This is a genomic window from Oceanidesulfovibrio marinus, from assembly GCF_013085545.1.
Classification (GTDB): Bacteria; Desulfobacterota; Desulfovibrionia; order Desulfovibrionales; family Desulfovibrionaceae; genus Oceanidesulfovibrio; species Oceanidesulfovibrio marinus.
Genome location: NZ_CP039543.1, coordinates 230,686 through 288,356, shown reverse-complemented (window position 1 = coordinate 288,356; position 57,671 = coordinate 230,686). Strand labels below are relative to the sequence as shown.

At 60.6% G+C, this 57,671-nt stretch carries 49 protein-coding genes (2 of these 49 only partly in view); 34 read left to right on the top strand and 15 right to left on the bottom strand.

Annotation, left to right across the window (positions count from 1 at the left end; all coding sequences use genetic code 11):
- From E8L03_RS21075 to E8L03_RS01225, 5 genes are all read left to right on the top strand, one after another.
- Nucleotides 1-846 carry the 3' portion of a methyltransferase domain-containing protein gene (locus tag E8L03_RS21075; protein WP_171266343.1) on the top strand. The gene continues 330 nt to the left of window position 1, outside the view, so only the last 846 of its 1,176 coding nucleotides appear in the window; its start codon lies off the left edge, out of view; its stop codon occupies nucleotides 844-846.
- Nucleotides 847-974: 128 nt separating this feature from the next.
- Nucleotides 975-1,931 carry an FkbM family methyltransferase gene (locus E8L03_RS01240; RefSeq protein ID WP_171266342.1) on the top strand — a complete coding sequence of 319 codons (957 nt, stop codon included), beginning with the start codon at nucleotides 975-977 and terminating at the stop codon, nucleotides 1,929-1,931.
- A gap of 73 nt (nucleotides 1,932-2,004) precedes the next feature.
- Entirely contained in the window at nucleotides 2,005-3,582 is a 1,578-nt protein-coding gene (locus E8L03_RS01235) for a B12-binding domain-containing radical SAM protein (RefSeq protein ID WP_171266341.1), read from the top strand.
- Between the two features lie 57 nt (nucleotides 3,583-3,639).
- Nucleotides 3,640-4,770: a zinc-binding dehydrogenase gene (locus E8L03_RS01230; protein ID WP_244963619.1), complete on the top strand. Its 1,131-nt coding sequence runs from the start codon at nucleotides 3,640-3,642 to the stop codon at nucleotides 4,768-4,770.
- Between the two features lie 10 nt (nucleotides 4,771-4,780).
- Nucleotides 4,781-6,271 (top strand): PfkB family carbohydrate kinase, encoded by a 1,491-nt coding sequence (locus E8L03_RS01225; RefSeq protein ID WP_171266340.1) that lies wholly within the window; start codon nucleotides 4,781-4,783, stop codon nucleotides 6,269-6,271.
- 91 nt (nucleotides 6,272-6,362) lie between these two features.
- On the opposite strand, the gene E8L03_RS01220 is transcribed toward E8L03_RS01225, so the two are convergent.
- From E8L03_RS01220 to E8L03_RS01195, 6 genes are all read right to left on the bottom strand, one after another.
- On the bottom strand, nucleotides 6,363-7,115 hold the full coding sequence (locus tag E8L03_RS01220; protein WP_216367927.1) for a nucleotidyltransferase family protein: 753 nt from the start codon (nucleotides 7,113-7,115) through the stop codon (nucleotides 6,363-6,365).
- A 21-nt stretch (nucleotides 7,116-7,136) separates the two neighbouring features.
- Nucleotides 7,137-7,949, bottom strand: a complete 813-nt coding sequence (locus E8L03_RS01215) for a glycosyltransferase family 2 protein (RefSeq protein ID WP_167512393.1) — start codon at nucleotides 7,947-7,949, stop codon at nucleotides 7,137-7,139.
- A 100-nt stretch (nucleotides 7,950-8,049) separates the two neighbouring features.
- A complete protein-coding gene (locus E8L03_RS01210) occupies nucleotides 8,050-9,273 on the bottom strand; it encodes a glycosyltransferase family 4 protein (RefSeq protein WP_171266339.1) in 1,224 nt (407 codons plus the stop codon).
- Entirely contained in the window at nucleotides 9,260-10,093 is an 834-nt protein-coding gene (locus E8L03_RS01205) for a glycosyltransferase (RefSeq protein WP_171266338.1), read from the bottom strand. Before E8L03_RS01205 ends, E8L03_RS01210 begins: the two co-directional genes overlap by 14 nt.
- Nucleotides 10,094-10,097: 4 nt before the next feature.
- Entirely contained in the window at nucleotides 10,098-11,759 is a 1,662-nt protein-coding gene (locus tag E8L03_RS01200) for a glycosyltransferase (RefSeq protein ID WP_171266337.1), read from the bottom strand.
- A 120-nt stretch (nucleotides 11,760-11,879) separates the two neighbouring features.
- A complete protein-coding gene (locus E8L03_RS01195) occupies nucleotides 11,880-14,717 on the bottom strand; it encodes a glycosyltransferase (RefSeq protein WP_171266336.1) in 2,838 nt (945 codons plus the stop codon).
- A gap of 358 nt (nucleotides 14,718-15,075) precedes the next feature.
- Between E8L03_RS01195 and gmd the strand changes: the two genes are divergently transcribed.
- The 3 genes from gmd to E8L03_RS01180 all read left to right on the top strand — a co-directional run bounded on the left by gmd (nucleotide 15,076) and on the right by E8L03_RS01180 (nucleotide 18,219).
- Entirely contained in the window at nucleotides 15,076-16,221 is a 1,146-nt protein-coding gene (gmd, locus tag E8L03_RS01190; RefSeq protein ID WP_171266335.1) for a GDP-mannose 4,6-dehydratase, read from the top strand.
- Between the two features lie 73 nt (nucleotides 16,222-16,294).
- Nucleotides 16,295-17,731, top strand: coding sequence for a mannose-1-phosphate guanylyltransferase/mannose-6-phosphate isomerase (locus E8L03_RS01185; RefSeq protein WP_171266334.1), 1,437 nt, complete (start codon nucleotides 16,295-16,297; stop codon nucleotides 17,729-17,731).
- A gap of 155 nt (nucleotides 17,732-17,886) precedes the next feature.
- Entirely contained in the window at nucleotides 17,887-18,219 is a 333-nt protein-coding gene (locus E8L03_RS01180; RefSeq protein WP_171266333.1) for a DUF2250 domain-containing protein, read from the top strand.
- A gap of 213 nt (nucleotides 18,220-18,432) precedes the next feature.
- Here the strand turns inward: E8L03_RS01180 and E8L03_RS01175 are convergent, their stop codons facing one another.
- On the bottom strand, nucleotides 18,433-20,124 hold the full coding sequence (locus E8L03_RS01175) for a glycosyltransferase (RefSeq protein ID WP_171266332.1): 1,692 nt from the start codon (nucleotides 20,122-20,124) through the stop codon (nucleotides 18,433-18,435).
- Nucleotides 20,125-20,290: 166 nt separating this feature from the next.
- On the opposite strand from E8L03_RS01175, the gene E8L03_RS01170 reads away from it, so the two are divergent.
- A complete protein-coding gene (locus tag E8L03_RS01170; protein ID WP_171266331.1) occupies nucleotides 20,291-21,958 on the top strand; it encodes a glycosyltransferase family 2 protein in 1,668 nt (555 codons plus the stop codon).
- Between the two features lie 80 nt (nucleotides 21,959-22,038).
- On the opposite strand, the gene E8L03_RS01165 is transcribed toward E8L03_RS01170, so the two are convergent.
- Both E8L03_RS01165 and E8L03_RS01160 read right to left on the bottom strand, forming a co-directional pair.
- On the bottom strand, nucleotides 22,039-22,692 hold the full coding sequence (locus E8L03_RS01165) for a glycosyltransferase family protein (protein ID WP_171266330.1): 654 nt from the start codon (nucleotides 22,690-22,692) through the stop codon (nucleotides 22,039-22,041).
- A 31-nt stretch (nucleotides 22,693-22,723) separates the two neighbouring features.
- Nucleotides 22,724-23,326, bottom strand: a complete 603-nt coding sequence (locus E8L03_RS01160; RefSeq protein ID WP_144234867.1) for a TrmH family RNA methyltransferase — start codon at nucleotides 23,324-23,326, stop codon at nucleotides 22,724-22,726.
- A 275-nt stretch (nucleotides 23,327-23,601) separates the two neighbouring features.
- Between E8L03_RS01160 and E8L03_RS01155 the strand changes: the two genes are divergently transcribed.
- The 18 genes from E8L03_RS01155 (at nucleotide 23,602) to E8L03_RS01070 (ending at nucleotide 39,098) form a co-directional block, all read left to right on the top strand.
- Nucleotides 23,602-24,477, top strand: a complete 876-nt coding sequence (locus tag E8L03_RS01155; protein ID WP_171266329.1) for a universal stress protein — start codon at nucleotides 23,602-23,604, stop codon at nucleotides 24,475-24,477.
- A 393-nt stretch (nucleotides 24,478-24,870) separates the two neighbouring features.
- Complete coding sequence (locus E8L03_RS01150; protein ID WP_171266328.1) at nucleotides 24,871-25,344, top strand: Na+/H+ antiporter subunit E; 474 nt, start codon at nucleotides 24,871-24,873, stop codon at nucleotides 25,342-25,344.
- A gap of 1 nt (nucleotide 25,345) precedes the next feature.
- Nucleotides 25,346-25,672, top strand: a complete 327-nt coding sequence (locus E8L03_RS01145; RefSeq protein ID WP_144234870.1) for an MrpF/PhaF family protein — start codon at nucleotides 25,346-25,348, stop codon at nucleotides 25,670-25,672.
- Entirely contained in the window at nucleotides 25,669-26,046 is a 378-nt protein-coding gene (mnhG, locus tag E8L03_RS01140) for a monovalent cation/H(+) antiporter subunit G (protein ID WP_144234871.1), read from the top strand. Before E8L03_RS01145 ends, mnhG begins: the two co-directional genes overlap by 4 nt.
- A gap of 1 nt (nucleotide 26,047) precedes the next feature.
- The gene (locus tag E8L03_RS01135) at nucleotides 26,048-26,293 is read left to right on the top strand and encodes a Na(+)/H(+) antiporter subunit B (RefSeq protein ID WP_144234872.1); all 246 of its coding nucleotides are present in this window, start codon (nucleotides 26,048-26,050) and stop codon (nucleotides 26,291-26,293) included.
- Complete coding sequence (gene mbhE, locus E8L03_RS01130; RefSeq protein WP_144234873.1) at nucleotides 26,290-27,120, top strand: hydrogen gas-evolving membrane-bound hydrogenase subunit E; 831 nt, start codon at nucleotides 26,290-26,292, stop codon at nucleotides 27,118-27,120. Before E8L03_RS01135 ends, mbhE begins: the two co-directional genes overlap by 4 nt.
- Before the next feature lies 1 nt (nucleotide 27,121).
- Nucleotides 27,122-27,664 (top strand): cation:proton antiporter subunit C, encoded by a 543-nt coding sequence (locus E8L03_RS01125; RefSeq protein ID WP_144234874.1) that lies wholly within the window; start codon nucleotides 27,122-27,124, stop codon nucleotides 27,662-27,664.
- Nucleotides 27,661-29,169, top strand: a complete 1,509-nt coding sequence (locus E8L03_RS01120; RefSeq protein WP_171266327.1) for a proton-conducting transporter transmembrane domain-containing protein — start codon at nucleotides 27,661-27,663, stop codon at nucleotides 29,167-29,169. Before E8L03_RS01125 ends, E8L03_RS01120 begins: the two co-directional genes overlap by 4 nt.
- A 13-nt stretch (nucleotides 29,170-29,182) precedes the next feature.
- On the top strand, nucleotides 29,183-30,673 hold the full coding sequence (locus E8L03_RS01115; RefSeq protein WP_144234876.1) for a monovalent cation/H+ antiporter subunit D family protein: 1,491 nt from the start codon (nucleotides 29,183-29,185) through the stop codon (nucleotides 30,671-30,673).
- Between the two features lie 43 nt (nucleotides 30,674-30,716).
- Complete coding sequence (locus E8L03_RS01110) at nucleotides 30,717-30,875, top strand: hypothetical protein (protein WP_153307164.1); 159 nt, start codon at nucleotides 30,717-30,719, stop codon at nucleotides 30,873-30,875.
- Between the two features lie 9 nt (nucleotides 30,876-30,884).
- Nucleotides 30,885-31,127 carry a hypothetical protein gene (locus tag E8L03_RS01105; RefSeq protein WP_144234877.1) on the top strand — a complete coding sequence of 81 codons (243 nt, stop codon included), beginning with the start codon at nucleotides 30,885-30,887 and terminating at the stop codon, nucleotides 31,125-31,127.
- A complete protein-coding gene (locus tag E8L03_RS01100) occupies nucleotides 31,120-32,895 on the top strand; it encodes a Na(+)/H(+) antiporter subunit D (RefSeq protein ID WP_171266326.1) in 1,776 nt (591 codons plus the stop codon). The genes E8L03_RS01105 and E8L03_RS01100 overlap by 8 nt, the downstream gene beginning before the upstream one ends.
- Nucleotides 32,896-32,907: 12 nt before the next feature.
- Entirely contained in the window at nucleotides 32,908-33,381 is a 474-nt protein-coding gene (locus E8L03_RS01095) for a Crp/Fnr family transcriptional regulator (RefSeq protein WP_171266325.1), read from the top strand.
- Between the two features lie 294 nt (nucleotides 33,382-33,675).
- On the top strand, nucleotides 33,676-34,197 hold the full coding sequence (locus E8L03_RS01090) for a hypothetical protein (RefSeq protein ID WP_171266324.1): 522 nt from the start codon (nucleotides 33,676-33,678) through the stop codon (nucleotides 34,195-34,197).
- 135 nt (nucleotides 34,198-34,332) lie between these two features.
- Nucleotides 34,333-34,842 (top strand): hypothetical protein, encoded by a 510-nt coding sequence (locus E8L03_RS01085; RefSeq protein ID WP_171266323.1) that lies wholly within the window; start codon nucleotides 34,333-34,335, stop codon nucleotides 34,840-34,842.
- A 109-nt stretch (nucleotides 34,843-34,951) separates the two neighbouring features.
- The gene (locus tag E8L03_RS01080) at nucleotides 34,952-35,755 is read left to right on the top strand and encodes a LytR/AlgR family response regulator transcription factor (RefSeq protein WP_171266322.1); all 804 of its coding nucleotides are present in this window, start codon (nucleotides 34,952-34,954) and stop codon (nucleotides 35,753-35,755) included.
- A 13-nt stretch (nucleotides 35,756-35,768) separates the two neighbouring features.
- Nucleotides 35,769-37,535 (top strand): LytS/YhcK type 5TM receptor domain-containing protein, encoded by a 1,767-nt coding sequence (locus E8L03_RS01075; RefSeq protein ID WP_171266321.1) that lies wholly within the window; start codon nucleotides 35,769-35,771, stop codon nucleotides 37,533-37,535.
- 138 nt (nucleotides 37,536-37,673) lie between these two features.
- On the top strand, nucleotides 37,674-39,098 hold the full coding sequence (locus E8L03_RS01070) for a carbon starvation CstA family protein (protein WP_144234885.1): 1,425 nt from the start codon (nucleotides 37,674-37,676) through the stop codon (nucleotides 39,096-39,098).
- Between the two features lie 96 nt (nucleotides 39,099-39,194).
- On the opposite strand, the gene E8L03_RS01065 is transcribed toward E8L03_RS01070, so the two are convergent.
- Nucleotides 39,195-39,785 (bottom strand): TetR/AcrR family transcriptional regulator, encoded by a 591-nt coding sequence (locus E8L03_RS01065; protein ID WP_171266320.1) that lies wholly within the window; start codon nucleotides 39,783-39,785, stop codon nucleotides 39,195-39,197.
- 157 nt (nucleotides 39,786-39,942) lie between these two features.
- Here E8L03_RS01065 and E8L03_RS01060 point away from each other — a divergent pair, with 157 nt between their 5' ends.
- The 3 genes from E8L03_RS01060 (at nucleotide 39,943) to E8L03_RS01050 (ending at nucleotide 44,009) form a co-directional block, all read left to right on the top strand.
- A complete protein-coding gene (locus E8L03_RS01060) occupies nucleotides 39,943-40,779 on the top strand; it encodes a nitroreductase family protein (protein ID WP_171266319.1) in 837 nt (278 codons plus the stop codon).
- 470 nt (nucleotides 40,780-41,249) lie between these two features.
- On the top strand, nucleotides 41,250-41,552 hold the full coding sequence (locus tag E8L03_RS01055) for a putative quinol monooxygenase (RefSeq protein ID WP_171266318.1): 303 nt from the start codon (nucleotides 41,250-41,252) through the stop codon (nucleotides 41,550-41,552).
- A gap of 474 nt (nucleotides 41,553-42,026) precedes the next feature.
- Nucleotides 42,027-44,009: a cache domain-containing protein gene (locus E8L03_RS01050; protein ID WP_171266317.1), complete on the top strand. Its 1,983-nt coding sequence runs from the start codon at nucleotides 42,027-42,029 to the stop codon at nucleotides 44,007-44,009.
- A 116-nt stretch (nucleotides 44,010-44,125) separates the two neighbouring features.
- On the opposite strand, the gene E8L03_RS01045 is transcribed toward E8L03_RS01050, so the two are convergent.
- From E8L03_RS01045 to E8L03_RS01025, 5 genes are all read right to left on the bottom strand, one after another.
- Nucleotides 44,126-47,641 (bottom strand): autotransporter outer membrane beta-barrel domain-containing protein, encoded by a 3,516-nt coding sequence (locus E8L03_RS01045; RefSeq protein WP_171266316.1) that lies wholly within the window; start codon nucleotides 47,639-47,641, stop codon nucleotides 44,126-44,128.
- Nucleotides 47,642-48,057: 416 nt separating this feature from the next.
- A complete protein-coding gene (locus E8L03_RS01040) occupies nucleotides 48,058-49,509 on the bottom strand; it encodes a catalase (RefSeq protein ID WP_171266315.1) in 1,452 nt (483 codons plus the stop codon).
- 571 nt (nucleotides 49,510-50,080) lie between these two features.
- On the bottom strand, nucleotides 50,081-50,818 hold the full coding sequence (locus tag E8L03_RS01035; protein WP_144234892.1) for an ABC transporter permease: 738 nt from the start codon (nucleotides 50,816-50,818) through the stop codon (nucleotides 50,081-50,083).
- Nucleotides 50,815-51,795 carry an ABC transporter ATP-binding protein gene (locus E8L03_RS01030; protein WP_144234893.1) on the bottom strand — a complete coding sequence of 327 codons (981 nt, stop codon included), beginning with the start codon at nucleotides 51,793-51,795 and terminating at the stop codon, nucleotides 50,815-50,817. Before E8L03_RS01030 ends, E8L03_RS01035 begins: the two co-directional genes overlap by 4 nt.
- A 285-nt stretch (nucleotides 51,796-52,080) precedes the next feature.
- Nucleotides 52,081-52,368 (bottom strand): ArsR/SmtB family transcription factor, encoded by a 288-nt coding sequence (locus E8L03_RS01025; protein WP_144234894.1) that lies wholly within the window; start codon nucleotides 52,366-52,368, stop codon nucleotides 52,081-52,083.
- Between the two features lie 965 nt (nucleotides 52,369-53,333).
- Here E8L03_RS01025 and E8L03_RS01020 point away from each other — a divergent pair.
- From E8L03_RS01020 to E8L03_RS01005, 4 genes are all read left to right on the top strand, one after another.
- A complete protein-coding gene (locus tag E8L03_RS01020; protein ID WP_144234895.1) occupies nucleotides 53,334-53,936 on the top strand; it encodes an acetate uptake transporter family protein in 603 nt (200 codons plus the stop codon).
- Nucleotides 53,937-54,073: 137 nt separating this feature from the next.
- Nucleotides 54,074-55,504, top strand: a complete 1,431-nt coding sequence (locus E8L03_RS01015; RefSeq protein WP_167512398.1) for an FAD-binding oxidoreductase — start codon at nucleotides 54,074-54,076, stop codon at nucleotides 55,502-55,504.
- Nucleotides 55,505-55,534: 30 nt separating this feature from the next.
- Entirely contained in the window at nucleotides 55,535-56,719 is a 1,185-nt protein-coding gene (locus tag E8L03_RS01010) for a (Fe-S)-binding protein (protein WP_171266314.1), read from the top strand.
- A gap of 242 nt (nucleotides 56,720-56,961) precedes the next feature.
- Nucleotides 56,962-57,671, top strand: the start of a protein-coding gene (locus tag E8L03_RS01005) for a (Fe-S)-binding protein (protein ID WP_144304826.1). It continues 1,438 nt past the right edge of the window; only the first 710 of its 2,148 coding nucleotides appear in the window; its start codon is at nucleotides 56,962-56,964; its stop codon lies off the right edge, out of view.

Sequence of the window (57,671 nt, the reverse complement as noted above, 5' to 3'; positions counted from 1 at the left end):
GCCATTGGCAGCGGTTCCACTATCCTGTGCGGCATCACTATTGGCGTGGGCGCACTGGTAGGCGCCGGCAGCGTGGTGACGAAAGATGTTCCGCCCCACGCCGTTGTCGCCGGCAACCCGGCCCGAGTCGTCAATACTTCATCCTTTCCCGAAACGAGGTCTACCATGTCCATGCCTGAGGGGCTGCAACAACCCCACAACCAAATTTTGTTCGATGAATACAACGAGTATGGTCCTGTGCAACTGGGGCCTTACTCCAGCTATACCTGGCGGCACGACCCACGCCATCTGCTTTTCACCCTTGCCCGCTACAAGTTTGGCGCGAAGCTGTTGCAGGGATGCGAATCCGTGCTGGAGATCGGATGCGGAGACGCTGTAGGTTCACCCATACTGCTCCAGACTGTAAAACGGCTCCACGGTGTTGACCTTGAGCCCGCTATCATTGCGGACGATATTCGTCGCAACGAGTACGGCGACAGGTTGAGCTTCGAAGCCGTGGACCTGACCAAGGCATCACCTGCAGGTATGTACGACGCCGCAGTATCTATGGATGTAATTGAGCACATCCCGGCGCAAGAGGAAGACGCGTTTCTTCATAACATAGCTTCGTGCTTAAATCCGCACGCAATATGCATCATAGGCACACCAAACGTGACAAGCCAACAGTACGCCAGTGAAAACAGCCGCGCCGGACATATCAATCTCAAGGATCACGATTCGCTCTCTGCATCGCTCCATAAATATTTTCATAATATCTTTGTCTTTTCCATGAATGATGAAGTAGTGCACACCGGCTACAAACCCATGGCCCATTATCTAATGGCTGTTGCAACCGGTAAAAAGTAATTTTGCATGGGCTTGATCGATTTACTTGGCGCTATCGGCGCTTCCGAGATACCGGAGCTGCTTTACAAGGCGATCCAAGTTGCAGGAAATGTATGCCACGGCAGCTTGCCATAGTTGGTGCTATACATATGGCCGAAACAGTTGCCCGCGAATGCGCTGATTGCGGCATTGAAGCACTTGGTATTTATGACGATGCGCTAGACTGCCAGGGAACAATTGTGGCTGGCCATGTGGTGCAACCGTCGAGCGCTTTGGAAGCAGTGCCGCGCGAAACGCCTGTTATCCTTGCCACCCACCGGTTGTTGAATCTCACCCGGCGCTTGCGCGGTATGGGGTTCGCGCATGCATGGCCCTTTCCGTTGCTGCACATCGTATGGCCGGAGCACTTCAGCGCGCATCCCTTTTACGAAGACCTGCATGCCGATCTGTTGCGCAACACCCACAAGATCTTCGAGTTGCGCTCCATGCTGGCAGACGAGGCGTCTCGCGACACACTGGATGCAGTCACCGGGTTCCGTCTTACGCTTGATGTCGAGATCCTGGCTCCTGCGCTGCGTCCCCAGGCGTACTTCCCCGAAGATATCTTCGCCCTGGGCCATGACGAGACTTACTGCGACGGCGGCGCATACTCCGGCGACACCATTACCGACTTTCTCGCGCGTACGGACAACCAGTACACGCGAATCGTCGCATTCGAACCATCTTCCGGTAGCTATGCGGATCTGGCGGCAAAATTTTCCACAATGTCGAATATTCGTTGCGTCCAAGCATGCCTGCATCATACAGATACGCAACTGCTATTCAACTGCAGTAACAATCGAGATTCATGCATTGCACCGGATTCCGGCGAGGCATGCGACGCCTTATGTATAGACAATCTTCCCGAGGCAGCCGAGCTCAGTCTCATCAAGCTCAACATTGAAGGTGCGGAGGAAGACGCCCTGCGGGGGTGCGTCTGTGACGCTGTCCAACCATGCGCCAAAGCTGTCCATCGCGGCATATCACCGCCCCCGCGACATATGGCTGTTGCCGGAACTCGTACGCGAATTGCAGCCCGGCTACTCGTTGTATCTTCGGCAGCATGATAGTGGCATCATAGAAACTGTGCTGCATGCATATCCGTAACGACTCTTTACTCTTTGCCAAGGAGTTTATCCAATGCGTTTATTGTTAACTACTTCATACTCAGGTATAGGATTCAACAACGCTCCTCCGATTGGCCTGTATCGTCTGAAGAATTACCTCAAGACACATGGCTTTTCATGTGATGTATTGGATCTATCCCTTGAAAATGCGTCACACTGGGTTCAACGCGTCCAGAATGGCGAATATAAGATTGTCGGCATGAGCGTTTCGCATATGCACATGGAAGACGACATAAAACTGCTCAGCCAGTTCCGCTCCGCCAACATATCCGACTGTTTCTTTATTGCCGGTGGGCAAGAAGCTACATATAACTACAAGCAGTGGCTGGATGCTGGATTTGATGCCGCGGTGCTTGGCTACGGCGAATACCCGCTCCTGGCCATCGCTCAAAGCATCCAGAAATATGGCTGTGCAGACAAGAAAGATTTGTCTCGGATATCTGGACTCGCATTTTATCAGGATGATGAGATACACCTCGTGCCGGCACAACCAGTTTCTCCTGAAGATTTCGAATTGTTGACGTTTGATAATGTTCTTTCAACTCAAATCCCTTATGATGCATATTGGGATCAAGCTAAATCCAGAGCAAAAGCTCTTAATCTGCGTTCAAATGTATTCATCCCAGAACTAGCTCGCATTTATACTTCGAGCCATTGCCCTAACCATTGCGGATTCTGTAGTTCTCATCGCTTCCTCAGCTTCGCGCAATCCAGTCCGGCCAAGCCAAGAATGCTTGATGCGGATAAGGTCTTTGAGCTTGTTCTGCATTACGCCAACACCTATGGTGCTAAGGGATTCCTTTTCAGTGATGACGAGTTTCTTGTTTCGCGCAAGCGTGCAACGGATTTCTGTAATCTCGTGATCCGTGCCAAACAAAACGGTGAATTAGCGCAAGGTACCATGTTAAACTGCCAGGCCCGTGTTGCAGATTTCAAAAATCCACATGAAAGACAGAGAGTGGATTCCGACTTCATCAAACTCCTGTATGCTGCCGGTTTTCACAGTATTAGCCTTGGGGTAGAATCTTTTTCCGACAGACTCCGCGCTACGCCAGTCATGAACAAAAAGGGTTTCTCTGGAGATCAGGTCTTTAATGTGATACAAGAAATGATCGATGCCGGGATAACGCCACAAGTCAACATCATTCTTTTCATTCCGGACACGACACGAGAAGAAATTATGTACAACATGCAATGTGGCATCAAGGTTATGGATATGGGATGCACAATTGCCGTAACGACTCACCTCCTTAGCGTTCCCGGGGCTCCTTGTTATAATAATGCAGATTATCCCCATGAACTCATCGAAATCACAAGCGCAATCACTGGTAAATCAATTCCTGTTTCCAAGCATTTCATCCCAAAGGATCCATTTATTGCCCGCACTGCAGATCACTACCAGCAAGCATTTAATGCCGAACAAGAATCATTCTTGAAAAGAAATGCATGGCCTTTTGAGACCGTGCACAAATCCATGCTTGGGATAATATCATTTATTGCGATAGCTGATCTCTTGGGGGAGGGAGATCAGGCTATGCAATGGCGGAAACATCTCGATACGTTGGCACAAGAACTGGCAATAGCTGTATAGCATGAATCATTTTCCTTTTCCGGATAGCTTGCTTTTTCAAATTTATTTTGCAACTATTTGATTTTGCAAACTGAAATTCAGGACATCACCTTTCCACTCTTCAAAAATACATCTATGGAATCCATTAAACATCCCCGACGTATGGTTGCAGCCATTCTTGAACAACAACGCGCTCCGCTGGTAATCGACGAAGTCGAGCTCCCCGAACGCCTTACATGCGGACAAGTTCTTGTCCGGGTTTTGTATAGCGGAATATGTGGGTCACAACTGGGCGAGATAGACGGCGTCAAGGGCGAGGACAGGTACCTGCCGCATCTTCTGGGCCACGAAGGTGTCGGCGAGGTGCTGCAAGTCGGAGAAGGCGTGCGTTTTGTCCATACTGGGCAACGTGTGGTCTTGCACTGGCGCAAGGGAGCCGGCATGGAAGCCGTGCCAGCCACATACAAATGGCGCAATAAACTACTCAATGCCGGTTGGGTCACCACATTCAATCAGTACGCAATTGTATCTGAAAACCGCCTGACACCAGTTTACGACGATGTCGATACTGAAATTCTACCACTCTTGGGCTGCGCCGTTACAACAGGTTTCGGTGTTGTCACCAACAATGCCAAGGTGAGCATCGGTGATTCCGTTGTCGTTTTTGGTGCCGGCGGCGTTGGTCTGAATGTCGTCCAGGGCGCCGCGCTCGCCGGTGCATATCCCATTGTCGCCATTGATCTATATGACAACAGACTGGAGCTGGCGGCCAGGCTCGGGGCCACGCATTGCATCAATGGTTCTTCCCAGGATGTGATGCAGGCGATTCAGGATATCGTGGGCAAATCAGGCGCCGATGTGTGCATCGACAACACGGGAAATACAAAAATTATTTCGATGGCTTACTCTCTCACAGCTTCTCAAGGTCGAACGGTGCTCGTGGGGGTGCCCCATAAAAACGACGACGCATCAATCCACACCCTGCCGCTCCATTTCGGCAAAACCCTCACCGGCTCACACGGCGGTGAGAGCAGACCGGAGCTGGATATCCCCCGGTATGTGAAACTGTTACGCGCAGGAAAACTTCAGTTGCGCGAATGCATAACAGAAGTGTTTGCACTGGAAGAGATCAATACTGCTATCGAGCGCATGCGCTCCGGCGAGCTGGCCGGCCGTTGTCTCATCAACTGTTACCCTGACCTCGGTTGAGGGGGGAACAATGCCACTGAATAACCATGCGCAAGAGGTGCTTGCGCGAATAGAGCAGGAACGGAAAGGCAAGCGGGTGGTGTTTGTTTCCGGCAACTTCAATATCATACACCCTGGCCACCTGCGTCTGCTCAGCTTCGCAAAGGATCTTGGCGACATACTTGTCATCGGCGTACTCTCTGACAGCTCACCAAGTGCCTATATCGCCGAGTCCCTGCGCCTTGAAGGCGTTCGCGCTTTGAGCATAGTGGATCATGCATTCTTGTTGTATGACACGCCGTCAGATCTTATTCTTGAACTGCGCCCAGACTTTGTCATCAAAGGCAAGGAACATGAAGAAGCAGTGAATCCTGAAGCAACAGCCTTGGAGAAAACAGGAGGACAGCTGCTTTTCACGTCCGGAAATGTATCTTTATCAGCCAATGACCTTGCCCTGAATATCGCGAGCACGTTGCGCCCCATTATCAAGCCGACTGATTTTATGGCGCATCATTCATTCAATTCGGATACGCTTGATACATGTCTTGACCGGATGCACGGATTACGTGTCTGTGTGTTAGGGGACATCATAGTTGATGAATATGTAACCTGTGATCCCCTGGGAATGTCGCAGGAAGATCCGACCATTGTTGTAACGCCTGTATGTGTGGATCGCTTCCTGGGAGGAGCAGGCATAGTGGCGGCGCACGTGGCAGGTTTAGGCGCCGAGGTCCGTCTTTTTTCCGTGCTCGGCCACGATGACGTCGCCGATTTTGCTCGCCAGGCTCTCCATAAATACGATGTTAAGCCTGATCTTCAGATAGATATAACCCGCCCGACCACACTCAAGCAGCGTTTCCGCTGCTTCCAGAAGACAATGCTGCGGGTCAATCACCTGCGTCAGCATGCTATCAGTCAAGAGCTGATACAGACGTTCTTCCGCCGAGTTATGTCTGTTCTCGACGAGATCGATCTTCTGGTGTTCTCCGACTTCAACTATGGCTGCCTTCCGCCTCAGTTGGTCAACGTACTTACAGAAGAAGCGAGACAGCGTAACATTCCGGTGGTCGGAGACAGCCAGTCATCATCACAGATGGGAGACATCTCCAGGTTCCGCAACACATTGTTGCTGACCCCGACAGAAAGAGAAGCCCGTCTGGCTCTACATGACTTCGAATCCGGCCTGGTTGTGCTCGCATCGAATTTAATCAAAAAAACAGGCGCTAAGAATGTAGTTATCACCCTGGGTGAAGCAGGTGTTCTTATTCATACGGCCGATCAGGCTGAAACCATCAAGACCGATCGTCTCCCAGCCATGAACACGACACCAAGCGATACTGCAGGTGCCGGTGATTCTTTCTACGCTACAGCATCTTTGGCTCTCGCCTCTGGCTCGGATATCTGGCAAGCATCGTATTTGGGATCGCTTGCTGCGGCCTTGCAGGTAAGCCGCGTTGGCAACACGCCCCTTTCACTTGCTGAGCTGCGGAGCGAACTGCTCAACGAAAAATATACGATTTAGTTTCTGACATAAGTGCCTATGATGGAGTGGCACCCCTCCATGCTAAACCGTCTTTCTGCAAAGCTATTATCGGGCGTTTGAGTAGTACTCTTCACTCCATGTATTGCTGTAGCACTCCTGCCTCAATCAATCCGACCAAATCTTTTTGTGCTTGGGCATAGCTTTCCATAGTTCCTATATCTCTATGGTAGCAATCATTGTGGTATGTATATATTTTATCAATATATCTCGGAATAACATCCATGCTAATATCCGGGAACTCAGCACCGCATTCATCCAGGGTGTCCAAAATCTCTGGTTCCATTATGTACACAGCGCCGTTGGCCAGATCCCCGGGTGGATTCTGTTTCTTTTCATGGAACGCAACGACAACACCTCGCGCATCCAGCTCTACAATACCGCAGCTGCTCGGAGTCGGTGTCGTGAATGTCATCATGGTGATCATTGTTCCTGCAGGACGATTGTGGTGTGCCGTAATGAATTCTTTCACATCGAACATTGAGAAATTATCGGCATGAATTGCCAAAAATGGGCCATGCTGGAGCATTTCTCGATGGTGTAGCAATGTGCCACCTGTTCCAAGCAATTCCTTCTCGAAGCTCGCCGTCACATTCTGATGCCACCCTCCCTCATGGAGAAAGGTTCTCACTGCATCAGCATGGTGGTGTAAATTGACGACCATAGGTCCGACACCGGCTTTGCTGAGAAGAGAAAGCCATATGCCCAGCAGCGGTGTATCTCCGATGGGCGCAAGAGCTTTGGGTATGCTGTCTGTTAAGGGCCGCAGGCGAGTGCCAAGCCCTCCTGCCAAAAGTACAGCGGGGATGTTGTGAGATTCTCCCATATCCTATCTTTAGTACTCCGATTATAATTGCTCTAGAAATTTAATATAATCTCTTCGCCAACCATACACATAGGATGCCGGAAACAAATTACGGAACTGCTCTGAACGCATCAATTGAACGCCTCTATCTATAACCTTTAACATAACGTCCATATCTCTTCCCATTCTATGGCTGTAGCATGTCTCGGAATATCCTTTCTCGACAACTGGATACGGTAAGTAGATAGCACCATATTCCAAAGCCATTGCTCGTGCTGCAAATGTATCACACCATGAAAACAAATCGGCTCTGAATCCGCCACATTCAACCAGGGCATCCTTCCGCCATAAAGTGCCACTGCCTAGACCATGGTTTGGCAGATGCGTTCGCATGTACTCGTTTAGAAAACGATCCGGTGACACATACTGTGGTTCGTCCCATCCCTGAACTCCTGTGACCTTGACAGCACCAGTTTGTTCATGGGTAATCCGCATTTGCCCCATAATGATGCCGGCATCTGGATATTTGTCTGCCATCGCCATGGCCTTGGCGAATATGCCTGATGCAGGTGCATCATCTGCTGCCAGGTAATTAATCCAACGCGTTTGGATCAGATCCATTCCTTTTCTCGATACATGGATCCCGCCTATATTTTTTCCACCTTCAATCAATGTTATCTGTGGCCACTTCTTCTGGAGTCGCTTCACAATCTCAACACTATTATCCGTTGAACCATCATCATAGACGATCACCTGATCCGGTATGAGTTCCTGATCAAAAACGCCAGAAAGTGCGCGTTCAATGAGATGTCCGTGATTATAGTTCGGTATGAACGTCCCGAGTGTATTATTCATGACTTCTCCTCTCATCTTTGAATGACATAACTTTTCATACCTCGTCTATATTGCTTTCGATTCCTGCAGAGGCAGGGATCAAATACTAAAATACATAGCCTCATACACGTTGCAACGTTTCCCGCACCATATCGCGCACCATGGCGCACTGCGTACGTGAATCAACACGGTCTTCCACAAGCGTGCGATTGAGGGCCGCCATGCGCTTCTGTCCGGGGCCATCGCGAAGCGTCGCCACAAGCGCCGCGGCCAGCGCACCGGCATCCCGAGGCGGCACCAGCCGACCATTCCGCCCGTCGCTCACCCACTCGCGGATGGACGGGATGTCTCCCATCACCAGGGAAGCGCCGCAGGCCATGGCCTCCAGCATGCAGTTCGGCTGGGAGTCATTGGACGACGGCGAGACCATCACATCCGCCGCCCTGTAATAATTGGGCATATCTTCCCACGCCACCTCGCCGTCGTGGCGGAAGTGGCTCTCCAGTCCCATGGCGCGAGGAATCTGCATGAACTCGTCCCACTTCTCCCGGCCCACGCCGGAAATAAAGAGGAACGTCACGTTCGGTTCCAGCCTGGCCACGGCGCAGGCAGCCTCCATGAGCACGTCCGTGTTCAGGTATCCGCCCAGGCCGCGCGGACACAACACCACAGGCCCGTCGCCCAAGCCGAGCCGTTCGCGCGCCGGCTGCTTGCCCCCGGGGGTGAAGTGCTCCAGGTCCACGCCCGGGTAGCGGATCAGATGCACCCGCTCCGGCGCGATTCCGTACTCGGCCGCGGCGCTTCTGGCTGTCGCTGAATTCACGGTGACGGCGGCCGCCGCCTGGATGCCCCGCTCCACGATCTGCCGTTTGCAGGTCTTGAGAATCTGGTTCTGTTGGGCCCACCAGATAAGGTCGCCATTCCAGAACGTGATGAACTTTGGAATTTCCTGGGGGAGCAGGCAGGCGAGGTACGATGGGTAGAGCAGCGTTTGCAGAAAAAGCGCGTCGGGGCGGAACTGCCGAACGGCGCGCAGGAGTTGGCGATAGGCGAACTGCTGGGTGACCATCTCCTGAAAAAGCTCGTTGGAAACCTGGCCCACACCGTTTTCACCAAGCAATCGGGCCACGGCACGGGCGTATTGCGGTAGATGATTTCGAGCCCGAACCAACCCGGCCGGACCGCTGAGAACGGTGACGGGAACATTATCGATCTCGTAGGGATGGTTCGAGACGAGATGCACCCGAAAATCAGGATCTTCGCTGAAGACGCGCACCCGGCGGTGGGCGTGGATGGAGTAGCCAAACGCCAGAAACAGCAGGCGGATGGGATCAGGCCTGGACATGACTCTCCCGTGCCGCATGACGCGCGTCCAGATAGGCGGCGATGCGATCGAGCCCCTTGCCGCAGACGATATGGCGTATTTCTTCGTGGAAGACCCCGGCCCTGGGCCCGATCTTCTTGATTGCGTCGAAGTAAAAACGCTCCTTCTCCACGGCGTGGACGTCGCGTATAAGCACGCTGGTTTGCTGCGAATGCTGACGCGACCCGACAAGGGGCTCCGGCAGGTAGGCAAAGGGAACGCCCGCAAGGGCCATGCGCAGCCAGAGGTCGTTGTCCTGCACGGTCTTCAGATTCTCGTCAAAGGTTCCCACCTTCTCGAAAATGCGTTTGGGCACGAGGGTCGCGCAGCCGTTGACCGAAGTGGAAAGGACCGTCAGCACCACATCCTGCAGCCAGCGATTCTCCACGATATGGGGCCGGATGACCGCGCCGTTCTCGTCCACCAGGACGATGGCCGTGAATGTCACCGTCTCGGGCTCCTCCAGCAGGCGCAAGTACTCCACCTGCGTGCGCACCTTGTCCGCCAGGTAGAAGTCATCATGGCTGAGCCAGGCGATGTATTCGCCGCGGGCCTGCGCAATGCCGTAGTTGAGGGCCGAGGCCACGCCGCCGTTGGGCTTTTCGAAGTACCGGATCGCATCGCCAAAGCGGGCCGCAACTTCTGCAGTAGCGCCGTCGTCCGTGGAGCCGTCGTTGACAACGACGACCTCGATGTTCCTGTAGCTTTGCTCCAGGGCGCTTTGTATGGCGATGGGCAGGTACTGCGCTCCGTTGTAAACGGGGATCAGCACGGTCACGAGGGGTTCGAAATTGTCGAGCACCGAATCACTCCACGCGCTTGAATATGTAGAAGTCACTGAACGAGGTGTCGTTCGGCTTGGCTTCGTCAAAGGGGAACTCGTTGGGTATGTAGGATTCGAGCTCGAAATCCTTGCGATTGGCGGCGATCCACTGCGTGAACTTGCGATGCTTCACATGTTCCACGCCCGAATCCTTCGACGTGTTCGAGGAGTAGATCACGACATACCGCTCGGCCACATTGAAAAGATGCTCCATGTAGCGCTCGAAAAGCGAGTCCTCCACGATATGGAAGATGACGTCGAGAGAGAGAACCAGATCGCCGCGAAACCACTTGGTGTCCGCGCGGAAGTTGTCTGGTTCATACCGGAAGAAGCGCTTGGTGAGGTCCGCGCCGTGCCGCTGCCGGCAGAGCTTGATGGCTGTTTCGCTGATGTCGAGCCCGGTGTATGAGGGATAGCCGGCAAGGGAGAGCTGCGCGCCGTCACCGCAACCGATCTCCACGACCCGGCGCACGCCATGCTGCCGCACAAAGGTGTTGAGTGTCTGCGCCTTGAAGCGCGCCAGCCGCCCATAGGAACCGGCGCCCGAGGTGCCGCCGCAGGCGTAGCGCGACTCCCAGTAGTTGGCCACCCCGTCGAACCCGTTGTCCGACGCGCCAAAGTGATTCGATGGCTCCGCGCCACTCTGGATATCGGCAGACGCAGCCGGCGTAGCCTTGCGCTCGGCCGTGCTGGCGGCCAGCTGCTCCAAAAGCATGGTGAGCGCCGCATACTGCTTGCCCACGCTGTACCGCGAGCGCACGAACTCCCGCAGCGCGGCAGGGTCGTGCTCGCGTTTCAGGACAATGTCTCTGCACTCCTCCACTGTGTTGAAAACGAACTCTGCCGGCCAGATGGACGTTGCCCCAGGAAAGTTGTGGATCGCCGGCTTGAGGCCCGTGGCCAGTCCCTCGGCTATGGCGTAGCCGAAGCTCTCCCGGATGCTGGTAGAAAGCAGCACGTCCTTGTCCTGCAACCACTCGCGCATTTCTTTCACGTTGCCGTGGAGCACGAGCCTGTCGGACACCCCCATGGCGCGGGCGGCGTGGTGGATGTACACGCCAAGCTCCATGGACTCCACAGGGTTCCATTGCGGAAAATCCCCGGCCACGTGAAGCGTGTACTCGGGGTCCTGGTCCACTAGGGCGCGCAGGCACTGCAGCGCCAGGGGAAAGTTCTTGGTGTGCCGAATGGTGCCTACCCAGGCCAGCTTCTTGGTCGGCGCATGACCGATCCTGGCGGGGAATGCGTCCAGATTCAGGGCGTTGGGTACCACCTGCGTCCGGACCATCTCCTGTACCCCCGGCACGCGCGATGCCAGGAGGTTCAGCACATGCTGAGCCACACAGACAAGAAGGTCCACGTTGGTCCAGTTGATGTTTTCCGGAAAGCCGCTGTACGCCTCGTAGCTATGGAGCCGCACCAGAACGCCGCACGGCCGGCGCTTGCGGCTCACAAGCACCGCGTGCTCTGCCATCCATTCCACCCAGGCCACATCGGCCCACTCGCAGAGCGCCGCGATTTCCGCCTCGTTCATGGTGTTGCTGACGCGCACCTCGTGATTCCGGCCGAACCAGTCCACGATTCCGCCCACGAAATCCCGCAGCACGACTCCGGAGCTGTCCTTGATGAAAAACACTATCTTCATGATGACTTCCCACCGATCAGGGTGCCTTGACTGATCCTGTTTTCTCCAGCACCGCAAAGGCGGCCGTTATTTTTCGCGCCCCGTGTGCAATCGGCCATGGCCGGCGTGCGCCGTGTTTCGCTAACTGGGCTGCGCATCCACGAACTCCATGTTGCTTGCGTGGCTCGGCCTGGCGTTCGCCCCTGCGGCCTCCGCCACCACCTCGCGCCATCGCGCTGCATGGTGCTCGCGCGAAAAATATTCGTGGTAGCGCGACTGCGCCGCCAGCCCCATACGCGTTGCAAGTTCCGAATCTCCTGCCAGACGCACCAAGTGCTTGGCGAGCAGCCGCGGCGTTTCCAGCGGAAACAGCAAGCCGCTGACCCCATGCTCCACGAGCTCGGGGATGCCGTTCACGTCTGAAGCCACGGTGGGCCTGCCCAAAGCCATGGCCTCGAGAATGGTCAGGGGCAGTGCCTCCTCGCGCGAAGGCAGGACCAGGCAGTCCGACGCGTAGACGTACTCCAGCGCATTGCGCTGAACGCCGAGAAAACGGACATGCTGCGCCGTGTAGCGCCGGTTTGCCTCTTCCAGTATGGCCTTGCCGCCCCATTGGGCGAGCACGGGACCGACAAAAACAAAAAGTGCGTTCGGGACCTTGTGGATGACCTCGCCCATCTGCTCCAGCAGGATATCCTGCCCTTTGCGAACCTGCACGCTGGCAAGGCACAGCGCCACAAAAGCGTCCTCCGGAAGCCCCAGAGCCTGGCGCACCTCCGCCTTGTCCCGCTGCATGAGGGCCGCGATTTCCTCCTCCCGTGCACAGTTCGGGACATGGAACCACGTCTTCGCCGCCAGACCCGCATCGCAACGCTTCCAGTCCTCGATGACTTTGGCCGAGACGCAAACATCGTACTCGTACCCCTGCAATACACGCAGCAGGTCGGGCAGCATGTCCTTGTCCGTATACTTGTCGCTGAACTGATCCGGCGAGGTGTGGTGGATGAACAAACGCGGGCAGTCTTCGACAATGCCCAGTCGTTCAAGATACTCATGGGCTTCGAGGCGGACGCCTTCGACAATGATCAGATCCGGGGGGCCGCCGGCTGGTCTGATCATCCCTTCCTGGCCGGAGAGCAGTTCGCGGTGGGCGCCGTCCGGCGACGTGGCCAGCCACGCGGGCCAGCGATAACCGTCGTCACCCGATACATCCTCCAGCATCTCCGCAAACTCGGCCATGGCCTCGGGAAGTCCGGGCAGAAGAGGCGTAACCACGCTGACGCCCGGGCCATCCTTGCCGCGCAGCAGCGAGGACAGAGTCATGGACCTAGCTTGCGAGACGCCGTTGACGCCTCCCGCGCCAAACCCGAAGCTGTTCGTGATATACCAGACCCGCGGCCTCGCGCCATTGCCGTACTCTTCTCCACCGGCCCAGGCGCGTGTCCTGTCGGCCGCGCCATCCAGGCCCAGCCGGCGTTGCATGGCTTCAAGATCTCTGGCGATGGCGGACGACTGAGGATCGAGAAGCGCCGCGCCGTCAAGGAGCCCCATGGCCTGGGCGGCATTGCCGTAACAGGTCGCGGCTCCTTGCAGAATGGAAGCCATGGGAACACGCAGCCCGCCGGAATCCGGGAGGAACTCCAGGTACAGCTTCCCATGGCTGTACGCCTCGTTTATCCGGCCCGACTGGGCCAGGCAACGCATGAACAGGAAGACGGCTCGTTTATCCAGGGGATGTGCGGCCAGCAGCAGCGCGGATATCTCGACGGCCTTGTCCGCTGCGCCCTCGGCCAGAAATTTCTCGATCTTGGGGACCAGCCGCGATGCCACGGCGTCGTAGCCCTGCGGAGTGCCGGTGCCCGCCCCACTCCCCAGGAACACATTGGAGAGACCGGGATTCATCCGGCTCAACGTTTCCAGCACCGTGCGCGTGAACCTGGCGTCGGCATTCTTCTGCTGCCCCGCGTCCGACGACGGTTTTCCGCCCTTGGGCGCTATGCTGAGATCCTGCCGCACGAGCCCAGGAGGAATCCAGTTGGACCGGTCCATCTCCTGGCGTACGGCGTCGAGCTTTGACGCGTCATAGACGTCGGGGTGCAGCCGAACGATCTGCTCCTTGATCGCCGCATCCTTTTTCTTGGCGCGCATGACCACGGAGTCGAGCTTCCGCCTGTAGAAAAACAGGGGCTCGTCGATCTGCTCGCCGACCCAGCCATGCCTGGTGGCGCGAATCCAGAACTCCCAATCCATGTAGCCGTGGATCATCCGTTCGTCGTATCCGCCGATATCCTTCCACATCGCTTTGCGGTACAGCGTGGTGTTCGTCTGCTGGTTCGTCACCAGCAGGTTCACCCATTTGAACTCCTCGCCCGGCCAGATTTTGTTCGTTGAGCCGAAAAACAGTGTCTTGGTGCTCACGTATCCCAGGTCGTCCCTGGCATCGAGCACGGGAACGGTCTTTTCGAGAAACGTGGGCGAAAGGATGTCGTCCGCATCCAGCGGAAGGATGTACTCCCCGCGTGCGAGGGTGACGCCGCGGTTGCGCGGTTGCACTATGCCGCGATTCTCCTGCTCGATGTAGCGGATGGGGTGATCTGGGTAATCGCGAAGCAGGCCGGCAGCGACCTCGGAGGTGTTGTCTGTGCTGCCGTCGTTTACGATGATGAGTTCCCACTCGCGAAATGTCTGCATGAGCACGGATTCGACGCACTCACGCAGGTACTCGCCATAGTTGTGGCAAGGAACGATTACGGAAACCCGGGCCGGGGTTCCGGAAGGCGGCTGGACTCTGGCCCCTTCGAGATGGACCTTCAGGACCCAGGAAGCAAGGACCTCCGACTCCCCCTGCCTCGTCAGATACTCCGTGACTGCGCGGTAGAGTCCGTCGGGATGCTTCCCGGCGGCGTCAGCCTCTTGCACCGCCCGTTCCAGGCGTTGCAGGTATCGCATGTGCTCTTCCAGCCGGCTTCTTTCAGTCATCGTCGAACTCATTACGGGCACTCCGCATGGTGAGGCAAAATATTCCGGACATGAACAGCCGCCGAGTTTGTCAATCAATTGACGAAGCGTGTGCGAAACACACTCTCCAGGCATACGCCGCAAGAACTGGGCACCTCGCCAGGGTGCATGCGCGGACGCCGTCCACTCCAGCGGCCTCGCTTGTTCAAAGCAACAATCATGCCTGTATCTCCTCCGACCCTGTGCCGCACAATTTGGCACAATGGAACCCTTGCTGTGCCTCTTTGCTCCGCAGCGGCATTGACGCACCCGAACGGCTATTCCATATTGTCTCAAGCCAGCGGAAATTGTATCTATTGCCGAAGCCATCAGGGATCTCATGAAAAAAGCACTTATTACCGGAATAACCGGCCAGGACGGCGCCTACCTCGCCGAGTTCCTTTTGGACAAGGGCTACGAGGTCCACGGCCTCAAGCGCCGCTCCTCCCTCTTCAACACGGACCGCATCGACCACCTCTACCGCGATCCGCACGAGGAGGACCGCCGGTTCATCCTCCACTACGGCGATCTCACTGACTCCACCAACCTCATCCGCGTCATCCAGGAGGTGCAGCCGGACGAGCTGTACAACCTGGCCGCGCAAAGCCACGTGAAGGTCTCCTTCGAGGAGCCGGAGTACACGGCCAACGCCGACGCCCTGGGCGCGCTCCGCCTGCTGGAGGCCATCCGCATCCTGGGCCTGGGCGACACGACCCGGTTCTACCAGGCCTCCACCTCCGAGCTCTTCGGCCTGGTGCAGGAGTCGCCCCAGCAGGAGACCACCCCCTTCTACCCGCGCTCCCCGTACGCCTGCGCCAAGCTCTACGCCTACTGGATCACCGTGAACTACCGCGAGGCGTACGGCATCTACGGCTGCAACGGCATCCTCTTCAACCACGAGTCCCCCCTGCGCGGCGAGACCTTTGTCACCCGTAAGATCACCCGCGCCCTGGCGCGCATCATCCTTGGATTGCAGGATATCGTCTACCTGGGCAATCTCAGCGCCAAGCGCGACTGGGGCCACGCCAAGGACTACGTGGAAATGCAGTGGCTCATGCTGCAGCAGGAAGAACCGGCCGACTACGTCATCGCCACGGGCCGGCAGTTCTCCGTGCGCGACTTCGTAACGGCTGCGGCGGCCAACCTGGGCATCGAGGTCGCCTGGCAGGGCGAGGGCCTGGACGAACAAGGCGTGGTCGCAGCCGTGGACCCTGCCGTCTCCGACGCCATTCTGAGCAACGCGCGTATCAACCCGAAGCTCAAGCCCGGCGATGTCATCGCGGCCGTGGACCCGCGCTACTTCCGGCCCACCGAGGTGGACAATCTGCTGGGCGATCCCTCCCTGGCCAAGGAGAAGTTGGGGTGGGAGCCAAAAATCACCTTCGAAAAAATGGTCCAGGAGATGGTTCAGGAAGACTTGAAGCTCGCCGCCCGTGACGAGGTCTGCCGGCTGGGCGGCTTCCCCACGTTCGACCACTACGAATAGCGCGGGCATTCCCGCGGTGTGTCCCCCCCGGCACACCGGCACCCGCGCACCATTGCCCACAGGGAGGGCTTGCATGATTTGTCCTGTCATCCTCTGCGGCGGCTCCGGCACCCGGCTCTGGCCTTTGTCCCGAAAGCTCTACCCCAAGCAGTTCCTCCCCCTCGTCGACTCCACGACCATGTTCCAGACCACAGTGCTGCGCGCCGGCGCCCTGCCGGGCACGGACAGCCCGCTCATCCTCTGTAACGAGGAGCACCGCTTCCTCGTGGCCGAGCAGCTCCGCCTGATAGACGCGAAGGCCGCCGCGATCATCCTGGAACCCGTGGCCCGGAACACCGCCCCGGCAGTGGCCGTGGCCGCCCTGCGCGCCCTGGAGCAGGATCAGGACGCCATGCTCCTCGTCATGCCGGCGGACCACGTCATCCGCAACACCGACAACTTTACCGCGGCCGTGCAGGCCGGCATCGATGCGGCCCGGCAAGGCAAGCTCATCACCTTCGGCGTGGTGCCCACGGCGGCCGAGACCGGCTACGGCTACATCCAGAAGGCCGCATCGCTGGACAACGCGGCAGACGTCTTTACCGTTGGCTCCTTCGTGGAAAAGCCGAACGCCGCAACGGCGCAGCAGTATCTCGACTCCGGCGAGTATCTCTGGAACAGCGGCATGTTCATGTTCAGGGCCGACCGCTATCTGCACGAGTTGGAGACCCTTGACGCGGACATCCTCGCGGCATGCCGGACCGCATTTCAAAACGCCAAAGCCGACCTCGACTTCCTGCGGCTCGATGCCGACGCCTTTACCAAAGCGCCCGACAACTCCGTCGATTACGCCATCATGGAGAAAACGTCCGACGCCGTGGTCATTCCACTGGATGCGGACTGGAGCGACGTCGGCTCCTGGACCGGGCTCTGGGAGATCAAGACCAAAGACGAGCACGGCAACGCCCTGGACGGCAACGTGCTCGTGGAGGACGTCGAGGACTCGTACATCAACGCCACCAGCCGCATGGTCGCCGCCGTGGGCGTGAGCGGCCACGTCATCGTGGAAACAACGGACGCCGTGCTCGTGGCGCCCAAGGACCGCGTGCAGGACATCAAGGCCATTGTGGAGCGGCTCCAGCAGAGCGATCGCAGCGAGGCGTTCGTCCACCGCAAGGTCTACCGCCCCTGGGGCTCCTACGAGAATGTCGACATCGCCGACCGCTTCCAGGTCAAACGCATCGAGGTCAAACCTGGGGCGACCCTCTCCCTGCAGAAGCACCACCACCGCGCCGAGCACTGGGTGGTGGTCAAAGGCACGGCCCTGGTCACCCGCGGCGAGGACGAGATCATCCTCACCGAAGACCAGTCCACCTACATCCCCCTGGGCACCGTGCACCGGCTGCACAACCCGGGCCGCATCCCCCTGGAGCTCATCGAGGTCCAGACCGGCAGCTACCTGGGCGAAGACGACATCGTCCGCCTGGGCGATGTCTACGGCCGCAGCGGCATGCCGCAGAAAGTGCGCTGAAAAGGAATTGGATACTATATGTTAAGAACGAGGGGCACCGCCCCTCGCGCTCCCCGCAAGGGAACTAAGCTCCCTTGACCCTTAACTAAGGGGTCAGAGCCCCCAGTTTTTGGGGGGCCGGAGACATCTTCTTCTAAAAATAAAACGTCTTACAAATGGCCAAGCCCAACGCAATACAAACCAAGATCGTCTACTATCTCCAGATGGTGGGGCCGGCGTACGTGAAAAAGCTGGCCGAGGTGCTGGGGCTGGAGGAGTCGCAGTGGGACGAGGTGCGCGCCGCGATCAAGGCGCTGGAGACCGCAAGCCTGGTGGAGCGCGTGCCCGGAACCTTCGTCACCTACCAGACCCCGGAGGGCGGCACCGTGACCAAGCATATGAACCACACCTACTACCGGCCCACAAAAAAGGGAAAGCGCTTCGCTCGCGGCCTGGACCACGCGCCGGACGTGGCGCTCACGCCGGTCTATAAACGCGCATCCAAGTAGCAATAGACGAAGAAACAAGGGGCGCTGCCCCTTGGCACCCCGCAAGGGAGCTAAGCTCCCTTGACCCTTATTTAAGGTCAAAAGCCACTAGCTCTGGGTCCGGGGAACAGTGTTCCCCGGCAGGGGGACGGGGGACAGAGTCCCCCGATCCGCCAGAGGCATGTTCGGCTGACTAGGCCGGAGGCATGCCGTCTTATTACTGAACAGCAGCCATTATCCTTCCAGCACGCCGGCCTGCACCAGGGCGTCGCGTTTGGCTGTCAGGTCCTGGGCCAGGGTCTCGGTCAGCCTGGCGCGCATGGCCGTGAGCTGGTCCTTGCTGTAGAGCATCTGCAGCTTGTAGAGGTTGGCCATGGCCCCGGCCGTGGCGCGGGGGTCGTTGCGGCTTTCGCGGCCGCTGGTCTTGGCGTGGTCCACCCGCAGCAAGCCCTGGTATACCGGGAACTTTTCGGCGTCGCACAACCGCAGGTCGTGCTCCAGGTCGTCATACTGCGTGGGCGAGAAGCGGATGTCGAACGGGCCGGCCGCCTCCAGCCGTTCACGCAGGAAGAGGTGGCAGCAGCCGGTCACGGAGTGGCAGGGCCGGCAGTAGTCGAACTGCCCGAAGTCCAGGTCCTGGTGCTGGAGGTTGGAGACCTTGAAGCGGCGTTGGTAGTCCAGCGCTTCCGGGTCGGCCTGCGCGCCCTTGGGCGGCGGATCGGAGAGGTGCAGGTCCACGCTCTGCAGCACTGTCGGGTTGGCCGCGTCCACTACCTTGCAGCCCCACACCCCGGCCTCGGGGTAACGCTCCACGGCAGCGGCCAGCGCGTCCAGCCACGCTGGCGGCAGATGCGCATCGTCGTCAAGAAACGCCACGTACCGGCACGCCTGCACAACATCCAGGCCCAGCAGCCAGTTGCGCGCGGCCGGCGCGCCGATGTTCACCGGCAACCGGGTGAAGCCGAACCGCTCGCCCAGGGTCTCGCCCCATTTGGCCAGCACCTCGGCCGTGGCATCGGTGGAGCCGTTGTCCAGAACGTGAATGATGCACGAGTCCGCGCCCGAGCCCTTGGCCACGGCGTCGCTCTCTGCCAGGGCCGTCAACGTCGCGTCCAGATCCGCGGCCTTATTGTATGTATACAGCAGAACGGCCACGCCGCCGTCCAGCTTTTTGGACGATCCGGCGTCATCCAGAATGCTGTCGTGCAGCCGCAGAAGGAGGTTCACCTGCCACGGCCGCATGGTCATGGACCGCGCCCAGGCCGTATGCGCTTCGTCCTTCTTGCCCATTTGGCGCAGGGTCTCGCCCAGCCGCGCAAAGACCAGAGCCGTCTCCACCTCGTTCAGGGAGGCGGCGTACGCCTCGGCCGCGTCGCCATAATCCCCGGCCAGAAAGGCGAGGTCACCGCGCAGCTTGGCCATGGCCCAGGCAGGGGCCGGCCCCTGGTATCCGGCGACCACGCCGCGCACCCACTCCCACTCGCCGCGGTACGCACCCAGCCCCACGGCCTCCTTCAGCCAAACAACGCCGCCCTGATCGGCAAGCTGCTCCTCGATGTACGCGCGCACGGCGTCCAGGTCCCCGGCCAGCTTCAGCCGGTTCAGGTAGGTCGTATCCGGTGCCTCCCCGGCCGCCGTGGTGGATGCCCGCAGGAGGTTCTTCACGCCGTCGCTCACCAGGGGCGAGTTCTCCACCACCTGCAGAATCTGCCCGGCAATGGCGCCATCCAGCGGGTCGTGCTCGAATGCGGCGAGCAGGAAGTCCACTCCGAGCACCACGAGCTTCTCGTCCCCGGACTGCAGCGCCTCCTGCGCCAGCCCCAGCAGTTGAAAGCGGCCGTCCGTGCCTGTCAGCAGGTTCCGCCGCAGGGGTTCCGGCAGCAGCTCCGGCCTGTGGAATATGGATTGATTGGTCGAGGAATCCACGATCGTGTCGTCTCCTTATGTTGACAAGAGCCCTTCCAGAGCCGATTCTCCGAAGGTCTGGCGGTGTCCGGCTTCATAGTTCCAGCGCCGGCTTCTCGCATGCGCCACCCGCCTGCTACCCCAGGCCGGCTGCTTCAAGCAAGGATTTCACCCAACACGATTCGCCATGCTCCCGTTCCCCCTCAAACTCGCATCCTTTGCCGCGCTCGACGTCACCATTCCCATGTGGAGGCTGGGCGTGGAAGGATCCCTGGGCCAAAACCTCATCCACCTCGCCTCGGACCATGTCGCCGGCGATCCGAACGTCCTCCCTTTCCTCGTGGGCATGCTGGACTGGTCGTGGCAACGGGCTCCTTTGGACGTCACGCTGCTCGGCCCCTACCTGTCGCTGGACGGCGCCGCATTCCAGCTGCCGCCGCCTGCCCGCGTCACAGCCCGTGCCCTGCACAAGTTCATGCCCGGTCCCGAGTCTGTGGACACCGAGTTCTGGGAAGATCTGTACGGCATGCCGGAAGAGGAGCTGCGTGCCGCCGTCCAGAAACGCTCCAGGGAGACTGGAGCGCCGGCCTACTGCGGCATCGCCTTTAACAGATTATTAGACGCCGGAGCCTGGGACGAATCCCGCGCCCTGCTCGCCGACTTCTCCGGCCTGCCCGCGCCGGTGCGTACCCGGCTGGAGGCGGAGTGGGCCTTCCATGCCCTGCCCCCGGCCGAGTCCCGGCCATACATCGAGGCTGTGGAGCCCGCCATATTCGGCCTGTGGCGCGCCCATTGCCTGGCCCGGCTTACGCAGACCGAAGGCGGCGCCGACGAGGCCATGGCCGCCTACGCCGCCCTGTGGCGCGAGATACCGTGGCACACCAACCTCGCGCTCATGCTCCACGACCTGCTCTCCCCACCGCCGCCGCCAAACGCGGACGACCGCGAGGCCGCCGGCCGCAGTGCCATTCTGCTCTATTCCTGGAACAAGGCCGACGTGCTGGACACAGCCCTCTCCCGGCTCAAGGAGACCGAGCTCTGCGGCGCACGCGTCATCGTGTTGGACAACGGCGCCACCGACGCCACGCCCCAGGTGCTGGCCCGGCACCGCGACTCCTGGCCCGGCGGCCGCTTTCAAATAGAAACCCTGCCCGTGAACATCGGCGCGCCGGCCGCCCGCAACTGGCTACTCTCCATGCCAGAGCTCGCCGACGTTCCGGCCGTGGCTTTCCTGGACGACGATGCCCTGCCGGAGCACGATACCTGGCTGGCCACGCTCATGGCGGCCCTGCGACAGCACCCGGACGTGAGCGCCGTGGGCTGTCACGTGACCGATCACACGCCGCCCTATCGCTGCCAGGCCGCGGACTTCCACCTCCACCCCACGGAGGCCTGCGGCTCGCAGTTCGCCGACATGGAGGAGAATATCCACCCGGCCGACAACTGCCTGCGCGAGAGGGAGATGGGCCTGTTCGAGTACTCCCGCTCCTGCTGCCACGTCACGGGCTGCTGCCACCTCATCCCGCGCGAAAGCCTCGACGCCGTGGGCTTCTTCGACATCCGCTTCAACCCCAGCCAGTTCGACGACCTCGAACGCGACCTGCGGTCCTGCGCCGCCGGCCGCCCGGCCTTCTACACCGGCCACGTCGCCGTCCGGCACATGCAGCACTCCAGCATGGCCCAGGCCGACGACCCGGCCAAAAGCGCCCACATCCACGGCAACAAGATCAAGCTCGAAGGCCTGTTCTCCAAAGATAGCGTCAAAGCCATTGTCCATGCCGACCAGCAGGCCATGCGCAGCGACCTCCTCGCCAAGCTCGGCCGCCTCATCAGCACGTTTGGTGAGAATCGCTGACTCTTTATGACAAGGGGAAAGCCTTTGGATTTTTTGCGAAAGGTTCCCCTCTCGGTTCTTTATCGTGCAATCGTGAAAGATTATGTAGCGCGCCGTTGCTGCTGTCGGGGGTTCATGCCCCCGGCGTCAAGGCCGGCGCCGGCGTCGTAGACGCCAACGAGGTCGTCGATGATTTCGATGGAGTCGGCGCGGCGCTGATAACGGTGGATATTGACGAAGTCGGACTCGTAGCCGCCCTGGTCGCGCCAGCCGCCGGCTCGGAAGACGAGGTCGGCGGAGAGGCAGAGGCAGAGCGGGTCCACGTTGCCCGGCCGGATGATGGCGGAGGGCTCGGGGTCGCCGGGACGCGGCAGCACGCCCACGTCCGGAAAAGCGCGGGACACGTCGATGCGGCCGATGACGAGCTCGGCGTCCAGGTGGCGCTCCCAGATGGCAAAGGCGTCCGGCGTGACGGCGTTGTCGTCATCCACAAAGAGCAGACGCGTACCTTTGGCTACATTGATGAAAGCGTCGCGGATGTAGTTGCCGAAGTAGCCAACGCGGGGGAAATCCACGTAGCGGAGGAAGGGGTAGTCGCGAACGCGCTCGCCTCGCACGCCGTCGAAGCCCACGAGAATCTCCACGGACACGCCGGCCGAGTCGGCCGCGGCGCGCACGCTGTCTATGGCCAGGGCCAAAGCGCGCGGCCTGTTGCCCCGGCTGGGAGTGATGACGGTGTAGCGCGGCGCGTCCATTAGAACCTCGTATGCCGCGGGAAGGAGCCGGTCAGCGCTTGCACCACGCCGCTTCCAGGGCGGCGAGCTCCTCCGGCGGGAAGCTGGGCGTATCGTACATGCCGGCCTCGTTGCGCTGGCGCCACGCCTCGAACAGCGTAACGGCGGCGGCCACGGAGACATTGAGCGACTGGACCATGCCCATCATGGGAATATACGCTTCGGCGTGGGCGATCTCCTTGAGCTCGTCCTCCACGCCGTCGTGCTCGTTGCCGAAGATGATGGCCGTGGGCTTCGTGAAGTCAAAATCGGTAAGTGGCCGGGCAGTCTCGGAAAAGCCAGTGGCGATGACATAGGAGCCTGCCTCGCGCAGGGCTGCTGCCAGGGCGTCGCGGTCCTTGTGGCGCACGGTCTCCACCCACTTGCGCGCCGACCCGGAGGACTTGCGCCCCAGGGTGGGGAAGGCGGTGTCCGTGTAGTGCAGGTGGACCTTGTGCACGCCAAAGGCGTCACAGCTGCGGTAGATGGCCGACACATTGTGCGGGTCGTGGATATTGGAGAGGACCAGGGTGAGGTCCTTCTGCCGCCGGGCAAGCACGTAGCGGATACGCGCGAGCCGTCGTTCGGAAGGGGGAAGATTGGGATTTCTGGCCATGATCGGCTGATGGATTACGCAAAGCCGGAGGATTCCGCAAGTTCGGCTTCCGCCACATATGAAAGTGGACTCGACCGCATGATATGGTATCGTCCAGAACGAACCAGCCATAAAACAGGATACCGGAGCCCATCGCATACATGGAAATTTGGGCCTGTGGCAAGGCGAGCTCCGCGCGGAGGAAGTCTATCCTTTAATATAGACCATCGCGAAGGGAGCCGACGCCGCCACGGGACGAAAAGCGTGTATGGGATGGTTTCTACTGAAGGACGCTCATGGAAAAGCATTTGCTGTTGACCATATCCAACGATCAGGAAGCCTCGTACAACCTGCGCTTCATCCGCCACTTCTTCGAGGAGTTGTGCGACGTGCGGCTGACCCTGTTCTACGTGGTGCCGCGCGCTCCGGAGTGGATGCTCGACGCCAGAGACCTCGCGCCCACGCGCCAGGCCGTGGCCCACATGGACAAGATCAAGGACTCCAGCGGCAAGCGCGCCCTGGAGCATGCCCGCAGGTGGATCGTGGAGAGTGGCTGCAGGCCGGACAAGGTGGAGACCAAGGTCGTGTACTCGAAGCACGGCACGGTGCGGGAGATCAGCAAAGAAGCGCACGTGGGGCTCTACGACGCCTGCGTGTTGGGCCGGCGCGGGGTGTCCTGGTTCGGCGAGCTCATCGAGGACAGCGTGAGCCACCGCATCCTGTGGGGAGAGATCGACTTTCCGGTATGGATATGCCGACGGCCGGAGACAGGACTGAACCGCGACATTCTGCTCTGCGTGGACGACACCGACTCCTCCATGCGCATGGCCGACCATGTGGGCTTCATGCTGGAGGGCATGCGCCGGCACAGGGTGACCATGTTCCACGTGCGCACGCCGGACGACGCGACCGATCCGGACACCGTGTTCGATCAGGCCAGGAGCCTGATGGTGGAGGCCGGCATGGACGCAGACCTCATCGGCCAGGAGGTGGCGGAAGCGCGCAACCCGGTGACCGCCATCCTGAACAAGGGAAAAGCAGGCAATTATACGGCCGTGGCCACGGGACGCGCCGCCGGAGCGCCCGGCACCATGGAGCGCCTTTTTCCGGGCTCCGTATCCACGGGGCTGCTGCGCCGAATCGATGACTTTGCGCTGTGGATCAGCAAGTAGCCGTTCTCCGGATGCTGTCTTCACACGCCTTGGATACGTTTTCTCAAAAAAAATGCACCCCGTATCAAGGCGCGTGGTTTCTTGCTTCCCGCCCTTGAGAAACTCTAGATTTTGTCGTTTTTGTCGCAAGCGTGTTGCGCAAACGAAAGTTCTGGGGCATGACTAGGGGCCTTGGCTGTCCCTGTTAACGCCGCTTGTAACGACTCGACCAGTTGGTTGCTTGAACCCATGGCTGACAATTCCAAGAACACCTCCCCCATTCCAGAACAGTACGAGACCAGCGAGACCCTTTGGCAGGGTCCGGCATGCGCACTTCCGTCGGAATCTTCGCGTCACACGGGCGAAGCATCCTCCGGAGCCTATCGCACAAAGCGCAGGCCGCTGGCCGTCCTCATGACTTTCGTACTGATGATGATCACGTGGCTCGTGCTATCCAACATGCGCGACTCGTTCCATCTCACCCTCGGAGTAATCTCCAGCGCCATCGTTGCTTGGTTCTCGTCGGACATGCTCTTCGGCACTGCGCCTGTCGACAAGAATCGCAACGTGGCCTGGTATCGCTTCCCGCTCTACATCCCGTGGCTGCTCTGGGAGATCGTCAAGGCCAACCTCTGGGTGCTGTACCTGGCCTGCCACCCGCGCATGCGGGAGCTGATCGATCCGCGCATTTTCCACTTCAAGAGCAGACTCAAGAGCCGCGTGGCGCAGGTCACCTTCGCCAACTCCATCACCCTGACGCCGGGCACCATCACCGTGGACGTGGACTGGAACGGCACGTTCACCGTGCACGCGCTGGACGAAAAGCTGGCCGCCGGCCTGCCGGGCGAGATGGAAGACCGCGTGGCCCACGTGTTCGGGGAGGACTAGGATGGAAACGTTCCTGCTTTACTCCGGCATGGCCCTCGTGCTGATCATGATCATGTCCATGTACCGGGGCATTGTCGGCCCCACGGTTCTCGACAGGATCATCAGCGTGAACGCAGTGGGCTCCAAGACCGTGGTCCTGCTGATCATCATCGGCTTCCTCTTCGGCCGCGAGGACATGTTCGTGGACATCGCCCTGGCGTACGCCATGCTCAACTTCATCGCGGTCCTCGCCGCAGCCAAATACTTCTACAAGCGCAGGGGCCTGCAAAGCGAACCGGGCCAAAACTCCCTGTCCAGTCTGTCCGAGGAGAAGGAGAGACGCGCATGATTCTCAACATCTTCGTCATCGTGTTCATGATAGTGGGACTCATCTTCTACTTCGGTGGCACGATCGGCATTCTCCGCTTCCCGGACTTCTACACGCGTCTGCACGCGGCCGGTAAGCTCGACACCCTGGGCGCCCTGGCCATGCTCTTCGGCCTGGCGCTGTACAACCTGCATGGCTTCGATCTGGACAAGCTCCAGGTGGCGTTCAAAATCATGCTCGCCGTGGTCTTCGTGTTCATCGCCTCGCCCACGGCCACGCACGCCATCCTGGACGCCGGTCTGGTGGGCGGCCTGCCGCCGTGGCGCAAGCATGCGCGCTCCGGCATGATGTCCACCGCCTCTGTGAAGCAATCCACACGCGAGGAGGCTCGTTAGCATGTTCTGGCAGATCGACAACTTCGTGCTCACGCTGGTGATCATCAGCGCAATAGCCGCGATCCAGATCAAGGACATGCTCGGCGCGGCCATATTCTTCGGCATCTACAGCTTCATGATGTGTGTGCTCTGGGCCGTGATGGGCGCGGTGGACGTCGCCTTCACCGAGGCGAGCGTCGGCGCCGGCGTTTCCACGGTGCTCTTCATCGCGGCGGTCTTCCGCACCACGAGGAGGACAAAGGATTGAAGAAGGTTTCGCTTGTCCTCGTGCTGGTTTTCGGCCTCGTGCTGGTCTACGTGCTTACGGACTTCCCCAAGTGGGGCGATCCGAGCTCCCCGGCCTCCTCGCACCTGTCGCCGTACTACATCGAGCACTCTCTCGAAGACACCTCGGTGCCCAACGTGGTCACCGCGCTTCTGGCCGATTACCGCGGATTCGACACCATGTTCGAAACGGCGGTGGTCTTCACCGCGGCCATGGCCTGCTTCTTTCTGCTGCGCGTTCTGGTGTGCTACCGCACGCGTGACGAACGGCTCTACCGCCATCTCGAATCCGGCGTGGTCCTGCGCATAACCGGACCCAAGCGGCTGCCTCCGGGCTCCAGTTTCCGGCGGGTGGAGAGCCCTCGCGCGCGCTTCGACGTGGTCACGTCCAAGGTCTCGCGGATTCTCGTCCCCTTTATCCAACTGTTCGCGCTCTACGTGGTCGCCCATGGCCACCACAGCCCGGGCGGCGGCTTCCAGGGCGGCGTCATCCTCGGCGCGGCGTACATCCTCTACGCCATCGCCCATGACCTGCAGACCGCCTGCGACCGCTATCTGGAACGCGTCATGTTCACCATGCTCGCCGGCGGCGTTCTGCTCTACGCCGGCACCGGAGCCGCCTGCATGGCGCTTGGCGGAAACTTCCTGGACTACTCGGTCCTGGCGCCGGTCTTCCAGCTTTCACCCGTGGCCTCCCGATCCTTCGGCATCCTCGTGGTGGAGATCGGCGTGGCCATGACGGTCATGTCGACCATGATATTGCTCTACAACTTCCTGGTCTCCATGGGTCGTTGTGAGGAGGGTCTGTAAAATGGTCGTCGATGCGCTATCAGACATCTTCGCCCACAAGTACAATTATCTGGGCTTCATTATTCTGATGATGATCGGCCTGTGGGCAATGCTCGCCAAGATCAATCTCGCCAAGAAGATCCTGGGCATGTCCATCTTCCAGAGCGCGATCATTCTCTTCTACATCTCCATATCTGTGAAGCGTGACGCCACCCTGCCTATCCTAGAGCACCACGGGGGCGGGGAAGAGCACGGCGCACACGCCGCGGCGGATGCGACCCATGCAGCGGCCGGCGCAGTGCACAACGCCGTGAATGCGACAAAGGAGATGGTGCACGGCGCTGTGAACGCCACCGGCGACGCCATGCACTCGGCGCTCGACGCAGCATCGCACGCCGGCATCAATGCGGCGGATTACATCAACCCGCTGCCTCACGTGCTCATGCTCACTGCCATTGTGGTCTCGGTGGCGACCCTGGGCGTGGCGCTGGCTTTGGCTATGAAGATCTACAAAGAATATAACACATTGGACGAGGACGTGATCCTCGAAAAGATTCGGCAATGAGTGCGCTAATACACCAGCTGCCGGCCCTGCTCGTGGCCATCCCCCTGCTGTCGGCCTTTGTCGTAACGCTGCTCACGTGGCGTAATCGCGACGCCGCGTTCCCCGCAACGGTCATCAGCATGTCGCTGTGCGCCGCCACCGCCATTGCTCTGGCAGTGCAGGTGGCCATGCACGGCCCCGTGCTCTACAAGATGGGCGACTGGGCTCCGCCTGTGGGCATCGCCTACTACATCGACGGCCTCAACGCCCTGGTGCTGGCCATTGTCTCCTGCGCCGCGCTGATCAACCTCATCGGCACGCGGCCCTCGGTCCGGCTGGACTACGCCGGCAAGGAAGGCTCGTTCTACACGCTGTACCTTCTGTGCGTGACCGGGCACCTGGGCATGGTGATAACGGGCGACGCGTTCAACCTCTACGTGCTGCTTGAGATCTCCGCCCTCTCCGCCTACTCGCTGCTGGGCTGGGGCAGGGCGCGCGCGCCGCTCTCCACGCTCAACTACCTGTTCATCGGCACCATCGGCGCGTCCTTCTATTTGCTGGGCGTGGGCTTCCTCTACATCCAGACCGGCACGCTGAACATGGCCGACCTCGCCTCGATCATCGGCACTCTGGGCGCCACGCCCACGATCATCGCGGCCTTCGGCCTGATTCTCTCGGGCATCCTCATCAAGATGGCCTTCTTCCCGGCGCACGGCTGGCTGCCCAACGCGTACTCCAACGCCGGCTCCCCGGCGGCCGGGCTCATCGCGCCCATGACCACCAAGGTCATGGTCTACGTGATGATCCGCATGATGCTCACCGTGTTCTCGCCGCATCTCGTGTTTGATGAAGGTGTGCTGGACGAGGTGCTTGTCATCATGGCCTCGGCGGCCATCGTCATCTGCGGGCTCATGGCCCTCTCCTCCAAGAACCTGACGCGCATGCTCACGTACATCCTGATAGCCGAGGTGGGCTACATGGTGGGCGGCGCGTGGCTGGGCAACCGCATCGGCATGACCGGCGCGGTGCTCCACGTGATAAACGACGCGGCCATGACCCTGACCATGTTCATGGCGGCCGGCTGCATGACCTACAAGATGGGCCGGCTGGACTTCACCCGGATGCAGGGCGCCTTCTCCCGCATGCCGTTCACCATGAGCGCTTTCGTGCTCGGAGCCATCGCCATGATCGGCGTGCCCCCCACCTGCGGCTTCTTCAGCAAGTGGTACCTCATCCTGGGCGCGCTGCAGGGCGGTCACATCGAGTTCGTGGTCGCGCTCATCCTCTCCAGCCTGATCAACGTCGTGCTCTTCTTCCGGATATTTGAAATCGGCTTTTTCCAACCCTGGCCCAGCGGCGCCGACAGCCACGGCCACCCGATCCGGCCGGCCATCGCCATGTCCGAGGCGCCGGCCTCCATGGTCGCGCCGCTCATGGTGTCGGCTGTCGGTCTCGTGGTTCTGGGGCTGTTGAACTCGAAACTCGTCGCCATCATCGAAACCGCGCTGCCCGCAAGCCTGCACTGATACTGTGAATCCCATGGATACCATCGTCTCGATGACCCCCTTCCTGGCTGTCCTCGTCTCTCTTGTGGCGGTACCGGGAATCGTCTCAGCCAAATCCCCCAACGCACGCGAGGCCTGGACTTTCGTCGCCGCGTTCGTGAAATTCGGGCTCGTGGTCTCCATGCTGCCCACGGTGCTGGCCGGACACACGATCTCCTACACCGTGGCCGAGGTCCTGCCCGGCGCATCCCTGGCCTTCCGCGTGGACCCCATGGGCATGCTCTTCGCCCTGGTCTCCTCCTCACTGTGGATACTGACCAGCGCCTACTCCGTAGGCTACATGCGCGCCGAGCATGAGCACAGCCAGACGCGCTACTTCACCTTCTTCGCCCTGGCGCTCTCCGCCACCATCGGCGTGGCTTTCGCGGCCAACCTCTTCACCCTGTATCTCTTCTACGAGATGCTCTCCTTCGCCACCTACCCCCTGGTCACGCATCACCAGGACAAGGAAGCGCGATCCTCGGGCCGCAAGTACCTGTTCTACATCGTGGGCTCGTCCATCGGTCTGGCCCTGCCGGCCATGCTCATCGTCTACATGCTCGCCGGCACGCTCAACTTCGTGCCCCACGGCATCCTCTCTTCGCTGCCGGACATGGCCAACCACACCACGCTCATCGGCATCCTGCTGGTCATGTTCCTGTTCGGATTCGCCAAGGCCGGTCTCATGCCGCTGCACTCGTGGCTGCCCGCAGCCATGGTCGCGCCCACGCCGGTCTCCGCGTTGCTGCACGCCGTGGCCGTGGTCAAGGTCGGTGCGTTCTCCATCTTCCGCGTGGTCACCATGGTCTTCGGCGCGGACATACTTGTGCACATGAACCTGCGGATCGTCATCCTGGTCATTGCTGGCGTAACCATGATTACGGCGTCGCTCATTGCGATCTCGCAGGACGGCCTCAAACGGCGGCTGGCCTTCTCCACCATCGCCCAGCTCTCCTACATCGTGCTCGGCGCCGGCCTGCTCACGCCCAAGGGGCTCACCGGCGGCATGATGCACATCGCCCTGCACGCCTTTGGTAAGATCACCCTCTTCATGTGCGCGGGCGCCATCTTCGTAGCCACGGGCAAGAGCAAGATCAGCGAGATGACCGGCATCGGCCGGCGCATGCCCTGGACAATGACCGCCTTCTTCATCGGCGCACTGTCCATTATCGGGCTGCCGCCGTGCGCCGGCTTCATCAGCAAGTGGTACCTGCTGCAGGGCTCCCTGCAGGCCAACGAACCGATCTTCGTGGTCGTGATTCTGACCAGCGGCCTGCTCAATGCGGCGTACTTCATGCCTATCGTCTACCGCGCCTTTTTCTGCAAACCGAGTGAGTCGCAATTCGAGGCAGGCGTCAAAGAAGCGCCCTTCCTCTGTATTGCTCCGCCCATCGTCACCGCCATCGTCTCCATTCTTCTGCTGTTCCATCCGGGCCCGTTCATGGACCTTGCGAAGATGATGACACAGGCGTTGCTGGGCATGTAGACTGCGCATCGCAGCCACTGGAAACGACGGGAAAATACGAACCATGTCGGAAACGAATATCAAGCGCACCGACGGACGCATCGAGCACAACAACGTGCCGCCCTACCGCACGGCCTACTATGTCTCACTGGCCCTCTGCGCGGCGTATGTTGCCCTCGTGCTGTTCATGACCCTCTCCGCTGGCGGCGGGGGACACCACTAGGAGTCCGTCATGGCGAAAACATCCTTTCTCGAACCGTTGGCCAACAGGCGCACCATGATGTGGATTCTCGGCATCGGCGCCGTGGCTTTGATTGGTATGGAGTTCGTGGCCGAGAAGCACTCCCACTTCGCCTGCGAGGACTGGGACGGCTTCTACGGCGCGTTCGGCTTTATTTCCGGCGTCGTCCTGGCCCTTGGAGCCAGGTACCTGCTCGCGCCTCTGGTCCGCCGGCGGGAGAACTTCTATGATTGAGACCCATCCCGCACTCTTCCTCATTCTCGGCGCGCTGCTCATTCCGCTGCTCAGGGAAGGCCGGGGCAAGGACGTCTACCTCGTGGCGCTGCCGCTGCTGAGCCTGTACAACATGCTCCTGCTGCCCCACGGCTCCTACTACCACTGGAGCTTCCTGGGCTTCACCATCGAGCCCCTGCGCGTGGACAACCTGGCCCTCGTCTTCGCCACCATTTTCCACATCGCCGCCGCCCTGGGCATGTGCTTCGCGCTGAGCGTGAAGTCCAACCTGGAGCGAACATTCGCCATGCTCTATGCAGGCGCGGCCGTGGGCGTTGTCTTTGCCGGTGATCTGCTGACCATGTTCCTGTTCTGGGAGTCCCTCACCGTCACCGCCGCGGTCATCATCTGGTGCCGCCGCACCAGCGGTTCGCAGGGCGCGGGCTTCCGCTACATGCTCTTCCACGCCCTGGGCGGCCTGGTCCTGCTGGGCGGCATCGTCATGTACGTCCATGAGACCGGCTCCCTGGCCTTCGAGTACATCGGGCTGGACTCCACGGCGTCCTGGCTCATCTTCATCGGCTTCGGCATCAACTCGGCCTGGCCCGGTCTGCACGCCTGGCTCACCGACGCCTACCCCGAGGCCGGATACGCCGGCGCGGTCTTCCTCTCCGCCTTTACCACCAAGAGCGCGGTGTATGCCCTGGCGCGCGGGTTCCCCGGCACGGAGCTCCTCATCTGGATCGGCGTGGTCATGGCCATCTTCCCGCTGTTCTACGGCATGCTCGCCAACGACCTGCGCCGCGTCATCTCCTACTCGATCATCAACAAGGTCGGGTTCATGATGGTCGGCATCGGCATCGGTACGCAGCTGTCCATCAACGGCGCCTGCGCCTACGCCTTTGCCCACATCCTGTACAAGGGCCTGCTGTTCATGGCCCTGGGCGCGGTGCTCTTCCGCACGGGCAAGACCAAGGTGACGGAGCTGGGCGGCCTGTACCGCACCATGCCGTGGACCGCCGTGTTCTGCATGGTGGGCGCGGCTGCGCTCTCGGCCGTGCCGTTCCTGGTCGGCTTCCCCACCAAGGCCATGATCACCTCGGCCGCCGGTGAGGAACACCTGATGTGGGTCTGGTTCGCACTGCTCTTCTCCTCGGCCGGAGCCATGCTCTACGCCGGCGTGAAGGTGCCGTACTACGCCTTCTTCGGTAACGATTCCGGCCTGCGCCCGCCCGAGGCGCCGCGGCACATGCTCATCGCCATGGGCGCTGCCTCGCTTCTGTGCATCGGCCTGGGCATCTTCCCGCAGCCGCTCTATCGCCTGCTGCCCTTCCCGGTGGATTACAACGCCTACACCGCCTCGCACGTCATCACACAGTTCGAGCTCCTGCTCTTCGCGGCCGGCTCCTTCGCCCTCATGGCCCTGGCCGGCGTGCTGCCCATGCATGTGCGCTCCGTGCTGCTGGACGTGGACTATTTCTACCGCCGTGGCTTCAAAGGGCTGTATTGGCTGCTGGACAAGTTCTTCAACGGCCTGAACAAGCTCAGCGACGAGCTTATCGTGAACAAGGCCACCGGCGCCGTGATCAGCGCCTGCTCCAACGCGCCGTACAAGCTGGCGCGCATGGCCCTTCTGCCCTTCTGGTCCGTGCTGAGCACCGAGGAACGCGACCGCAGACTGCGCGACCTTGAGCAGAGCTTCGAGACGAACACCACGCCTGTGGGCCTGACCGGCCTGCTCGCGGCCGGTCTCGTGACCTTCCTTATCCTTTACATGTTTACCAACTGACGGAGATAATAGATGATCACCCTGGACGACCTGCGCATTCCCCAGTTCGAAAACCTGCCCGACGACAAGCTCAAGAAGCTGCGCGATGTCGCCGACGCGATCGACCTCGAGGACGGCGACATCGTCTATAACGCCGGCGAGGAAGGCGACATTTTCTACATCGTCCTGAGCGGCGAGGCCGTGCTGGAGCACGCGCTCTCCAAGGATGCACAGGTCATCTTCTCCTCGGTGCAGCCCGGTTACTGCTTCGGCTGGACCGCCCTGGCCCACCAGCAGCCCAGACGCGCCACGGCGCGGTGCCGCGGAGCCAGCCGCTTCGTGCGCATCAACGGGAACGAGCTCCGGCGCATCATGGACGAGGACCACACCCTGGGCTACCTCCTGTACCACGCGTTCATGGAGTCCGTGCTCGACCAGCTGTTCACACGCACGGAACAGTTCATGAGCATGCTCTCGCACCATCCGGATCTGAAGAACGCGCTATAGGCGCGACCGCAGAACAACGCTTTCAAGGCGTCGGCGAGTGTTTTCGCCGGCGCCTTTTCTTTGGCTTTGCGTTCTTCTCTGGAAACGAACGGGAAGTAACACTGCCATGACGTCGGATGCGCCGCGCAGCTGGCGCAACAGAAGCAGAATATCAGCCGATCCCCAATTGCCTTACCTGCCTGCGTATGTAACAATTTCCCTATTCTGGGATTTGGATTTTCCAGCCGAACCATCACGGCGGCGGGCTGTGCGCACCCGTTCCGCCGCATACGATTTTGGCCCGAGGAGGCTACCATGATGCGTCCGCTGTTTGCTATGCTGGTGTGTGTTCTGGTTTTCGCGGCCCTTGTTCCTGCCGGCGCCCGCGCCATGGAGATCAACGAAGGCATAGGCGACGTGCCCTATGGCGCCAAGTGCTCCGAGGCGTTTACGGACTCCGACTGGAAGGATGCGCAGCTTGCCCCGCTGTGGGACGACAAGACCCGTGAGCTACGCCTGACCTACGACCCGGATATCGTGGCCAAGTCGCAGTACAGCGTGCGCTCCAGGCTCCACGAGAAGCTGGAGTACGAAGACTTCTCGCTCATCACCGTGCTCTACCTCTGCAACAAGAAAACCGACAGCTTTGACGGCATCATCGCCAGCTTCAGCATTCTGACCACCCCGGCGCTGGAAAAGAGGCTGCGCGAGCAGTTCGGCGAGCCTGACGAGGTAACGCCCATCTACACTCTGTGGGACGCGCCGGACTACTTCATCCAGCTCAACCTGAACGAACTGATCGTGTACTCGAAAAAAGCCGCCGGCCAGACGCAGTAGAGCACGCGCACCGGTTTTATTCAGCCGCGCCTCCGGGTGCGGCTTTTTTTTGCGCGCACGCATGCTCCGGCGCGCCTGTTCCCGACATTCCATTTTGAACTTGTGGTATTCTAGATTCTAGAATACGGAAGAGACATGAACCTGTTGCCGCAGGATGTCCTGGTCATGCTCAAGCTGGCAGTGTCGCCGCCGCCGGAGTGGAGCTACGACCGGCTGGCCTACCAGCTGGGCATGAGCCCGTCCATGGCCCATAGCGCCGTCAAACGCGCCACCCGGGCCGCGCTGTTCGACCCCATGCACAAGCGCCCGCGTAACGAGGCCCTGATCGAGTTCCTCATCCATGGCGTCAAGTACGCCTTCCCGCCGGACATCGGCGCCACTGTCACCGGCGTGCCCACGGCCTTTGTCTCGCCCGAGATGCAGGACTCCGCCCCCACGGACCTGGCTGGTGAGTACTACGTCTGGCCGTATCCCAATGGCGAGCACCGCGGCGTCAGCCTCTCGCCTCTCTACAGATCGGTCCCGGAAATCGCCAGATACGACGCCGCAATGCACACGGCCCTTGGCCTGCTCGACTCCATCCGCATCGGCCGCGAGCCGGAGCAAAAGCTGGCCGAGCAGCTCCTTGGCGAGATGCTGGGATGAGCTGAGCCAAAAGCCGCCGTCCTGGTGAACGATCAGGGAATTCTTCCCCTCCTGTGCATTCCCCGCCGGTGCGTGGACAAAATCGTTGTTCGGTCGTATGGGTTGCCCTATGACGATTCGGACGCTCATTGTGGACGACGAAACCCCGGCGCGTGACGAACTCGCCTATCTGCTGGCCGACCATCCCGACGTGCAGACCCGCCAGGCCGCCACGGCCGACGAGGCGCTTAGCATTCTGGAGACCGACGGCGCCGACCTCGTGTTCCAGGACATCCAGATGCCCGGCATGGGCGGGTTCCAGATTCTGGAGCGCGCGCTGGAGCTGGACCATCCGCCCCTCTTCGTCTTTGTCACCGCCTACGATCAGTACGCCGTGCAGGCCTTCGAGGCCGAGGCCCTGGACTATCTGCTGAAGCCGGTCTCCGAGGAGCGGCTGGCCGCCTGCCTGGATCGCGCACGGCAGCGCCTGGCCGCCATGCATCCGGACAGGCACGAGGAAAGCTCGACGCTGCGCCGGTTGCTGCGCGAGCTTCGCGGCACGGCCCAACCGTGCGGTGAGCGCAACCGTATTCCGCTGATCCGGGAAGGACGCATCCGCTTGACCCCGGCCGAAGACGTCCTACTCTTCGAAGTTGACGGCAAGCGCGTGCTGGCCCGGTTGGCCGACGGCCCCAGCGACGAGCGCCTGCCCTTCCACAACGTATCCACCATGGCCGCCCTGGAAGAGCGCCTGGAGTGCGAGCGGTTCTTCCGCATCGGCCGCTCCGCCATGGTCAACCTGGAACGCATCGCCGAGGTGGCGCCGTACCACAGCGGCAAGTACATCATCGTCCTGGACGACCCTGCGCGCACGCAGGTGACCGTGGGACGCAGCCGTGTATCCGAGCTTAAGCAACGTCTCGGCCTCGACTGACTCCGGAGCGCCCATGCTGCCTGATTATCTGCCAGAACTCTTCGTCACCTTGTCCCAGCGCTTCGGCCTGCTCCTGGCCGGCGGCGTGGCCGTCCTCACCCTGACCCCGCTGGGCCGGATCAGCCTGACGCGCAAGCCCTCCCGCCGGACGTGGGTTGCGCAGACCCTGTTGTTCGGCCTGTTCGGCGTCCTGGGCACGTACTCTGGCAACGTGGTGTTCCAGTCCTACGCCAACATGCGCGCCATGGGTGTGATCACGGCTGGGCTGTTCGGCGGGCCGGCCATGGGGCTTGGCGCCGGGCTCATCGCCGGCGGCCACCGCTACCTCATCGACATCGCTGGTTTCAGCGCCCTGCCGTGCTCGTTGGCAACCGTTCTGGAGGGCCTGGCTGCCGGCTTGGTGGCCAGACGGCTGGGCAACCGCCGCCTGCACTGGGGATATGCCGGCGGCATCGCCCTGGTGGGCGAGTCCGTGCACATGGTCCTGGTGGCGTCCCTCTCCAAGCCCACGACGGACGCCCTCGCCCTGGTGCAGATCATTGCCGGCCCCATGATCCTGGTAAACGCCCTGGGCGCGTCGCTGTTCGTGGAGCTCCTGGCCATGCAGATCCGTTTCCGGGACAAGCGCGACTCCGGCCAGACGCACCAGATCCTCTCCATCGTCAACCAGACCGTGGGCCTGCTGCGCCGGGGCCTGAACCCGGAGTCCGCCCGGGCCACGGCAAAGATCATCTACGACCTCATCCCGGTAGCCGCCGTGGACATCACCAGCAAGGACCGCGTGCTGGCACACATGGGCGATGGCGGCGACCACCACGTGCCCGGCAGCCCCATACGCACCGAAGCCACGAAAAAGGCCCTGGAAGAAGGCGAAGGGGTATTCATCCGCGACCGCGAGATGATCGGCTGCGACGTGACGACCTGTCCGCTGACCGAGGCCATCATCGTGCCGCTGCGCAAATCGTCGCGCATCGTGGGCTGTCTCAAGCTCTACGGCACGGCCGACAAGCCTCTGGACCACACCCGCTTCGAGCTGGCCAAGGGTCTGGCCGACATCTTCTCCACCCAGCTTGAGCTCGAAGACATCCAGATCAAGAACCAGCTCCTGGCCCACGCGGAGATCCGCCGGCTCCAGGCGCAGATCAACCCCCACTTCCTCTTCAACTCCCTGAACACCATCGCCTCGTTCTGCCGCACCTCGCCCCGCCAGGCGCGCGAGCTGCTGCTGGACCTCTCCCACTACATGCGCCAGAGCCTGGACAGCTCCCGCGGATTTATCCCCTTTGCCGAAGAGCTCTCCCGCGTGCGATCCTATATCTCCATCGAGAAGGCACGCTTCGGCGACCGGATACGCTACGAGGAGGACATCGCTCCGGAAGCCGAGGCATGGCTGGCCCCGCCGCTTCTGGTGCAGCCTCTTGTGGAAAACGGCGTACGCCACGGCATTCTGGGCCGGGAGTCCGGCGGCGTAGTCCGCCTGACTGTCCGCGTGGATGACGACGTGCTGCGCGTGTGCGTGGAGGACGACGGCGTCGGCATGCCGCCACAGGTCATCGCCGAGATGCTCGCCCCGTCACAGGAGTCCGAACACCTCGAAGGCGGCATCGGCGTTCGCAACTGCAACTCCCGCCTCGGCCAGCTCTTCGGGCCGGAGCACGGCCTGGCCATCGCAAGCACCCCCGGCAAAGGCACCCGTGTGGAGCTGACCATACCGAGCACCCCCCTCTCCTCCCCCGACGCCGTGCTGGCGAGCGTCGGTCGCGAAAACGCCGTGTCCTGACGGCACGAGCGCTCGCTCCTTCCTGGCGACCACTCGCGCCGTCATTGTGTCGATTCGGGAATAACGCCTCCCCGGAACACCGGGTTCCGTCTATATGGCGTGTACCGAATCTACATCTCTTCAAGGGAGGCAGCACTTATGTCGTTCTTCTTTATCTGCGTGCTGGCGCTTGTCGCCGGCTATTTCGTCTACGGGAAGGTGGTGGAGCGCATCTTCGTCATCAATCCGGACCGGCCGACTCCATGTTGCGAGTACCGGGACGACTGCGACTTCATCCCCATGGCCACGTGGAAAGTCTACTTCATCCAACTGCTGGACATCGCCGGCCTGGGCCCGATCTTCGGCCCCATCCTGGGCGCTCTGTACGGCCCCTCGGCCCTGCTCTGGATCGTGTTCGGCTGCATCTTCGCCGGCGGCGTGCACGACTACATGAGCGGCATGCTCTCCGTACGCTCCAAGGGTCAGTCCATCCCCGAGGTCGTGGGCAACTTCATGGGCATGTCCGCCCGACAGGTCATGCGCGTGTTCTCCGTCATCCTGCTGCTGCTCGTGGGCGTGGTCTTCGTACTTGGCCCGGCCAAGCTGCTCGGCCAGATGCTCGGCATGAACGTGCAGCTCCTTGTGGGCATCATCTTTCTCTACTATTTCCTGGCCACCATCCTGCCCATCTCCACGCTCATCGGCCGGCTCTACCCCATCTTCGGCGCGCTTCTGCTGTTCATGTCCATCGGCGTCGTGGTCGCGTTGGTAATAAAGGGGTACCATATCCCTTCCCTGGACTTCGCCGTAAACACGCACCCCGGCGACAAGCCCATCTGGCCGCTGCTGTTCATCACCCTGTCCTGCGGCGCCATCAGCGGCTTCCACTCCACGCAGTCGCCGCTTATGGCGCGCTGCATCCAGAATGAGAACCGCGGCCGCATGGTGTTCTACGGTGCCATGATCGTGGAAGGCATCATCGCCCTGATCTGGGCCACGGCCGGCCTCTCCTTCTATGACAACCCGGCCGCCATGCAGTCCGTGATCGCCGCCGCCTCCCCGGCCGGCGTGGTCAACGAGGTCTGCAACTCCCTGCTGGGCCACGTGGGCGGCTTCCTGGCCATCCTCGGCGTTGTCGTGCTGCCCATCACCAGCGGCGACACCGCGTTCCGCTCCACCCGCCTCATCCTGGCGGACGCGTTCAACATCCCGCAGGTCAAGGCAGCCAAGCGCCTGCTCATCGCCATCCCGCTGTTCGTCATCGCGTTCGTCATCTCCACGCAGGACTTCGCGATCATCTGGCGCTACTTCGGCTGGTCCAACCAGACCCTGGCGACCCTGGTGCTGTGGGCTTCGGCCATCTACTTCGCCCAGAACCAGCGCTTCCACTGGATAGCCACAATCCCGGCCGTGTTCATGACCGCCGTGGTGGTGAGCTTCATCCTGCAGGCGCCCATCGGCCTCAATCTGCCCGCGGCGCTGTCCAATGGAGTCGGCGTTGCCTCGGGCGTCGCGTCGCTCATCCTGTTCCTGGTTTATGTGGGACGCTGCTGCCGCAACGGCGTGCCCAGCAGCCCAGCGTAGGGACACTGCGCAACCATCGCAAGCACGAGAGCCCGCCGAAAGGCGGGCTCTTTTTGTTTGATCGGGAAATACCGACGGAAGACGTCTTCTGCAGGATCAGGACGACGGACAGCCAAGAATGTAGGCAAGGACTGCTGTCGCAAGCTCGGCGGCAAAACCATCGTCGAGCGGGGCGTGGCCGTTGAGCAGCCTATACCACACCATTCCGAAGACCATGTCGTCCGCAAAGCCGAGGTCTGCCTCGGGATTTATCTCGCCGCGCTCCCCTGCCTTGGCGAAGACGGAGTCCAGCACCGTGCGCTGCAGCTGGACGAAGTTGTCCTGGAAGCGATCACGGAACGCCTCGTCCATCTGAGCGTGGACGATGAGGCATCGCAAGTAGCACCCCGCCCAACCGCTGAAGGTCGCGACAACCCGTCGCAAACACTCGTGCAGGTCATCGTGCAGTGATCCGGTATCCGGCGCGATGATGGCCATATCCTCGTGCTTCATGATCGCTTCCAGCACGACGTCCGCCTTGGAGGGCCACCAGCGGTAGATGGTCTGCTTGCCCACGCCGGCGCGGCGGGCGATGCCCTCCACAGTCATGGCGCAGGGGCCTTGTTCCCGCAACAACTCATTGGTTGCCCTGAGGATTGCTGCCAGTGATTCTTCGCTACGCGGCCTGCCGGCCGTTGGTTTCGTCATGAAAATCATCTCCTTCGCGACCGAAGCATGATCGATTCCCTGGCTGTTGACAAGCCCGTCCGAATAATATTACGAGACGGTTCGTATTGAAAAAGCCAGCTATGGCGCACTTGTCGCCCAACACCCTGTTTTATTAAAAGATCCCCCGGAGAAACGCATGATCGATTTCAAATTGAATCAGGATCGCTGCATCCAGTGCGGCGAGTGTGTGGCAGACTGTCCCGTCCAGGTTATCGCCATGGAGGACGGCGGCTATCCTTCCATAATCGCCGAAAACAACTGCATAGGCTGCCAGCATTGCCTGGCCGTATGCCCGACGGCCGCGATTTCAATTTTGGGAAAGAATCCGGACGAAAGCCTTGCCATCAAGGACGCGTTCCCCACTGCCGAGTCCATGTCCACGCTCATCAAGGGCCGCCGCTCGGTCCGCCGCTACAAGCAGAAAAGTCTGGACGAGACAACCCTGAACACTCTTCTGGAAACCGCCTTGCACGCGCCCACCGGCGTAAACGCGCGGCAGGTTCTGTTCACCGTCACCCGGACCATGGAAGCGACCAACGCGCTCCGAACCGCGCTGTACAAGAGACTCGAAGAGCTCCTGTCCTCCATCCCGCCGGAAGAGGACACCATGCTCAGCCGGTACATGCGGCGGCTCCGTGACGCGGACCCGGAGTATGCGACGGATTTCATCCTCCGCGGCGCCCCGCATGTCCTCATCGCCAGCTCGTCCACCAAAGCCCCCAGCTACGACAAGGACAGCCTCATCGCGCTGAGCTACTTCGATCTTCTTGCTCAGTCCTGGGGAGTGGGCACGGTCTGGAACGGTATGCTCACCTGGTGCGTGCGCGACTCCTCTCCGGATTTAGCCGCACGCCTCGGCATCCCGGAGGATCATAAAATCGGCTACGCCATGGCCTTTGGCGCGCCGGCCGTCCGGTACCACCGCACGGTGCAGCACTCGCCGGCCAACATCAACGTCATCAATACCTTCTGATCCCCACCGCGGTGCAGACCGCGCCCTTTTGGTTGAGCAGCACAGGGAGCCCGCTTCGGCGGGCTCTTTGCGTTTTGGTCAAGAAATACAGTATGTTCTGTGAAAGATTCAGACCCATGGCAGGCACCGCGATAGTCACCGCCCCGGAATGCGTTCATAAAGCCGCCCCGGCGGCACAATTCCCATCATCGGCGCACTCTGCACTGGCTCCGCAAGGGCGTATACGGTACCCTGCCGCAAAATGGATTGTGCGGACTGGCGCGCGGCAGGCGAAAGCCCGCGTACAGCTTGGCAATGCGCCAGACCGCTGCACCGGACAGCATCACCCTGATTCCGCTGCATGCGGACGCACAGCACACGGAGTGGCCTGCAGCAGGCCAGGCATGATTGTGTGGCACTCGCTCTGGCAGCGTCGGTTGGTGCGCGCGGCACACAGCCATGCCAAAGAACACGCGACAAGGAGACCATTGATGAGCAATGAACCCGTTATCGTGCTGGCAATGCTGAAGTTCAAGGGACCTATCCCCCAGAGCGTGCTCGATTATCTGCCCGAGGTTGTGGCCAAGACTCGCGCCGAGGAAGGTTGCAACAGTTACGTCCCCCACGTGCCCATGGATGGCGAGGCCGACCAGATCTACCTGCATGAAAGCTGGCGGAGCAAGGAAGACCTGGACATCCATCTGAAGACGCCCCACCTGCAAAAACTCGTTGAGGTCGCCGGCCCCCACCTTGCCGCCGATCTCGATGTGACCCTCTGGAAGTCTGCACTTTAATAGCAACTGCGCCGCCGCTGACACCATCTGCGGCGGCGCTTTCTCCTCTCCCCCTCCCCTGACGGCGCTCTCGGCCGTATCGCCCCTCCGGCACCGCGTCCTCTGACCACCAGGACGCCGCGGTCCTGGTCTCTGTCTATGCCCTTTGTCGAATGCATCCACGACAGTGATCAATACAGTGCCGCACCAACACCCATTGGGAATGCCGTAGGGAGCTGGCCCGAAATAGCCATCATTGTAAATTCCCTCTTGACCTCGCTATGTAATCAATATTATGTCTTCACATATTTGTAATTTATATATTGGCTGCAGGTGTAGCAAGGGGGGAAAGCCTTGGATAGCAGCGCAATCACAACCTATAAAGACGCACTGATAGGGTCCATACCTGTCGTGCATGGATATATCTCGTCCTTTCGCTCCATTAACAAACGTTGGGATGGCGCCATAACAGCCGGCATGATCGAGGCCGGACGCATGGAAGATGTTGCTGCGCGGCTATTTGCACCGCTCATCAACGACATGGGCGCAACCAAAGAGAAGTATATCGGCATCCAGGAAAGCCTTGTCGATGCCATACTGTTTGAGATGGCCAAGAAAACCGTTTTTGAAGTCACGGACGCCGCTAAATTCGCGATCAATATCCTCAAACGTAACCTCTTTGAAAGAACTGCCGATGTCGGATACCTGGCCACCGATGCCGAGATAGTCAATCTGCTGCGCATGGCGTTGGATAGTGCGGACAGCCAGGAGCTCGACGGGCAACGCGAGCGTATCCGGGCGCGGCTGGCCGAGTACCAGTACGAATATACCGTGTATGACGAGATTGTTATCGTGGACCGGAACGGCGTCGTCCAGGCCAACCTGGACCCGAACAACCGCATTGCACGCTCCAACGATCCGTGTCTGTCCGAGGCGCAGGCCATCGACCTGCACAGCCGGCACGACGAGGACAAGTACATCGAATTTTTCCGGCCCACGGACCTGAAGCCCGGCCGCGGCGATACCCTAGTCTACGCCCAGAAAATCGAGGACCCGAACACCCATGCCGCGCTGGGCACGCTTTGCCTGTGCTTCTCCTTTGACGACGAGATGGCCGGCATCTTCAAGGACCTGAGCCAGGGCAACGAGCAGATGGTCGTCGCCATCCTGAACGAAAACGGCGCTGTGCTCAGCTCCAGCGAGACCGGCATCCTGCCCAAAGGCTCCCGCGTGGACGTGGATATCAAGGCCGACTTCCGGATCATGCCGTTCCAGGGGAAGTCGTACATTGTAAGCACCGTAGCCACTGACGGATATCAGGGATTCTACGGGCTTACATGGTACGGCCTGGCCATGATGGATGTCTCCGCCGCCTTCCGGCAGGAGCATTCGGAGTTCGGCCTGGAGCAGGCGTTTCTCCAAAACCTGCACAGCTTTTCCGGCGAGCTGAGCATCATCAAAGACGAGTCCGACGATCTTTTGGCCGACATGAAGCTGGACAGCATCAACGGCCAGGTGAAGGCGGCCAGGCACATGGCCGACGGCTTTGTGGAGGTGCTCCGCTTTGTGGACTGGATCGGCGACGAGATAGACGACCTTTTCTCCGAGGCCATCCGCAACCTGCAGAAGACCGTGGTCACGTCCCTTTTCGGCGAGCTGGAGTTCCGGGCCTTCCAGGGCAACAACATTGCGGACCGAAACCTGTACGAGCGCGCCAACGACGTGTGCTGGTGGGCGTTGACGCCCCTGTTCCGCCAGCTCCTGACCAGGCATGCGGACCAGAGCCTAAACGATGGCGAGCGCCACAGTCTGACGGCGAATCTTCAGTATATCAACAACCTGTACACGCCATACCTGCGGCTGGTCCTGGCTGACACCAACGGTACGGTGGTTGCCGTGTCCAACCCGCCCGAGGAGTTGGAGGAGCGGCTGGTCAAGGACGGGCTGCCCACAGGGCAGGAGCTCGTGGGCACGCAGCTGGAACGAGGGCTGGTCAAGCGAGCGCTGGAGCTCAAGTCCAGCAAGGAGTACGCGGTCTCCTGCTTCGAGCCCACGCCCCTCTACGGCGGCCGGCCCACGTATGTCTACACCACGGCCGTGCGCCATCCGGAGGTGGCCGACCGCGTCGTGGGTGTCATCCAGATCGTCTTCGACGCCGAGCCGCAGTTCATGAGCATGCTCAGCGACATCCTGCCCCGCGACGAGAAAAAGCGCATCCTCGACGGCAGCTTCGGCGTCTTTGCCGACAGGCACAAGATGGTCATCGCCTCCACCAGCGACGCTTTTCAGCCGGGGACAACCTTGCGTCTTCCGGACGCGCTCTTCAGCGGGGCCAACAGCGAGCGCTCCTCCAGCGTGGTCCAGATGGACGGCAGCAGCTACGCCGTGGGCCGGCAGATATCCTCCGGCTACCGCGAGTACAAGTGCAGCGACGGCTACGACAACGACATCGTCTGTCTCATCTTTGTACCGCTTTGATCCGCCCCCCACCGCCTGCGCAATACGCTCCAAAAACAAAGGGGATGGCCAATCGACCATCCCCTTTCTCTTTGATTCTGTTGAGCAGTCCGCGCTGTTGTGACGTCCGCCCTGTCCTAGAACGTGTACTGCAGGCGCAGGCTGCCGGACAGGGAGTCGTGGTCCGGCCGGAAAAGCTCCACGCTGCTGCGGGCCACGATGCTGAACCGGTCGGTCACGGCCCACGTGAGCCCGGCGTCCAGCAGGCCGGCGTGGTAGCGCTGGTCGGCCAGCTGCGCCGAGTACCTGCCCCCGGCGTAGCCGATGAAGGACGAGGAAATGGAGCGGCCGCCGTCCAGCCACTCGGCGTTCCAGACCATGCGCAGCTCCGGCGTGATATCGCCGTACTCGCTCTCGAAGGTCCGGGTGATGCGCGCACCGAGCTCCGTGTTCAAAGACTGCGAGTTCCGCGCGCGGATGTGCTGGCCCAGCAGGCCGGCGTCGGTTTCCTCAAAGCCATCCTCGTGCAGATTGCTCCAGGCCAGGGAGCCGACCGGGCCGAAGGTGAAGCCGCCGACGTGGAAGTCATAGCCGCCACCGACCGCAACGGTCAGGTTGGTACCATTCCACCGCGCGTCGGCTGTGCGCGGCATACCCGGCAGCACCAGATCCTTGTTGGAGCGAAAGCTGTCGAACCCGAGGCGGGCCATACCATCGAGGTAGAGATCATCCGTGTGGTAGCCGATCAGGGCCGCGATGGACCACTCCACCACGCTGCCCTCGCCGTCGCCCGGGCCGTCTTCCTGCAGGCTTTGAGAGAAGAAGCCCGGCGCGATGCCCAGGGTCCAGCTCTCTGTCGGATGGTAGAGGAACCCGGCGGCAAGGCCCCAGGTCATGGCGTCGTAGCCTACGCGGTCGCTGCTGGAGCCCTGGTTGGCGTGCATGCCGAAGGGTTCCAGGAACACGGTGAGCTCGGGCGAATCTGCCGAACCGGGCGCCTCGTCCGCGGCCAAGCCGGTGGAATCCCCCACATTCTTGAGCGCATTGCTGGTGCCGCCGCCCTGATTCAGGTCGCCGACGTAGGTGCGGCCCGGGGCCACGCCGCCGCTGCGCAGGCCGGCGCGTTGGGCCGCGGTCAAGGCCCGGCCGCCTTCCAGGGCGCTCTGGCTGAAGGCGCCGTAGGACTCGGCCGAGAGCGACTCCATGGCGTAGCTGATTTCGGCCTCGGAGGAGAAGTCCAGCCCGGCCAGCATCTCGGCCATCTCGCCCGTGGCATCGCCCGCTGCCGAGGTCAGCAACTGGGCCAGCCCCATGGTGCGCTCGCCCAGGGCAAAGGCCGTGTACGGCGTCGAGCGATAGGCGCTCACGCTGAGGACGCCGCCGGTTCGCGTGCTCAGAAAGGTCAGCGTCGGCGAGTACTGAGTCGTAAGCGTCGAGGAAAACCCGCCGTTGATGCCGCCGCCCGCTGTGAGCACGGTCCAGCTCGAACCGGAGCGGAACAGACCGCCGGCTTCGGGCACGACAACCAGGGTTCCATCCAGGTTCGCCACGCCGGTCACGACGAGCTGGTCCTGGGTGTATGTGCCCAGCTCCATGAACAGCGCGCCGCCGGCGGTCTGGGTGTAGTCGCCATTGATGGTCAGGGTGCCGATAGAGCCGCCAGGGCTCACCGTGCCCGAGTTCACTACGTTGCCGGCCACGGTGCCGTAGCCACCCAGGGTGCCGCCGGCATGGACAGAAACCGGGCTGTCGATAACCGCGCCAGCCCCCACCTGCAGCGCCGCGTTGGACAGGATGTCCACGGCATCGAAGTGTGTGGTTCCCGTGCCCGTTCCCCACTCCCAGCGCGTGGGTGTGGCGCCGTTGCCCACCACCAGATCTTCGATGTTCAGGAACTGGTCCGTGGCGGTTCCGGAGCCGAGCAAAGTCAAGAGGTCCGAGCCCGCGGCCATGTCCACCTTACCGATAATCCGCGCCGAATCCAGGGTCAGGAGGTCGTCAAGATCCGAGGAGTACACGGCGAACCCATCTCCGAGACCGGACGTATCCACGGCTGAGAGAGCACCCGACACATAGAGGTTCATTTCCTTGTCACTCATGACAGCGGGCCCGCCGTGCTCTCCGGCAATGGAGATTGTACCGGTAATGCGGGCTGGTGTGCTTGCATCACCACCATTGAGCGTACCGGCGGAGTATAAACCAAATGCTGCGTCCCTGGAGCTTTCCGCGACAATTGCCCCTGACAGCTCTCGTATTACCGTATCCCCATATGCGTCTATGCCCACGGCCTCGCCATAGCTTCGCGCCACGATGGAACCGGACAACTGGTTGATTGACAGATCTCCTGACGATATCAACCCCGTCGCAAGTCCACCGGACTCCACGGCAATATTTCCGGAAAGAGTTCCGATGATGCTCTGCCCACCTGAAGAGATTCCCTCTGCAAACACACCTTTATTGTTCGCGTATATGGACCCTGAGAATGTATCGATCGTCAATCCAGAATCAGCGTACAGACCGGATGCATACAAGAAGGAGCTTCGCGACATTATCGATCCGGACAGTGTGCCGATGGTGGCCGTATCCGCATTCAAACCGTATGTTTCGACGTTGCCGCTGGCAGTGATAGACCCAAGGAGCTGGTCAATGTCGAGATTCTGCTCGGCATAGATGCCCAGCGCGTCACTGTCCGAGCTGGTCGCGGTGATGGATCCGCTGAATCGCTCCACGTTGACACCAAGCCCGCCATACAGTCCGACTGCATCATCACTGACAGAGGACGCCATGACTGCACCGGACAGCCGATCCACAGCGATGTCGCCGCCAAATGCCCACATGCCGTATGCCGTACTGCCGGTACTCGTGGCGCTCACAGCCCCGGACAGCGTCGTTATGTTGATGTCACCTGAAGACGAATACAGCCCACAGGCGTCGTCTTCGGTACTCGTGGCGCTCACAGCCCCGGACAGCGTGCCGATGGCGATATTGCCGTGATCCGAATTCAGGCCATAGGCATAGCTGGAGTCGCTTGAAGCGCTCACAGCCCCGGACTGCGTCGTTATGTTGATGTCACCTGAAGACGAATACAGCCCACAGGCGTAGCCAGAGCTGCCTGTCTCCACGGCGCTTACCGTGCCGGACAGCAAGCCGATATCCAGGCCATTATTTGCAGACACGGCCCTGGCGTTTCCAGAGACACCGGAACTCGAAGCGCTCAGCGTGGTGTTGAGGCCCAGGGATGTTATATTCAAAGCCCCTGCGCCATACACGCCAGAGGTATCACCTGCCCCTGAGGCAGAGATGGACAACGGGGATGCGCCGCTGAAATCCAGCGTGACGCCCGATGCCGCGCTGAGGGAGTATTCATTCGTCGTATCAAAGAGCCGCACCGCATACCCGGAGTCGTTGATGAACGAGGCGGCGTTGCTCAGAGTAGTGGCCGGCGGCGTGATGGTGGTGTCGGCGGCGGGGGTGAACGAAATGATGTCCGCACCGCCACTGTTCACGTCGTCGATGGCGTCGCTGTATGACCTGTCATCGTAGGCGTTTACGCTCTGGGCGAACGAAGTTCCGACGCCCAGACACCAGATGGCAAGGCAGGCTATTGCAAGGCGCAGGCATCCGTGTACTGAATACGATGTAGTTGCGTCCATTCTCGTCGTCCCCAAGTATTGGTCCCCTCCGGGAAGTACATGGCACGCTTGCTATTCTGCAAGGGGTGACGACGTCCACCTGCCATGCAAGGGATGCGAAAGTACTGCGCCTGCGTCTACCAGCCGAACGTTAATACAGAAGGGCAAAAGCTGCTTCAAACGCGAATCTGTTGTGCGGATTGGCCCGGTGATGCTTCATTTGCTGCCAACTTCAAAACGCTTTCCCATACATAAATTGATGAATGATGTCGAACAGTAACCAACAGCCAGGAGCACAAAAGGAAAGGGACAGTCATTAACAATGACCGCCCCTTCCACAAAGTATCCACGGTTAAAGGCCCTTAGATCATACGCACATGTCCTGACCGGCCACAGCTACCCATGGCGCGGCTCGAACAACCTACGCACCGGGAAACCTAGCTTCCCCGCACGCCTTTCTCGATGCGCTCGCCGATGGTCTGGTCGATGTTCTTCCAGTACTGGAAAGCGCGCTCCAGCACGGGCTCGCTCACGCCCTGCTTGAGGTGACCCACCACGTTGGAGACCAGGCGGTCGCGCGCGGCGTCGTCCAGGACCTTGTTGACCATGGTGTTGGCCTGCACAAAGTCGTCGTCATCCTTGTGCGGGGTGTACGCCGAACGCATGAACTCGCCGCTGGCGCTCCAGATTGCCGCCTCGGAGTAGCGTTCGGTATCCGCTGCCGGGCCGCCCTTGGAGTTGGGCGCGTACACAGGATCGCTCACGTTCTCCACGCGCATGGCGCCGTCCTTGCTGTAGCTGTGCACCGGGCTCTTGGGCTTGTTGACCGGGATCTGCTTGTAGTTGACGCCGAGGCGGGCGCGGTGGGCGTCCGCATAGGAGAACAGGCGTCCGAGCAGCATCTTGTCCGGGCTGGGACCGGTGCCGGGCACGAAGCTGTTGGGCTCGAAGGCAGCCTGCTCGACCTCGGTGTGGAAGTCGGTGGGGTTGCGGTTGAGCACCAGCTTGCCCACCTCGTGCAGCGGGTAGTCCGAATGCGGCCAGACCTTGGTGAGGTCAAAGGGATTGAAGCGATAGTTCTGCGCTTCCTCGAAGGGCATGATCTGCATCTGCAGAGTCCAGCTCGGATAGTTGCCCTCCTTGATGGCCATGTGCAGATCACGACGATGGTAGTCGCCGTCCTGGCCGGCAATGCGGTCGGCCTCTTCCTGCGTGAGGAACTCGATGCCCTGGTCGGTCTTGAAGTGGTACTTGACCCAGAACCGCTCGCCCTTGGCATTGACCCACATATAGGTGTGGCTCGAGTAGCCGTTCATGTGGCGCCACGTTTTGGGGATGCCGCGGTCGCCCATGAGCCACGTCACCTGGTGGGCGGACTCGGGCGAGAGGGTCCAGAAGTCCCACTGCATGTCGTGGTCGCGCAGGCCGTTGTCGGCCCGGCGTTTCTGCGAGCGGATGAAGTGCTGGAACTTCATGGGGTCGCGCACGAAGAACACGGGGGTGTTGTTGCCCACCATGTCGAAGTTACCCTCGGTGGTGTAGAACTTGAGGGCGAAGCCGCGGGGGTCACGCCAAGTGTCTGGGCTGCCGCGCTCGCCGGCCACGGTGGAAAACCGGATGAAGACGTCCGTCTTGACGCCCGGCTGGAACACCGCGGCCTTAGTGTAGGCGCTCACGTCCTGGGTGACCTCGAAGTAGCCGAAAGCGCCGGAGCCCTTGGCGTGGGGCTGGCGCTCGGGAATACGCTCGCGGTTAAAGTTGGCCATCTGCTCCAGCAGGTAGTGATCCTGCAGGAGGATGGGACCATCCGGACCCACAGTCAGCGAGTACTCGTCACTGGCTACAGGGATTCCGGCATCGTTGGTCAATACTTTGCGATCATCACTCATTGGCAACACTCCTTAGTGTGTTTTTTGAACAAAACAGGGTTCAGAGAACTGCCGCCACCCTAGCACGCCTGAAAAGTTTTGGTCAACAAATCGAGGCACACCAACACCTGACACATCATTTGGAAAATGGTTTTCCCTATTCAACACCCTTACATGACTACCTTCTTTCAATGGTTGTCAGGCCGTAGCGGAGATTGGCCAAGCCGTGTGTGCGCATCCTCAAAAACTGCACAATACTCTGAATTCACAGGTATTTTTCACACGGCCCCAACCACCCCAAGCGTGATGATATGTTGGTGATTTTTCGGGGATGGAGAACACCGGCCTTACTGGGTGCCTGTCGCGCAACGGTATTGAGCGCTGGCCGATCTCGGGCAAGTACAGCGCAAGGCCCGGCTGCCGGCTGGCCGAGGTGGCCGTCTTATCGCGACCAAGTGTTTTTTAAGCTGATTGGTTTTATCGTGTCGGGTCGCCCCCCAGTCGAGCGGTAGAGATGCGTCGGCTGGAGAATCACTACACCGGAAGTACCTGACTGCTTTCACGACGTAGGAATCATTGCTGCTCAATCTAGTCACGCAATCCAGCGCTTCCTGATGTTGCACAGGCTCGCCATGAACAGGCCAGCGCAGAACACACTCAGGATAAGAAGATCAAACAAAAACGGCATGGCGTGAGAGCCATGCACCGATCCATGGAGGAGGTCGGCCCCGTATGTTAGAGGTAAAACATAGGAAAACGGCTGCAGCACGACGGGCAGCTTCTCTATGGGAAAGAAGAGCCCGCACAGAAAGATCATGGGGAAACGAAAGAAGTTGGAAAATGTCTGCGCCTCAAAAACCTCGCTGACAGCGACTGCGATGAACAACCCCATGAACGTCGAGGTCACGGCGATGAGGATAACGGCCGGCGCGAACACCCACCAGTTCACCTGTGCGAGGTCAGTCAGGAACAACGCCATCGCCACCGGCACCATGGCGTTGACAATACCGAACAGAATGGCCCCGCTGGTTTTGGCCAGCATCAGGAGTTCGAAGGGAATCGGCGCCAGCAACAACCGCTCAAAAGAACGGTTCTTCTTCTCGAAGGTCACCGTCACCGCGAGCATGGAAGTCGTACCGAACAGTATGGAAATCGCCACAACCCCTGGCAGTATCTGGGGAACACTTTCCAGGCCGCTGCCCGAGCGGATAAAGAACATCCCGGTCCACGCCAGAGGAAAAATCAGCCCCCAGCTCACGTTCGGCGGCTTCAGGTAATATGTCCGCATGTCCTTAGCCAGAATATTCCAATACGCGATCCAGCGCTTCATGGCCGCCCACTCCTCATGTTCTTTTCCGCGCGCATTTGCTTTGTCTCGATGCCCGTTACCCGCACGAACACGTCTTCGAGGGAGGTGCGCACCCGCCGCGCCTCGGAGACCGTGTAGCCCCCTTCCTCCAGAAACCGCACCAGCGGCGCCACACGAATGGGCCCATTCGATTCCACCCGGACCGTGCCGTGCCCCGGCGGCAAAACCACGAGCTGTGGAAAGCTCGCGGCGAGCGCCTGCTGCAGTTCGCCGGGCAGCGTTTCCTCGCAGCTTATCTCGAGCACGTGGCTGGACTGGAGCGGCTGTACCAGGTTCTCGACCGAGTCAATGCGTACGATCCGGCCGGACACGATGAAGGCGATGCGGTCGCACAACCGTTCCGCCTCCTCGATGTAGTGCGTCGTCAGCAGGATCGTCGTACCGGAGTCATGCAGATCGGATATGAGTTGGCGTAGCTGTCTGGCACTCGCCACATCGATGCCGGTGGTGGGCTCGTCGAGGAAAAGAATCTCCGGCTTGTGGATGATCCCGGCCGCTATGGTCAGCTTGCGCTTCATCCCCTTGGAGTACCCGCCGAACCTGCGCTCCGCGGCCTCTTTCAGACCGAAGTCCTTCAGAAGCGACCACGCCCGCTCCTGCCGCTCTTCCCTGCGCATACCGTACAACGCCGCGCAGAAGCACAGGTTCTCGAACCCAGTCAGCTCGGGGTACAGGTTGCTCTCGTCGGGAACCACGCCCATGAGATGCTGAGCCGACCTGGTTTTCCTCGTGCAATCAACGCCGCATATACGGAACACCCCGGATTCCGGGCGAGCCAGACCGGTGAGCATGTTGATGGTTGTTGTCTTACCTGCGCCGTTGGGGCCGAGTAGCCCGAACAGCTCTCCACGGTGGATATCGAAGGAGATCCCTTTGACCGCCTGCACCTCGTCGAACCGTTTGGTCAGGTTTTTCACGACCACGGCTTCGTCTGTCATCGGAACGCTCCTTGCGCTCGCGGCGCTCTGGAATCACTGCCAGGCTTCCGTGTCCCCGGAGATGGCGCGCCGCAGGCCGGTGCATCGGGAATCCGCCGCTTTTTCAGATAGCTCTCAGGGAGACAGAGCTGATGCGCGTCGCCGGGGGCATGTTTTGATCCGCTCCTGAAGTCCCCCTGTGGCGTGTTCTCAAGTTCCTGGCTACAGCACGATTTGTTGTGATGCATTATGGTATTTGGCAAAGTACCTGCGCGGATACTGTTTTCAATTGGTGAAAAAAACGGTTCAATGTTCGTCGCCCATGCGGAACAAACGCCGCGTGATCTCCTCCCACTCCGCCAGCGTCTCCTCGTTGACCTTGTAATGAACGAAGTAGCCCTGCTTGTCCGCAGTGACGATCTCGGCATCCCGCAACACTCGCAAATGCTGCGACACGGCAGACGGCGTAATGTCCATCCGCCTGGCCAAAGCGTTGACGCACAAGGGCCGGCACTTCAGCAGCTCGACCATCCGAACACGCGTGGTCACGGAGAGCACCTTGAATATCCGGGCCTGTTTTTGCGAATCGCTCATGAATCACCACCATCCATTTTAGTCACTGCGAATATACTTATCAAACATGAGAGTCAAGAGCGATAAATGAAGAGGGTTGGGAAACCCGCATCCCGGTCTCCTGTCTGGGAAAAGGAACAGAAAGACGAGTCGTGCCCCGGCCCCATGCGCCGTGACGCACAAGGCCGGGGCACGGGGTTACTGTTCGATGCAGCGCAGGCGGACGCCTTTTTCCGGCGGCGAATATACTCGGCACGGACGTCTCCAGCTTAATCGCCCACCGCCCCAGCGTCTTGGGGTCCTGCATGATTAGCGTGCCGAGTATCAGCACCATTCCCACCTGTTTTGCCTACTGTTTATTGTCTACAACAGTCAGTCCGAAAAATTCTCTCTCCACCCAGGCACCATTCGCCTCAAATCGCGGGCGTCCTCTGCCGGCAAAAACGTAGCGCGTACGCCAAAGCGATCCTCACCCCAGCTGCCGCCCGTCTCCGTTCACATTGACACAACCAACTGCGTTAATAGCTAATCTTAAACAACTCCGCCACGGCAGGAGTGCCCGGCTCCGCACGCAGCAGGAGCGCCGAACTGGTTCCCTCTGCTGCGAGACGGAAGCCGCCCTGGTGCGCGCCCCCCGGGAGCATTTCGGAACTGAAGTAAAATCTTCTTGACTATTGTAGACAATAAACAGTAAGCCGTGGCTGTAGCAATCGAGACGCGCACGCGCCCCACCGAGATTTGATCCGGTTGCGGAGCAAAATGCCGCTCACGCTGTGGAGGCCACTGCAGCCAGACAGCAGAAAGCAGCATGTGTGTGCTCAGACTGCGCCCGATACGCACCAGACAAAAGCAGCGCTTTGCAACGGCGACGCGGAAATATCAGCCCGCACTGCCGAGTGAGACATTCAAGGAAGTAATCGTTTGCATTTGCCCATAGTGGAGGACGTGGTTTCGAGTTCAACACAATAAACCAGTGGAGGTGCCGGATGGCTGAACAACCTGTGAAGTGGGCGAATAGCGCTCCCGCCGGACTGGGAGCTCTGGCTGTGGCGTGTTTTTGTTTCTACGCATACCTGGGAGGACATGTAGAGCCGACCAGCATTCCCCTGCTGGGGCTGTGGCTGCTCGGCGGCGCCCTGGTGCAGTACACCGTGTGCATTCTCGAATACAAAGAAGGCGCACTGGTCGGCGGCAATGTGTTCCACATCTTTGCCGCCTTTTTCATGATGGTGAGCGGCCTTGAGCTGATCTTCAAGTACCTCGTCACCGCATTCGGCTGGCTCCCGCTGGACCACACCATAGACGGCTTTGCCTGGATTGCCCTCTGGATTTTCATCTGGACCATGACTCTGGGCTACCTCAAATCGCCGTTTCTCCTGTTCGTACTGGTGCTCTGCATCGACATCGGCGTGCCCATCGTCGCCCTGCACGACCTAGGCATCTTCGGCCACGCCCAGTTGCAGATCGCTTCCTTCGCCTTCCTGACAGCCGGCATCCTGGGGCTGTACATCGCCGCGGCCATCGTCATGAACAACGAGTTCAAACGAACAATCCTTCCCATGCCGGGAGCCTTGGTCAAGATGGCATGACCGGAAATGGCGACGGCCGGACGAGCCGGGATTCAAAAGCCCCCGGACCGGCGCCTGACTGAATCCGCAGTGATTTAAAAACGTCATCGCTCAAAGAACGGGCAACGACACAAAGCTATTATCTGGAGATGAATGTCATGGCGAACTATCCTGACTATAACCCTGAAGACATCCAGCGGGAATTGCGTGAGATATTGCCCGAAGAGGCCATATCCAAAGGCCTTTTCGAACGAATCAACAACGCGCTGGATCCGTACACGTCCTCGGACGACATCGACCGTGGCATGGTTCCCTACGCCGTGGTCTGGCCGAGCTCCACCGAGGAGGTCAGCCAGGTGATGAAGTACGCAAACACAAAGAATATCCCAGTGTTCGTGCGCGGCTCCGGCACCAGCCTGCACGGCGCTTCCAAATACCGCCACTCCGGCATCGTGCTCAACGTGGGCCGGCTCAAGCACTTCAGCATCGAGAAAGACAACGGCTACGTCGAGTTCGGCCCCGGCCACCGCGTGCTCAAGGTCAAGCAGATGCTCGAAGAGGAAGGCTACTTCCTGCCCCTGGTCCCCGGCAGCATCCGGGTGGCCAGCATCGGCGGCATCATCAGCAACAACACCAGCGCCCACGCGGTCGACTCGTGCATCGGCAAGCCCCGCGACTACATCCTGGGCCTCCAGGTGGTCCTGCCCAGCGGCGAGGTCATCGAGACGGGGACCAAGAGCCTGCGGCGGCCCGCAGGAACGGACCTGACCCAGTACTTTGTCGGCGGCGACGGTCTGCTCGGCGTCATCACCGGCATCCGGATGCAGCTCGTCCCGATGTTCGCCAGCGCCTATGGCGTGGCCTACTTCCACAACGAGCTCTCCTCGGCCAAGGCGGTCCAGCGCATCTATATGGAAAAGGCGCCCATGCCGCTGTTCATGGAGTACCTGGACGAACGGGTGGCCAGGATGAGCTTCGCCATCCAGAACCTGCCCGAACCTCCCGGCTCGCTGATCATGTTCCACTCCATCGGCCAGACCGAGGAAGAGGCCGTGCACAAGGTCAACAAGCTGGTGGAAGCCATCAGCAAGGAGCCGGTCATCGAGGCCAAGCGCATCACGGACATGGACGAGTGGCACAAGATCTGGCTCGCCCGCGAGTCCGCCCTGCCCTTCATCTGCCAGGGCGGCAAGGGCGTCTTCGGCCTGTCCGAAATCGCTTCCTCGGTCCGCGGTCTGGTGGACTGCATGGAGGACACCATCAACATGGACGAGGGCATGCCCACGCTCAGCAAGCTCGGCAAGCCCTACATCATGGGCCATCTGGGCGCGTTGTCACTGCACCCGGTGTACATCTTCCCGGCCGACTGGAGCGCCGAGGAAAAGAACAAGGGCATCGAGGAGATGTTCTTCAAGGAAGCGCAGATCAACGAGAAGTATGGAACCTGCGGCGGCGAGTGGGGACAGTTCGCCAAGCGGACTCCGTTTTACCGCAAACGGTACGGCGACACTGTCTACGGTCTGGTCAAGGACGTGAAGAAGGTTTTTGACCCGAACTCCATCCTGAACCCCGACGTCTTCAGAGACTAACCGCAAACCGCTGCCACGAAGGAGTGCGAAATGACCAGCACAGACGTTCAAACCGAACTAAAAGACGGGATTCTGGGTATCCTGAGCTATTGCATCAACTGCCGCTTCTGCCTGCCGAGCTGTCCGCGTTTCGAAATCACCTCCGGCGAGGTGAGCCAGGGCGCTTCGGGCGTCACCCGCTCGCTGTACTACGCCGTCAAGTGGGGAGAAGAGGATAAACAAGCCCTGCAGGAGCTGCGGGACATCGTTTTCGGCTGCACCACCTGCAAGAGCTGCGAAATCGCCTGCAAGTCCCTGAGCACCGGCACCAAGCTGCTGGACGCCATCGAGATGGGCCGCGAGCTATTGATTGAAATGCAGGTCGGCCCCATGCCCGAGCAGAAGAAGGTGCTCGATTCGCTGCTGAAGAACGGCAACCCCTACATGGTGACCGCCCGCAAGCGGAAGGAAGCCGTCAAGGCCTTGGGGCTCAAGGAGTATACAGACCAGACCGAGATCCTGCTCTACCTGGGCTGCTCCACCGCCGTGGACGAGGACGTGCAGAACACCGTCAAGGCGCTGGCAAAAATTCTGGATCACGCGGGCGTCTCCTACGGCATTCTGCTGGACGAGGCCTGCTGCGGCGAGCCGTCCCTGAAGATGGGCGAAGTCGGGCTCTTCGAGATGCTGTCCGAGAAGAACATCGACCTGTTCAAGGACAACGGCGTGCAATCCATCGTCACGCTCTCGCCCCACTGCTTCGAGACCTTCTCTTCAAAGTATCCCGAAGCCGACATGCAGGGGATCAAGGTGCGCCACTACACCCAGCTTCTGTACGACCTGGTGCAGGAAAAGAAGCTCACCTTCCCCAACACGGTGGACAAGAAGGTCGTCTACCACGACCCCTGCTACCTCTCGAAATACCAGAACGTGTGCGAAGAGCCCCGCGAGGTCATCAAGAGCATCGGCGGCGTCGAGCTCATGGAGTTCAAGGACAACCGCGCCGACAGCCTGTGCTGCGGAGGCGGAGGCGGCCGCATGTGGGCCGACTTCGAGGCCGAGACCAACCGGCTGGCCAACATCCGCGTCACCGAGGCCGTGGAGAAAGGCGCCGAGGTGCTGGTGACCGCCTGTCCCTGGTGCTTCATCAACATGAATGACGGCGTCAAAGTCACCAACGCCGCGGACAAGCTGGAGGTTCTCAGCCTGGCCGAGCTCTGCGCCATGGCTCTGTAGCCGGCGCGGCATCGCGGTTCCGCAGTCTTTAACCGTGTGGTGAACCACTTCCGCCAATACAGGGGTTCACCGCTTCTCCCCTCTGACGCCGGACGGTTCAGACCCGTCCTCACCTTGAACCGTCCGGCGCCAACAACACCATCCGCCTCCGGGCCGGATGCATGGCGAGGGAGCGGACTTCGGGCTGCGGCCGGCCAAGGCGCGCTGGAACTCTCCATTACGACAACGCAAAGGGACCACGGATGGAAATCGCTTTGATCTCGCCCGCCAAGGCGCACCTGTTCTTTCTACCGGCCTGGAGCTTCTCTCTGGCCATCACACTCGCCGGAATCGGGGTCTTCGGCTACCTGATCGCGCGCCGTCTGGCGCCCATGCGGCTGGCCGCCCCGGACCGGCGTTTCGACAACATCCCCGAACGCATCGCCAAGGTGCTCAAAATATGGCTGGCCCAGTGGCGCCAGCCTCGCTACATGGCCGCCGGCCTGCTGCACATCGTCATCTTCGCCGGGTTCCTGTGTCTGTCCCTGCGCTCTATCCAGATGGTCATCCTGGGCGTCGTGGACGGCTTCACCATTCCCGGCCTGAGCGGCGCGCCGGGCCAGGTCTACCTCGTACTGCGCCAGATCATGGCCATGGCCGTGCTGATTGCTGCCCTGGCGGCCATGTACAGACGGGCGGTCATCAAGCCGGCCCGCTACGCCGTGCCGGCCAAGTATGGCCATGACCACACCGCGGAGGCCGTGTTCGTGCTCGGCTTGATCTCCCTGCTGATGATCAGCGAGGGGCTCTTCGACGCCTCGCTGACCGCCGCGGCCCAGGCCCGGGGCCTGCCTGCGGAGACCGCCGTGATCCTGACCCTGCCCTGGATATTCGAGCATCTGCTCCACGGCGTCTCTGTGGAGGCGCTGCAGACCATCCACCTGGCGGCCTACTACGTTCACGACCTGACCTT

Coding starts and splice junctions, on each gene's coding strand:
- E8L03_RS01240 (WP_171266342.1), top strand. CDS start 975: ATGGCCGAAACAGTTGCCCGCGAATGCGCTGATTGCGGCATTGAAGCA.
- E8L03_RS01235 (WP_171266341.1), top strand. CDS start 2,005: ATGCGTTTATTGTTAACTACTTCATACTCAGGTATAGGATTCAACAAC.
- E8L03_RS01225 (WP_171266340.1), top strand. CDS start 4,781: ATGCCACTGAATAACCATGCGCAAGAGGTGCTTGCGCGAATAGAGCAG.
- E8L03_RS01220 (WP_216367927.1), bottom strand. CDS start 7,115: ATGGGAGAATCTCACAACATCCCCGCTGTACTTTTGGCAGGAGGGCTT.
- E8L03_RS01215 (WP_167512393.1), bottom strand. CDS start 7,949: ATGAATAATACACTCGGGACGTTCATACCGAACTATAATCACGGACAT.
- E8L03_RS01210 (WP_171266339.1), bottom strand. CDS start 9,273: ATGTCCAGGCCTGATCCCATCCGCCTGCTGTTTCTGGCGTTTGGCTAC.
- E8L03_RS01200 (WP_171266337.1), bottom strand. CDS start 11,759: ATGAAGATAGTGTTTTTCATCAAGGACAGCTCCGGAGTCGTGCTGCGG.
- E8L03_RS01195 (WP_171266336.1), bottom strand. CDS start 14,717: ATGACTGAAAGAAGCCGGCTGGAAGAGCACATGCGATACCTGCAACGC.
- gmd (WP_171266335.1), top strand. CDS start 15,076: ATGAAAAAAGCACTTATTACCGGAATAACCGGCCAGGACGGCGCCTAC.
- E8L03_RS01185 (WP_171266334.1), top strand. CDS start 16,295: ATGATTTGTCCTGTCATCCTCTGCGGCGGCTCCGGCACCCGGCTCTGG.
- E8L03_RS01180 (WP_171266333.1), top strand. CDS start 17,887: ATGGCCAAGCCCAACGCAATACAAACCAAGATCGTCTACTATCTCCAG.
- E8L03_RS01170 (WP_171266331.1), top strand. CDS start 20,291: ATGCTCCCGTTCCCCCTCAAACTCGCATCCTTTGCCGCGCTCGACGTC.
- E8L03_RS01165 (WP_171266330.1), bottom strand. CDS start 22,692: ATGGACGCGCCGCGCTACACCGTCATCACTCCCAGCCGGGGCAACAGG.
- E8L03_RS01160 (WP_144234867.1), bottom strand. CDS start 23,326: ATGGCCAGAAATCCCAATCTTCCCCCTTCCGAACGACGGCTCGCGCGT.
- E8L03_RS01155 (WP_171266329.1), top strand. CDS start 23,602: ATGGAAAAGCATTTGCTGTTGACCATATCCAACGATCAGGAAGCCTCG.
- E8L03_RS01150 (WP_171266328.1), top strand. CDS start 24,871: ATGACTTTCGTACTGATGATGATCACGTGGCTCGTGCTATCCAACATG.
- E8L03_RS01145 (WP_144234870.1), top strand. CDS start 25,346: ATGGAAACGTTCCTGCTTTACTCCGGCATGGCCCTCGTGCTGATCATG.
- mnhG (WP_144234871.1), top strand. CDS start 25,669: ATGATTCTCAACATCTTCGTCATCGTGTTCATGATAGTGGGACTCATC.
- E8L03_RS01135 (WP_144234872.1), top strand. CDS start 26,048: ATGTTCTGGCAGATCGACAACTTCGTGCTCACGCTGGTGATCATCAGC.
- E8L03_RS01125 (WP_144234874.1), top strand. CDS start 27,122: ATGGTCGTCGATGCGCTATCAGACATCTTCGCCCACAAGTACAATTAT.
- E8L03_RS01120 (WP_171266327.1), top strand. CDS start 27,661: ATGAGTGCGCTAATACACCAGCTGCCGGCCCTGCTCGTGGCCATCCCC.
- E8L03_RS01115 (WP_144234876.1), top strand. CDS start 29,183: ATGGATACCATCGTCTCGATGACCCCCTTCCTGGCTGTCCTCGTCTCT.
- E8L03_RS01110 (WP_153307164.1), top strand. CDS start 30,717: ATGTCGGAAACGAATATCAAGCGCACCGACGGACGCATCGAGCACAAC.
- E8L03_RS01105 (WP_144234877.1), top strand. CDS start 30,885: ATGGCGAAAACATCCTTTCTCGAACCGTTGGCCAACAGGCGCACCATG.
- E8L03_RS01100 (WP_171266326.1), top strand. CDS start 31,120: ATGATTGAGACCCATCCCGCACTCTTCCTCATTCTCGGCGCGCTGCTC.
- E8L03_RS01095 (WP_171266325.1), top strand. CDS start 32,908: ATGATCACCCTGGACGACCTGCGCATTCCCCAGTTCGAAAACCTGCCC.
- E8L03_RS01090 (WP_171266324.1), top strand. CDS start 33,676: ATGATGCGTCCGCTGTTTGCTATGCTGGTGTGTGTTCTGGTTTTCGCG.
- E8L03_RS01085 (WP_171266323.1), top strand. CDS start 34,333: ATGAACCTGTTGCCGCAGGATGTCCTGGTCATGCTCAAGCTGGCAGTG.
- E8L03_RS01080 (WP_171266322.1), top strand. CDS start 34,952: ATGACGATTCGGACGCTCATTGTGGACGACGAAACCCCGGCGCGTGAC.
- E8L03_RS01075 (WP_171266321.1), top strand. CDS start 35,769: ATGCTGCCTGATTATCTGCCAGAACTCTTCGTCACCTTGTCCCAGCGC.
- E8L03_RS01070 (WP_144234885.1), top strand. CDS start 37,674: ATGTCGTTCTTCTTTATCTGCGTGCTGGCGCTTGTCGCCGGCTATTTC.
- E8L03_RS01065 (WP_171266320.1), bottom strand. CDS start 39,785: ATGACGAAACCAACGGCCGGCAGGCCGCGTAGCGAAGAATCACTGGCA.
- E8L03_RS01060 (WP_171266319.1), top strand. CDS start 39,943: ATGATCGATTTCAAATTGAATCAGGATCGCTGCATCCAGTGCGGCGAG.
- E8L03_RS01055 (WP_171266318.1), top strand. CDS start 41,250: ATGAGCAATGAACCCGTTATCGTGCTGGCAATGCTGAAGTTCAAGGGA.
- E8L03_RS01050 (WP_171266317.1), top strand. CDS start 42,027: ATGGAAGATGTTGCTGCGCGGCTATTTGCACCGCTCATCAACGACATG.
- E8L03_RS01045 (WP_171266316.1), bottom strand. CDS start 47,641: ATGGACGCAACTACATCGTATTCAGTACACGGATGCCTGCGCCTTGCA.
- E8L03_RS01040 (WP_171266315.1), bottom strand. CDS start 49,509: ATGAGTGATGATCGCAAAGTATTGACCAACGATGCCGGAATCCCTGTA.
- E8L03_RS01035 (WP_144234892.1), bottom strand. CDS start 50,818: ATGAAGCGCTGGATCGCGTATTGGAATATTCTGGCTAAGGACATGCGG.
- E8L03_RS01030 (WP_144234893.1), bottom strand. CDS start 51,795: ATGACAGACGAAGCCGTGGTCGTGAAAAACCTGACCAAACGGTTCGAC.
- E8L03_RS01025 (WP_144234894.1), bottom strand. CDS start 52,368: ATGAGCGATTCGCAAAAACAGGCCCGGATATTCAAGGTGCTCTCCGTG.
- E8L03_RS01020 (WP_144234895.1), top strand. CDS start 53,334: ATGGCTGAACAACCTGTGAAGTGGGCGAATAGCGCTCCCGCCGGACTG.
- E8L03_RS01015 (WP_167512398.1), top strand. CDS start 54,074: ATGGCGAACTATCCTGACTATAACCCTGAAGACATCCAGCGGGAATTG.
- E8L03_RS01010 (WP_171266314.1), top strand. CDS start 55,535: ATGACCAGCACAGACGTTCAAACCGAACTAAAAGACGGGATTCTGGGT.